This window comes from Actinoplanes sp. 13 (genome assembly GCF_056134165.1).
The window spans coordinates 57126-98177 of the sequence record NZ_JBVYOQ010000031.1 but is presented as its reverse complement, the minus strand read 5'-3'; the positions used below and the strand labels follow the sequence as shown (position 1 = coordinate 98177).

The window sequence follows — 41052 nt, the reverse complement described above, 5'->3', positions numbered from 1 at the left end:
GCGCTTCCTCATGTCATCGACAACGGCCCGACCAAAGATCAAGTCATGCCGATGCACCCGATTGAGTCAGGAGTTCTTGGGCGGGTGGGCTTTCCCGCATGCGAGGGATCCACCTCCCCCTCGGGAGGGATCGATCCCGGCACGTTCTCGACCACTGTGGAGGGCACAGAGGCCGCGGCACCGCGGCCGGATCGAGGAGACACATCATGCGTGGCAGAGTGGTTTGGGGCATGGCGGCGGCGGCCGCACTGGTCGTGGCGGCGGGGGCGCCGGCCGGGGCGACCGACCGCGGGCCGGCGCGGGTGACCGGCTCGGCCGAGTTCGTCCTGCCGTTCGGCGCAGACAACGACGTGCGCTCGTTCGCCTTCGACGCCCGGTCGGTGCCGTGGAGCCGGCCGCTGCCGATCGAGGGCGGGGAGAAGGGTTCGCCGGCGGATGCCACCGGCACGGTACGGGTCGTGCACCGGTCGCCCGAATTGAACATCACCGTGCGGTGGGAGGCGGCGGTCGACTGCCTGATGACCAGTCCCGGTCACGCGACCGTCACCGGCATCGTCACCCGCGCCGACGAGTACGCGAAGGATCTGCTCGGCAAGCGGGTCGGATTCAGCGTGCAGGACGGCGGCCGCGGCCGGGACCGGGTCGGGTTCACCTGGGACGCCAGCCTGGACCAGAACGAGGCCGGCGAGTGGGGCCCGTCCAGGATCGGCACCTGCCTCTCCACGGCGGCATTCGGCACGGTGGTCAAGGGCGACGTCACCGTCCGGCACGCGGAACTGACGGCACCGCCCGCGTGATCGTGCGATGACGCCGGGCACGGCGGCGAATCTCAGCCGGAGAGGATGAGGCGGCTTCCGTGCCCGGCCGTCACGCTCGGCGGCAGGCAGCCCTCCTTTCCGGCGAGTAGGCCCGGGTTATGGGACGGGTGCCCGCGAATGTCGCCGGTGATCTGGTCCGGGTCGCGTCGATGGAAGCCCGCCCGGCCGGGCTGACCACCCGGCAGCTGGTAACCGCGACCGAGCTGAGCGCCTACGCCACGATCACGGCTCTGCCCCGGCGGCGGCGCTATCCGTCGGACACCACCGACGCCGAGTGGAAGCTCCTCGAACCGCTGCTCCCGGCGCCGGCCAGCACGACCCCATCGGGTGGCCATCCGGAGGCGCACCCGCGCGGCGAGATCGTGGACGCGATCCGCTACCTGGTCGACAACGGCTGCAAGTGGCGAGCCCTGCCCTCGGACTTTCCGCCCTGAAAGACGGTCTACGGGTTCTTCGCCCGCTGGGCCGAAGCGGGCGTACTCGAGTACCTCCGCGACCAGCTGCGCCGCCGCATCCGCCTCGACGCCGGCCGGTGCCCGTGGCCGGTCACCGCCATCATGGACTCCCGGAGCGTGAAGGCCGCCGAGACCGTCAGCCGCGACACCCGGCTGCCCTACCCAAGCTCATCGCCGCCTGATCAGCTCGCCACCCGAGACGCGCGGATCGCGGCAGAACAGGATGGTCAGGTAAGGCAAGTTGGAACCGGTACCGCCTGGGGTCCGTCACAGGACCATGAGTCGTCTCCTGGTTGCCGGGTTGAGTCTGGTGCTGCTGCTGCTTGCTGCCTGTTCCGATGACCGCATGGGTCAGCCCGAGGTCCGCCAGCACGTACCCGCTGTAGGCGAACGTGACGACACGTCCTCGTCGCGGGGGTCGGTCGCGGAATACTTCTCCCCTCCGGTGCGCTATCCGGGCCCGACGTGGACCAAGGGAGGCCGTCCGGTCGACGGACGGGAGTTGAACAGCATCGCTGGTCCGGACCACTGCGATTGGCAGAGCGCGGTGGTCATGCACCTCCGGTGGCCGCTGGGCACCGTCTCTTCGTCGAGCGCCGCGATCCGCCAGTTCATCCGTGACCCGGACGGCGTCATTGGTTATGGGACTCGCGACAAGTTGGCTATCGCCGTCGACCTGCCGGATGGCGCCCGGGACACCGGATACCGCCACGGCGAACTAGAGCTTTGGCTGTCGTCGTCGGATCCAGACGCGGTATACCTGCGGGCGGGAGACAACGTCGAGCGTTGGCCGAGAGCCGATCCGGTCGTCGCCTGCAGCTAGATCCGCGCACCGGGTCTCGGAGGGGTCACCTCCGCGATGCCGTTCGGATCGGCATCACTGTGAGGGTGATACGAACGGCGAGGGGCCTCGGCAGCCCAATGTTGGCGCTAGCTGCGGAAACAGGTTGCGAGACAGCCATTGATGGTGAGCCGCCCGGACTGGCTGACCGAACCGCGCGGCGCCGACGTGCTGCCCGCGGTGCGGTGGTACCCGTTCGTGACGTTCTGGCAGGTCTCGGCGGATATGGCGTTCGCCAAAACGTGCCCGCCGGCCACGGCCACACCTTCGGCGCCGCGCCCACCGCCGCGTGGGCGCGGATCGCGCCACCACAGGGATGGGACGCCGGGCGCACCGCCACGCTCACCCGTACCGGCCGCTGACACCTCCCGGGGCCCCGCCGCTATCGGGTCCACAACGAGGCCGGCGTCGACCGGGACGGAAGCCGTAATGCTCGAGCATCGCCGTCGCCTCGGGGAAGTTCGCTGCGATCGCGTCGGGTGTGTGCGCGTCGCTCCCGGAACTGACGGCGGTGCCACCCTCCTCGGCCCACCACTGGGGCAGCCACGACCACAGGCGTCGCGTGTTCATCTCGAGAGCGCGCCCGCCGGCGGCGATCGCCCGCAGCGCGTTGCGGAACCCCTCCTCGAAGAGACGCGGATCGAACGGCCCGGCATCGCCGGCCGGCCACACGCGTACCGCGTAGTCGATATGGGTGAAGATCTCGTTCGTCGAGGAGATCCTGCTGATGCGCCATCAGATCCTCGGGGGCGGCGCGCCACGTGCCGGGAATGTCGAGGTGCTCGGTGAAGAACCGGTGGCGTGGATGCCCGAACATGCCCGTTCTGCATGGCCCAACATCGACATGCGGCGATGCCGGCGAGGGTGCGTACGGTGAAATCCGATTGGTCCTTGACCTGCGCCCCGACGGCCTGGCGACTTGGCGGTCGATCGGATCGCGGCGCGTCCGGGGTGCAGGCGTCTCGACGGGGGAAGGTGTGCCGAGCATGTGGAAACGAGCGACAACCGCCATGCTGCTGCTGGTCGCGATGGGAGCCGCGCTGCCGGCGAGCCCCGCTGCCGCGCGGGTGGGATCGGCGGTGGCCGGCCGAGGAGAGGCCGTGCCGGAGGGCGCGGTCCGGTCCCTGGCGACGTCCTTCCGGCTCAGGAACTACAAGTCCAAGCTCTACCTGCAGAACTCGGGCAGCATCAGCAACGGCGTCGACGTCTCGCAGCACCCGCGCAACACCAACGGCTACCAGGAATGGCAGGAGGTCGTCGACGGCCAGTACCGCAGTTTCATGCACGTCAAGTCGGGCTTGAACCTGGGTATCAACCGCGGCAACACACTGCCCGGCGCGAAGGCCATCCTGGCGAACGGCAGTGGCGCCTTCAACCAGGACTGGCTGATGGTCACCAGGACGGCCAACATCTTCGAGCTGAGGAACCGTGCCAGCGGGCTCTGTCTGGGCATCTATGACGCGAGCACGGCGGCCGGCGCGGTCGCCGCCCAGTTCGGCTGTGACGGTGGCGCGAACCAGGGCTGGCAGATCATCTACGTGGTGTGAGCCCCGGTGGCCGATTTTCGCTGCTTGGCCGCGTACATCGCCTCGTCGGCGGTGGCCAGAAGGTTCCGTCCGTCCATCGCCATGCCGCTGGCCACGCCGACGCTGCCGCGGACGGGGGCGCCGCCGGCCGCGCGCAGTTCACCCAGTCGCTGTTCCAACCGATCGGCGACGGTACGGGCGGTCGCCAGGTCGGTGCGCGGGAGCAGCATCACGAACTCGTCACCGGCCAGGCGGCACGGCACGTCGGCGTGCCCGGGGCGCACCAGGCCGCGCAGCACCGTACCGACCTGGACCAGGACGTCGTCACCGGCGGCGTGGCCGAACCGGTCGTTGATCTGCTTGAAGCCGTCCAGATCGAGGAAGATCACGGCAACCGGCTCCGGCCCGGCGCAGTGCTCCCGCAGCGCGGCGGTGAAGAAGGCCCGGTTGGGCAGGCCGGTGAGCGAGTCGTTGTGGGCCAGTTCCAGCAGGCGGCTCTGCAGGCGGTGCATCCGCTGGGTACGCCAGGCCAGCACCTCGCCGACGGTGAGGTAGATCGGCAGTGCATAGCTGATCGAGGCCAGGTCCGCCGGCGACTTGCCGTCGGCCCACAACGGGCCGAGATACGCGATCAGCAGGAACGGCAGCATCCGCAGGCTCGTGCCGCGCGGCTCGCACAGGCCGAGCCAGATGAACACCAGGAAGAAGAACATGCCGTACCGGAAGGCGTCCTGACCGGCTGCCAGGTTGTGCACGGCGATCAGCGCCATGGCGCCGGGGGCGATCGCCAGCCGCAGCAGCCCGGGGATCCGCTGCCAGGGCAGCACCATCGCCACCAGCCCCCAGACGAGGGCGGCCACCGCCACGAACGACACGAAGCCGGTCCGGAAACCGGCCGGGGTCGGCAGCAGGATGGTGACGAAGGTGTAGAGACCGGCCAGCGTGAACAGCATGCCCATGGTGAAGCCGCTGACGACGGCGGTGTTCTCGGCGCGGGCGCTGGCGAGCACGCGCCGGGCGTACCTTCGGATCACGTCGTTGTCATCGGCGCCTGCCGGCGCCGGCTGAGTGTTCAGCGGGTTGCTGCTCACCGATTCGGCGGTGTGGTCGATAGGACTGGGGTAACCGACTTTCGCCGGAGGCACGGTGGCCCGCGTTCTGGTGGTCGACGATGAACTGGATGTGCGTGAGCTGACTGCACGATGGCTGCGTGCCGACGGTCACGACGTTGTGGTGGCGGACTGCGCCGATGCGGCGCTCGACGTCGTCGGCGCCGAGGGTCTGCCCGATCTGGCGGTGGTCGACGTCGACCTGCCGGGCATGAACGGCCTGGACCTCGTGGCCCGGCTGCGCCGGTCCGGCCCGGTGCTGCCGGTGATCTTCCTGACCGTGCTGTGGTCCGCCGCCGACATCGGCCGGATGACGGCGGCGCCCGGCGAGTACCTGCCGAAGCCGTGCAACGCTGAAACGCTGCGGCGGACGGTACGGCGGCTGCTACCGGCCGGGTACGGCGTCTCGGGAGCACCGGGGGCGACTTCGTGACAGCTACGCGGGCGGCCCTGGCGCGGACGGCGGCGTTCGCCGCTCTGTACCTCGCCGCCACGATCGCCGGCCGTCTGACGATCATGGATGAGGTCAGCCTGAGCCTGGTCTGGCCGGCCGCGGGTGTGGCGGTCATCTGGTTCGGCGCGCAATGGCGCTGCCGTACCCGGTGGGTGGACGTCGCCGCGTTGTCGGCGATCACCTGGTCGGTGAACACGGCGACCGGGGCGAGTGGCGGCCTGGCGACTGCGTTCGTGGTGGCGAACCTGGTGCAGGCCGGGGTCTTCCTGCACCTGATGCGACGATGGCGGCCTCACCTGTGGGGCGCCGGCGGCAGTGAGCCGATGCGTGGCCCTCGTGATCTGTGGGCCCTGTTGAGCGCCGCTTTCGCGGCCACCGCCTCCGGCGCCGTCATCGGGCCGTCCGCGGTGTGGCTGTTCACCGGTCACTACTCGGCTGCGGCAACGGCCGTGTGGCTGGTCCGCAACACCGCCAGCATGCTGCTCATCGGCGCTGTGGGCCTGTGCGTCGGTCATGCCGTCGCCGTCTTCCGCGGTGAGAACGGATCACTGCACAGCTGGCTGAGACACCTTCGGATCCGACTGCGGGGTACGACCGGACTACGGCTGGCCGAGTACGCCGGTCTGGCGATCTGTTCCACCGCCGCCTACCTGGCGGGTTTCGCCTACAGCCGCGGTGTGCCGATCGCCTTCGCGCTCATCGCGTTGACCGTGTGGGCCGCCACCCGGCTCGCGACACCGTTCGTCGTCCTGCACGACCTCGCCGTCGGCGTCATCGTGGTGCTGTTCACCCTCGGCGGCACCGGTCCGTTCGCGGCGATCGCGCCGGAGCCTCTGCGCGCCTTCATCGCCCAGCTGTTCGTGGTCGTCGTCGCCGTCGTCGGGCTCGCCCTCGCGCTCGGACGTGACGAGCGTCAGGCGCTGCTCACCGCCCTGAACGCCGAGAAAGCCGCCCTGGCCGCGGCCCATCAGGAGTCCTCGCAGCGCGCCGAACTCATGCACGCCATCATCGACTCGATGGCCGACGGCCTGTCCGTCGTCGATGCCACCGGTCACGTCGTGTTGCGGAACCCGGCCGCGGCCGGGCTGCTCGGCGGCCGGCTCAGCCCGGACGACATCGTCAGCGACACCGGCCACTACGGCGTCTTCCACCTCGACGGCACGCCGATCGCACCGCACGACTCGCCGTACGCGCGTGCTCTGCGCGGCGAACACGTCGACATGGACGTGCTGATCCGTCACCCCGACACCACCGAGTCACGGATCGTGCACGTCAAAGCCACCACCCTCGACGACGACGACAACGACGAGCGCAGCGTGGTGCTGCTCTACACCGACGTCACCGCCGAACGCCGCCACCGCGACGAGCTCGCCGGCTTCGCCGGTGTCGTCGCCCACGACCTGCTCAACCCGCTGACCACCGTCGAGGGCTGGACCGACGCGACCCTCGAGACCCTGGCCGAGGCCCCCACCCACCCCGCCGTCACGGAGGCACGCGACAACCTGGGCCGGGTCGGCCGTGCCGCCAGCCGGATGCGACTCCTGATCAACGATCTGCTGGCCTACACGACCGCCCGCGACGCCGGCATGGCGCCCGTCGACGTCGACCTCCACCGTCTGATGCTGGAGATCAGCGGTGCCCGCGTCGACGCCGCGCTCGCCGCCGGCTCCCCGGTCCCCCGGTTTCGCGTCGAGGCGCTGCCGCACGTGCGGGCCGATCTGGTTCTGACCCGGCAACTCGTCGACAACCTCATCGCCAACGCCGTCAAATACACCGCCCCCGGTGTCACCCCGCATCTGGAGATCACCTCCCGGGTCACCGGAGACACGACGGAGATCACGATCGCGGACAACGGCATCGGCATTCCCGCCGGCCAGCATGACTCGATCTTCAACAACTTCCATCGCGCCCACCGCCACGCCGGTTACGCCGGCACCGGCCTGGGCCTGGCCATCTGCAAACGCATCGTCGAACGCCACGGCGGCACCATCATCGCCACCGACAATCCCGGCGGGGGCAGCCGGTTCACCTTCACGCTGCCCACCGCACCGGCGGAAGCCGGCAGCCGGGTCCGGGTGACCGGGTCACCGGGCTCGGTGCGCTAGCCTGCCGCCATGCGCATCGCCGTGATCTCCGATCTGCACGGTAATCTCCTGGCCCTGGAGGCGGTGCTCGCCGACATCGAGGCCCGCGGCGCCGACCAGGTGGTCAACCTCGGCGATCTGCTCTCCGGCGGCCTGGCCCCCGCGGCGACCGCCGACCGGCTGATGGAACTCGACCAGCTCACCGTGCGCGGCAACCACGAACGGCAGCTGCTCGAGAAACCGTACGAGCGCATGTCCATGTCCGACCGGCTGGCGCACGACCAGCTCACCGGGGCCCACCGCGCCTGGCTCGCCGCGCTGCCGGTGACTGCGGAGATCGCGCCCGGTGTGCTGGCCTTCCACGGCAGCCCCTCCGACGACCTCGAATACCTGCTCGAAACAGTCGAGCCGGACGGCGTCAGGCCGGCCACCGAGGAGGAGATCACGGCCAGACTCGGGGAGTACGCGACCTGGCCGCTCCTGCTGTGCGGCCATACCCACCTCCAGCGCCAGGCGCGGCTCCGGACGGGCACGCTCATCGTCAACCCGGGCAGCGCGGGCTGGCCCGCCTACGACGATGACGAGCCGTACCCGCACGTCATGGAGTCGGGCAGCCCGCATGCGCGCTACGCGATCGTGGACGACGCGAACGGACGCTGGGAGGCCGAGCTCCTCGCCGTGCGGTACGACTGGGAGGCCGCGGCCAGGCTGGCCGAGAGCAACGGGCGCCGGGACGTCGCCGGGCAACTACGCACCGGGCTGGCCCGATAACTCATCGCGACGAGCAGCACCTCGGGGCGGTGATCGCGGCCGGGTTCAGCGGTTCGTCGTCGCGGGGCTGGAGGCCGGCGGGACCCGCTCGAAGCGGACCTTGTTCAGCCAGCCCGGGAGGTCGCTGAGCACGTACAGCTCGCCGTGCACGTCGGTGCCGATCGCGGTGGGCTGGGTCGGGAAGTAGCCGATCTCGGCGGACTCGTAGCCGCCGCCGGGCTTGGGGCGGACGGCGTACACGCGGGTCGAGCAGTAGTCGCTCGCGACGTAGGTCCCCCACGCCTCAGGGGTCACGGATCCGCGGTACACCGGACCGCCGATCACCGAGCAGCCGTCGGTCATGAAGTGTTCGTACTCGAAGACCGGGTCGGTGTACCGCACGCCCGCCCGGCACTGCTGCGGGTCGAACACCGGGGTGCCCTCCCGGCACGACCAGCCGAGGTTCGCCCCGCCCTGCCACGGCCGGATGTGGTTGATCTCCTCGACCAGGCCCTGGCCGACGTCACCGATCCACAGTGAACCGTCGACCGGGTCCACGGAGAACTTCCACGGGTTGCGCAGTCCGTAGAGCCAGATCTCCGGCCGCGCGCCGGGCGTACGCACGAACGGGTTGGTCGAAGGCACGCAGTAGGCCTTCGTGCCGCACGCGCGGTTGACGTCGATCCGCAGGATCTTGCCGAGCAGGGTGCCGAGGTTCTGGCCGGCCTTGAACGGGTCGCCGCTGTGACCGCCGTCGCCGAGGGACCAGTAGAGGTAGCCGTCGCGGCCGAACGCCACCTGGCCGCCGTTGTGGTTGCCGTACTCGGCGTGCTCCTGGGTGAGCAGCACCTGCAGCCGCTCCGGAGCGTTCAGCGGAACCCGCGCCAGGGTCAGCGCGCCGGCCGGCAGGCTCGTGTAGGCCACATAGAGGATCCCGGTCCGCGCGAAGTTCGGCGCGGGCGTGATGCCGAGCAGGCCGCGCTCGTTGTCCGACGTGTCGATGCGGGCGGACAGGTCGAGCACCGGGTCGGCCGCCAGCCCGGTGCCGGGGTGGTAGGCGCGGACGGTGCCGTTCTTCTCCGCGATCAGCATCCGGCCGTCCGGCAGCCCGGTGATCGCGATCGGGCGCTGCAGACCGGTGGCCACCTGTTCGCTCACCACGGTCAGCTCGGTGAGCGGCACCGCGCGGGGGCGGGAGGCGCCGGCCGCTGCGGTGTCCGCCCCCGGCACCGAGGCCACCAGGAGCGCGGACAGGATCAGAACGAGCAGACCGGCCAGCATGGTGGCCGGCCGCCGACGCCGTCGCGACATGTCTCAGCTCCTCGGGTAGAAGGGCGGACAGGATTCGGGAGCGCTCCCACCATACATCGACCGATGGTGATGTCTACCCCTGCGGCTGCGCCGGAGTGCTCTCGATGTGCCCCCTCAACGACCTTTTCGGTACGCCTCATGGTGCGCCTCCTCAGGGGATCCGCCGCCGCAACCGCTTGTCGTCGCGATGGCGGCCGCCGGCCTCTCCCCCACACGACACCGGTCCGGGCCGGTCGAACAGGGCGGAAGGTCCTCCGTTTCCGGGTGGTCCTCCACCCCCTACCGCCATCGGCGTTGCAGGGGCACGATATGGATCATGCGAAGGAGGCCGGAACGGCCGTGACTCATATCGGCGAACCACACACCACCGAGCTGTCGGGACGGCTCAACTGGCTGCGCGCCGGGGTGCTCGGCGCCAACGACGGCATCATCTCGACCGCCGGCCTCGTCATCGGCGTGTCCGGGGCGACCTCGGCCGCCGGCCCGATCGCCACCGCCGGCGTCGCCGGCCTGGTGGCCGGCGCGATCTCCATGGCCCTGGGCGAGTACGTCTCGGTCAGCAGCCAGCGCGACAGCGAACGGGCCCTGCTCGGCAAGGAACGCACCGAGCTCGCCGAGTTCCCCGACCAGGAACTCGACGAACTCGCGGCGTTGTACACGGCCAAGGGCCTCAGCCCGCAGACCGCACGTCAGGTGGCGGAGGAACTGACCGCCAACGACGCGTTCGCCGCCCACGCCGACGCCGAACTCCACATCGACCCCGACGCCCTGACCAACCCGTGGCATGCCGCCGGCGCCTCGGCGGTCGCCTTCACCATCGGATCCCTGCTCCCGCTGGTCGCCGTCCTGACCCCGCCGGCGAACGTGCGGGTAGCCGTCACGTTCGCGGTGGTCGTCGTCGCCCTCGCCGTCACCGGCGCGGTCAGCGCGAAGCTGGGATCGGCGCCCGTCGGGCGTGCCGTCGCCCGGCTGGTCGGCGGCGGTGCCGTCGCCATGGCGGTCACGTTCGGCATCGGCCAGCTCGTCGGCGCAACCGTCGGATGACGCCTGCTTCACACCGCGCTCTCCCGGTTCTGCAGGAAGTCGGCGATCACCTCGGGGTTCTCCAGATAGATCTCGTGCGTGCCGGCGCCCTTCACGGTCAGCGGGGCTCGCCCGGTCAGCTCGGCGAGACGGTCACCGATGGCCTGGTGCAGCGGGTCGGGCGCCTCGCTGAGCGCGATGACGACGCGGCCGGCCGGTAGCTCGCCGGGGCCGAACGTGCGGGCGGTGATGAGCGGGCCGTCGTCACGCAGCACCGCCTCGGCGTTCGCCTCGGCCTGCTTGACGATCGGCGAGTCCAGGTCGGCGCGGCCCTGCGACAGGGTGTGCAGCAGCACGTGATAGGCCCCGCGCCAGTCTCCGGGGTGGTCCTTCAGGTGCCGCTCGTACGGCTCGTGCAACGCCGTGCGCAACCTGTCGGCGTCCGGCAGCATGCGGACGGCCGGCGGCTCCCAGGCGATGACCTCGGTGACCACGCCGGGGTGGCGGGCGGCCAGGGCCAGGGCGACGACGCCGCCGGAGCTGAACCCCAGCACCGTGGCCGGCACCGCGTCCAGCTCGCGCAGCAGCGCGGCGGCGTCGTCGGCGTGCTGGTCGGCACCGGAGCCCGGCCAGTCCGCACGCGTGCTGCCGCCCGTGCCCCTGCGGTCGTACCAGATCACCCGGCGGCCGCGTGCCGCGATGGCCCGGGCCTGACCGGTGATCATGGTGGCGTCCTCGGCGCCGCCGTGGATGAGCAGGACAGGCGGGCCGGTGCCCGCGGTCCGAAAGGCGAGACGCATCGTGATCTCCTTTAGCTGCACTCGGGGTGAATCGAATACAAGCTAGAGTATGCGAATGACTGCACCGCGGACAGGCCGCCGTCGCTATGACGCCAGAAGCCGACAGTTGCAGGCCCGGCAGACCCGGGACCGGATCCTGGAGATCGCGCGGCGGCTCTTCGTCGAGCAGGGATACGCCGCCACGTCGGTCCAGCAGATCGCCGCGGAGGCAGGCGTGTCCGGCCGGACGGTCTTCGCCGGTTTCACCTCGAAGATCAACCTGTTGAGGCAGGCCGTGGACACCGCGATCGTCGGTGACAGCGACGACGTCCCGCTCGCCATGCGCGAGTCGATGCAACGGGTCCACCAGGCCACCACCGCGGCCGAGGCCTTCGAGCGGCTCGCCGACACCTATGCCGAGGTCGTGCAGCGCGCCTATGGGATCTACACGGTCGTGCACCGCGCCGCGGACGCGGATCCGGAGATCGCGGAACTCGAACGCCTCCTGGAGGCGCAACGCCTCACCGGCGCCGGGCACCTGGCCGGCACGCTGGCCGGCCGCCTCGGCGTCACCGACCCGGACGCGATCGCCTACATGCGGGACGTCCTGTGGACGCTCGGGTCCCCGCTGCAGTACGGACTGCTGGTCCACGGCCGGGGCTGGACGGTCGAGCAGTACCGGGACTGGGCGGCCCGCGCCCTCGCCGCCCTGGTGCCGCCCTCCTGAACCGGTCGCCGCAGAAGAGGGCGGGAGCGCTGAGGCCCCGTGCGGAAGCCGGCGGGCCGCCGACGGGGCCTTCGGCCTCAGTCGTTCTTCTTCTCGTCGCGTTCCAGCGCCAGGTCCAGGGCCAGCACACTGCCGATGATCAGCAGTGGGTCGACGCCGGCGGTGACCCGGACGGCGTACGTGTCACGGACCGACAACCAGCGTTTCGAGACCGCCGCGACCTCCGTGCCGTCCCGCTCGATCACGTACTCGTGGTTCAGCAGGTCGCCCTTCATCTCCAGATCGTCCGGGCCGGGCACGTCGATGGTGAACTTGTCCCGGAACGGCGTGAACAGGTTCTTGCGGACCTCGGCCGCCTTCTCCCCGCCGATCCGGATCTCATAGGTCGGGCGCATCGCCACCAGGTGCCGGTGCACGGTGGCGGCCTCCGCACCGGACGGGTCCTCGATGACGACCTTGTTGCGGACACTGAGCACCTTGCCGTCCACCCGGTAGACCTTCGTGCCGTGCTCGTCGAGCACGTCGAAATCGTCACCGACGGCGAAGATCCGTTCTTTGATCACATACATACCGCGATTGTCGGCCACCGCCCGCCGGACCGCAGTGCGGCCGCCACCACCCGGCGGGCCCGCTGCCCCCGCCGCTGCGGAGTTCGGGCCCCGCCAGGACCGGTCACGGTCGGGCACGTCACGGATGACCGCGGTGGCGTACCGGAACGGACCGGCCGGGCGGCACGCCGGTGTCAGCCGATGGTGCGCCGCCCCTTGTCGGGCAGGTCGGCCTCGATGCGTTCCTTGCGGACCTCCGCGCCGACGGTCTGCTGCTCGGTCACGGACTCCTTGCCCAGACGCACCCGTTCCACCGGAACGGTCTCGGTCGTCACGACGGCACGCTCGGCGTGCAGCGTGACCTCGTGCTCAGACTCGGTGATGGCCGGCCCGGCATAGGCGGCGTCGCGGTTGGCGGCGGTGATCGGCTCGCGTTCCAGGCGTACCTCCTCGTGGGTGACCGGAACAGTGACCTGCTGGTGCTCGGTCACCACGTACTTGCGCAGCCGGGCCCGGCCGACCTGTTCGTTCGCCTTGCCGACGGTCAGCCGCTCCTCCGAGCGCGTCATCGCGTCGTCATGGGCGGCCGCACGCGAGCCGGTGGTGGCCGCGCCGGCACCGGCGGTACCTGCTGCGGCGGCCGCGGTACCACCCGCGGTTCCACCGGAAGTCCGGTGGCCGGTGCGGTAGCTCTCGTCCCAGCTCATGCCGTAGTGCTGATAGAGCAGGGCGACCTCGTCGGTGGTCAGCGGCTCGTCGTGCGAGGCATCGATGTTGGGCGCCTCCTTGATCTCGTCCTTCTCGAACGGCACCACGACCCGGTCGCCCTGCAGCGTCGCGTCGTCGAGCGGGAGCAGGGACTCGTTCATGCCGAACAGCCCGGTTCGCACCGACGCCCACGTCGGCCGGCCGACACCGTCGCTCCACACCGCTCCGATGCTCCCGACCTTGTCGCCGTCACGGTCGAGGACCTCACGGCCGTAGAGAGAATTGATCTGCTCCTGCGCGATCATGGGATGGCTCCTTCCGGTTGGCTACGACAAGAGCCATACCCGTTACGATCGCCTTCACGCACTAATCTGCGCAGCTCAGAGACTGTTTGATTGTCAGCGAAATGCCTTTCCGGTCGCATTCCGGATGCTACAGTGCAGCCCTTCCAAACTATTTATTCAAATACGCGCTCACGCCTTGATCACCTCGTAGAGGGCGGTCCAGCCGTGGGTGCCGTGGCCGGCGGCGATCGCCCGGTCGTAATGCGATTTGACGGCTGCCGGCAGCGCCGGGTCGATGCCGGCCTTGTCGCTGGTGCGCAGGATGTGCTCGGCGGTGGCACCCATCATCAGGGCGGTGCTGAGATCGCCCGGGTGTTTCCCGGCGGTGATCTCGGCGGCCAGCTCGGCGCCGCTGCCGACCATGGCCGGGACGTCGGCCAGCAACGCCATGGCGCCGGGCAGGAAGTCGGCCGCCGGGACGCCGGCCGCGGTCACCATGGCGGTGGAGTGCAGCAGGCCGGACAGCACGGTCAGGAAGACGTTGAGATTGGCCTGGTAGAACAACTGGGCCAGGCCGGGATCGGCGCCGAGGTACCGCGGGTCGCCGATCAGCCGCAGCGCCGGTTCGCGGGCGGCGAAGACCTCGCCGGGGCCGCTGTAATAGACGTACGCGCCGGGGCCGCCGACCGCCGGGGCCGGCACCATGACGCCGCCGGTGACGAAGCGCGCGCCACGGCCGGTCGCCCATTCCGCCGCCTCGCGGGACGCGTCGGGCGTGTCGGAGCTGAGGTTGACGAGGTCCCGGCCGGTCAGGAAGTCCGGGTCCGCGCCCAGGATCTGGTACATCGCCGCATAGTCGGTGAGGCTGAGCACGGTCAGCGGGCTTGCGGTCACCGCCTCCGCCGCGGTGGCGGCCACGGTGGCGCCGGCGTCGATCAGGTCGCCGGCCCGGCCGGGCGTCCGGTTCCAGACGGTGACCGGGTGGCCGCCGCGCAGCAGGGCGCCGGCCATGGCGCGGCCCATCGGGCCGAGACCGATCACGGTGACAGGTTCGTGGCTCATCGGGTGGTCCTCAGCTCTTCGAAGATGCGGGCGGTGTCGAGGTCGCCGTGACCGGCGGCGATCTGCCGGCGGACCAGGTCGTACACGGGCTGGAGAAGGCCGGTGGAAACGCCCTGGCCGGCGGTGGCGCGCAGCAGTGCGGCCAGGGCCGCCGCGGTGAACCGCAGGCTCTGGCCCTCGCCGGCGTAGTCCCCCGCGTCGACCGCCGCCGCGTACCCGGCGAAGCCGCCGGTCATGGCGGCCAGGAACGGCGCCTGCCGCCGGGCGAACTCGGCCGCCGGGACGCCCTCGGCGGCGAGCATCGCCGCGCCGTGCAGGAAACCGGCGACCATCGTGTACATGCCGGTGAGCATCGCCATGTCGTACACCGCGGCGAGGCCGGGGTCGGCGCCGAAGAAGGTGCTCTCGCCCCACCGGTCGAGCAGCTCGCGGTGCTCGGCGAAGACGGCCTCCGAGCCGCTGTAGAAGATCGCCGACCCGCCGGAGCCGATCATGCCGGGTACGGCCAGGATCGCGCCGTCGACATAGGCGATGCCGTGACCGGCGGCCCAGGCGGCGAGCTCCCGCGACTCGGCGGGCGTCGTCGTGGTCAGGTTGATCACGGCGCGGCCGGTCAGGGCGGCGGCGACCGGGTCGAGGACGTCGTGGACCGAGCGGTGGTCGAACAGGCAGACGACGACCGGCCCGTCGCCGGCGACGGCCTTCTCGACGGTCTCGGCGACGACCGCGCCCCGATCGGCGAACGGCCGTGCGCGCCGCGGGTCACGGTTCCACACGACCGCGGGAAGGCCGGCGTCCAGGATTGACGCGGCCAGGGCTGTGCCCATCGCGCCCAGACCCAGGAATGTGGTCATGGAGTGGTGGTCCTTGTCTGACTAGGAGGAACGGATGAGCGGCGCGCCGGTCACCAGGGTTTCCCAGTACAGTCGGGCCAGCAAGTACCCACCATTTAGTTCGGTACTCACCTCGGGGTAAGTATGGAGGGTGTGATGACAGTCGGCGCGAGGCGTGGGCCGTACATCTGCGGCATCGACGCCGGGATGGACGTGGTGACCGGCAAATGGAAGTCGCTGATCCTCTGGGAGCTCGACAACTACGGCGTGCGGCGCTTCGGTGAGCTGCGGCGTGGCCTGCCCGGGGTGAGCGAGAAGATGCTCGTCCAGCACCTGCGCGAGATGGAGGAGGACGGGCTGATCCACCGGGAGATCTACCGCGAGGTGCCGCCCCGGGTGGAGTACTCGCTGACCCCGGACGGCACCTCCCTCAACGAGGCCCTCCGGGCACTCGGCGCGTGGGGTCAGCGGCGGGTCGAGCGCCTGGCCGCCGAGGGCAGCCTGGTCGAGGCTTGACCACCGGCCGCCCGCGCGGGGATCACGACTCGGGCCACGCCGCCGAAGGCGTCGACGTCCAGCGGTGTGCCGACCGGTCGTCCGGATCCGGCTGTGTCGAACCGCACCCCCGGGAACGATCACGGCCGGCGGCGTGTTGCGCCGCTTATGACCAGCACCTCCACAGCCGGCCTCCGCCTCTCGATCCTGGATCTCGCGCCCATCGCCCCCGGCGAGACCGTCGCGCAGGCCTTCGCGAACTCCGTCGCCCTGGCGCGGGCCGCCGAGAGGTACGGCTACGAGCGCGTCTGGTACGCCGAGCACCACAACATGGCCCGGATCGCATCCAGCGCGACCAGCCTGCTGATCGGGCACGTCGCCGGCCACACCTCGACGATCCGCCTCGGCGCGGGCGGCATCATGCTGCCCAACCATTCGCCGCTGGTGATCGCCGAACAGTTCGGCACCCTGGCCTCGCTGCACCCGGGCCGGATCGACCTGGGCCTCGGCCGCGCGCCCGGAAGCGACCAGGCCACCATGCGGGCGATGCGCCGCGATCCGATGTCGGCGGAGACCTTCCCGCAGGACGTCCTGGAGTTGCAGGGCTACCTCAGCGGCGAATCACGGATCGAGGGCGTCCGGGCGACGCCCGGCGCGGGAACGAACGTGCCGTTGTACATCCTCGGCTCGTCGATGTTCGGGGCCCGGCTGGCTGCCGCGTACGGCCTGCCGTACGCGTTCGCTTCGCACTTCTCGCCCGGCCTGCTGCGGGAGGCCGTCGCGCTCTATCGCGCCGAGTTCACCCCGTCGGCCCAGCTGGCGTCGCCGTACGTGATCGCCGGCGTGAACGTGGTGGCCGCCGCGTCGTCCGAGGCCGCGCGGCACCGCTTCGAGACCGCCCGGCGCACCCTCGTACGCGGCCTGCTCCAGCGTTCCACCGGCCCGGCCGACCACACCGACGAGGAGATCGACGCCTTCCTGACGACGCCGAACGGCCGGCAGCTCGCCTCGATGCTGACGTACACGGCGGTGGGCACCCCGGACGAGGTGGGCTCGTACCTCACCGCGTTCGCCGAGCAGGCGCAGGCCGACGAGCTGATCGTCGTCCACCAGCCGGCGCGGATCGCCGACCGCCTGGAATCGGTGGCGCTGACGGCCGAGGCGGTGCTGGGCGTGACGGCCTAGTGCCAGGTCGTGCCGGGTGCGATCCATTCGCACCCGGCACGAATCTCCTAGCTGCGGCTCAGCGCGGTGATCTCCGCGTCGGTCAGCACACCCTGATAGACGCGTACGTCGTCGAGCACCCCGTTGAAGTGGTCCACGCCGCCGCTGTTCCACCAGTTGCGGCCGAACACTGTCGACCCGGCGCCCGCCCACAGCTTCGGTACGGCTGCCGTGCCCTTCAACGTCCCGTCGACGTACAGCCGGATCTGGCCGGCCTCGGCGTCGTGGACGGCGGTGAGATGCGTCCACCGGTCCACGACCAGGCTGCCCGCGCCGGACCTGGCCCGGGTGTAGTCGGTCGACGTGGGCGTGGGTGTCACGCCGAACTGCCACTCCGTGACGGCCGGATAGGCCAGCAGCGTGAACGGTGACCGGGTGCCCGTCTCCTGCGCGACCATCGACCGGTAACCCGCCGCCGAGCCGGCCTTCGCCCATACCGAGATGCTGTAGGAGCGGTCGGTCTGCAAGGCGGTCGTCGGGGCGGCCGCCCAGGAGGAGGCGGAGCCGGTGTACGCCGTACCCGCACCGCTGTGCCCGGTCGTCCACGTGACCCCGGCCAACGTCGCGGTCCGCCCCCGGCCGGTGCTGTCGGCGGTCGTGGCGCCGCTGTTCTCCTGCATCTCCCACGACCCGACGAGCCGTGCCGTGGCCGGTTCGCCGAGCGTGCCGTCCGCGCCGAGAGCAGGCACCGCGAACCGCTGATTGATGTCACCGTGACAGGATCCGGAGGTCAGCCGGACACCGGCGCCGACGGGGTAGTCGACGCAGCCGTCGACCGCCGGGTTGTAGAGCAGCTCCCCGCTGCGCAGTGCCCACTGCTGGCCGGCACTGCCGTTGCAGACCTCCAGCTGAAGCCACTTCTGGGTGTTGACCCGGACCGGCCCGTTCTGGTCGACGCAGTACCCGTAGATCCGCACGGTGCCGTCGCCGGGCAGCGTGAACTGCTGGTTGCCCGCGTCGGCCTGGCAGGCGAACACCTGCAGTTGCGCGCCGGCCACGGCGCTCTGGTTGTAGACGTCGACGCAGAGCTTGTTGTATCCGGTCGACTGCAGCGGGCCGAAACGGGCCCGGGTGGCCGGCAGCCCGAACTTCTGGTTGGCCCCACCGGTGCAGGTGAAGGTGTAGAGCTGCAGGGAACCGCTGGACGGCGAGTCCAGACAGGTGTTCAGCCCGGGGTTGTAGAGCGAACCGTCCGCGCGGGCCACCCACTGCTGCGCCGGTGAGCCGTTGCAGATCCAGGTGTAGACGTTGCGCCAGGTGCCGCTGCGGATCGGGCCACCCGAGTCGAGGCAGCGGCCGAAGATGCGCAGCGTGCCGTCCCCGGGCAGGGTGAACTGCTGCGCGTCGTTGCCGCGGCAGGGGATCGCCTGCAGGCCGATGCCGTTGGCCCGGCTCGCGTTGATCACGTCGGCGCACTGGCCGCCGACGGTGACGGCGCCGTAGCGGGCGGCCGCCTGGTCGACACGGACCCGGACGTTGCGGAACCGCACCGCCGCGCCGGCCGGGCTGCCCTGCAGACCGATGAAAGAGGGGTTGAGCAGCGCGGTGGTGCTGGCGCTGACGAAGTCGTTGACCAGCACCTCGTTGAGCCGCACGGTGATCCGCTTCCCGCTGACCCGGACCTCCATCGCGTTCCACTGCCCGACCGGCTTCTCCGCCAGGGCGACCGCCGGCCGCTGGTCGTTGATCGAGCCGGTGGTGGTGCCCCCGGCACCGTTCGGCTTGATCTGGACCTCGTAACCGCCGGTGGTCGGGACACCGCCGTCGACCGGCGTGCTGAAGCCGAGCACGACCCCGGAGTCGGCGGTGTCGACGTCGGCCTTGTAGTCCAGTCGCAGGGTGTATTCCGACGGCAGGTGCTCGGCCGGGTACCAGCGGAAGGTGTTGTTCGGCGCCGAGGTGGCCTCACAGTTGGCGAAGTCGGCCGTTCCGCCGATTCCGGCGGTCCGCCACTCCGCGCCGGTGCGGGTGCGGCCGTCGAGGAGCGGGGTGAATCCCGGTTCGGCGTCGAGCGCGCAGGATCCGGTCTGCTGGGCCAGGGCCGGGCCGCCGGTGAAGTAACCGGTGACGGCCGCGGTCACGTGGGTCGCGCCGGCCGTGTTGCGGATGCGGATCTTGCCGCTCGGCCCGGAACGCGGAACAGCCAGGCCGGAAACGGCGAGTCGCGGTTGCAGGCCGCGCAGATCGACGTTGCCGGAGAAACCGCGCTCGGCCGGGCTGAACGACAGCCCGCCGGTACCCTCGGCACTGCCGGCGACCGACAGGACCGGTGCGGTGACGTCGCGCGGTACACCGGCCACGTCGCTGACCGACAGGGTGGCGATGCCCTCGTGCCCGATCGCACCGGGCGGCGCGCCGGTCCCGGAACGGGTGTCGAGGATCTTGGCGGCTCGGGTGAGGGGCACGTAGCGGGCCCCGGCACCGGGCGCGAACCAGCCGAGCAGGTCGACGGTGACCGCGGTCCGGCCGAAATGATTACGGACCCGGATGGCTCCGTCGTCGCCGATCCCGGTCAGCGCCAGGTTGCTGCGCCGGCCGTTGGCCGAGGTCTCCAGGGCGGCCAGGACGGACGGCTGGTTCTGCGGATAGATGCCGAGGAAGGTGTCCGCGCTGTTCTCCGCCGCGGTCAGGTTCACCAGCACCGCGGTGGCGTTGTCCGGCACGCCCGCCACCCCGCGCACCGGCAGCGTGAACGCCTCGGCCGGGCCGAACGGCGCCGGATGCCCGCCGACCGCAGAGCGGGTGTCCAGGATCCGCTGCGGACTGTCCTTCGGCGTGTAGTTGCCGGCGCCGGCACGGCTGAAGTAACCGAGCAGGTCGATGTTGAGGTGCGCGCTGCCCGCGTTGTTGCGGATCGCGATGGTCCGCGCGGCCGACACCGGCACGATCGCCATGGTGGTCCGCTTGCCGTTCGGCTCCACCTCGAGGGTCGGGATCCCGCTGGAGGAGTCGACGTCGCGGTACAGGCTGAGGTGGGTCTGGTCGGCCGACCAGCCGGTCAGGTTGACGGCGACCGCGGTGACGTCGCCGGGCAGGTCGCTGATCGGCAGGGTGAAGACCTCACCCGCGGTGAACGCCCGCTGGTGCCCGCCGGTCGGTGTGCCGGTGTCGATGATCCGTCGCGGCAGCTGCAACGGCGTGTACCCGCTGGTCGCCGGCGCCTGGGTGAGGTCAGGGGTGCCGAGCGCGAGCAGGCCGTGCCCCCACTGGTTGTCGAACTTCGCCGGGTTGGTGCGTTCCTCCAGCAGCGCCTGGACCTGGTTGGCGCTCAGCCCGCTGTTCGCACCGGTGAGCAGGGCTGCGGCGCCGGTGACGTGCGCGGCCCCGGCGGAGGTGCCGGCCATCGTCGGCGCCGGGCCGAAGGTGTACGTGCTGACACCGGACTGCCCGGTGATGTCCGGCTTGGTCCGGCCGTCGACCGTCGGGCCCTGCGCGCTGTAGTCGTCGACGCGCCCGCTGCCGACCAGGCTCGCTCCCACTGCCGTCACGTACGGCGACGACGCCGGCTCGAGGACGCTGCCGGCGGCGACCGGGTACGACAGGCTGGTCGCGTCACCCATCACGAACAGGTCGGTGCGGGTGCCCGGGTACGGCGTACGCGCCGCCGTGTAGATCCAGTAGGTCTGCGAGCCGCCCGAGGTGTTCTCGATCGTCACCTGCTCGGTCGGCGGCAGCGCCTCGGTCGCGGCGGCCTGCGGGTTCGTCGACTGCGCGACGATCGCCGGGTCACCGGGCCCGGTCGGCTGCCGGTTGGCCGACAGCACCGTGAGGTCGAGATCCTGCCGGGTGGCCGGCCAGGCGTCCCACTTGAGGCTGACCGTGGCGCTGCCACCGGCCGGGATGGTGAAGCCGTTGCCCTCCGCCGCGCCGTTGACCTCGACATATCCGTCGGCATCCGCGTCGGCGGCGGGCCCGGTCCAGTGCAGCTGCGCCTGGTTGCCGGCACCGCCGACCCAGAGCACACCGGCCGAGCGCATCTGCTGCACGACCGCGGCGGGGCTGCCGGCCGGCCCGGTGCCGTCACCGCGGCCGGTGTTCGGGAAGCCGATCGACGAGTTGACGATCTGCACACCCTGACCGGCGAGCCACTGCGCGGCCGAGGCGAACGTCATCGAGTCCGGCGCGCAGGCCAGGAACAGCTGGGCGCCGGGCGCCACGTCGTGCACGATCTCGGCGACCGCGGTGCCGTGGCTGGAGGCGTTCTCGGTGGGACAGTCGTCGCCGTGCAGGGTCACCCCCGCCGGCAGTTCCCCGGCGTCCCGCGCGTCGCTGAGCCCCTCGAACCCGACGTCGACGATGCCGACCTTCACTCCGGCGCCGGTCTTCCCGGCGCGGATCCAGCCGCCCGCACCGGAGGCCTCCACCCCTTCGGAGGTCACGGCGAGCGGGAACGCACGGTCGGGTTGCCGCACCGCGGCAACACCGGGCGCCTGCGCCAGAGAGATCAGATTCTTTCCGGGTACGGCAGCGCGCACCCGATCGTCACGCGTCTGCAGCACCGCTCCCCCGGCGGCCCGGACAGCGGTTCTCGCCTCGGCGGCCGATTCGCCCTCCACATAGACGAAAGTGCGCCCGTCCTCGTCGCGGGCCGGGGTGACCGCCTCGGCCTTCGCCTTCTTGAAGCGGGTGTCACCGGTGGCCGGCAGCAGCCCGAGGTCCAGCTCCCGCGGCACGTCCGGCTGCAGATAGTCCTCGGTCCGCGGAGCCGGCGCAGCCGGCGAGGAACCGGCAGGCGCCGAAGTAGCGGGCGCCGATGCGGCCGGCTTCGATGTGGCCGGCGCGGAAGCGGCAGGCTCCGATGCGGCAGGCTCCGACGCGGCCGGTTCGGCGGCGGCCGGAGCCGCGAAGCCGATCCCGGCAAGTGCGACGGCCAGCAGCGCGGCCGTCATCCCCCGTGCGGTTCTCAACGAATTCCTCCCCAGGAATTTGTGATGTCAGGCCGGCGGCGGCAACAACACCGCGGCCGGGTCGGTAGCGAGTTCGAGCAGGAAGCGTGTGGCCGACATCCGGTGCGTGACGAAGTCGCGCAGCGAGGCGTCCAGAACCACCACCGGCCACTCGACCGGCGAATAGGAGGCGGCGGCCCAGCAGAGATAGCCGCCGTCCTCGAGACGACCCCACACGATGAGGCCCTGGTGCTCCGGGTAGATCGGTCCCTGAGGTCCGCCACCGAACTCTCGTTCGGCCTTGACCCGCTCGCCCAGCGCCCGCAGCTCGGCGAAGAAGTCGGTGGCGGAGCCGTCGGGGGCGTTGACCCGCGCGGGCCCGACCGATACCGCGCCGTACCGGGCCACCAGATCGCCGTAGTCCGACGGCAGTGCCCGCTGCATCTTCTCGAGCACGGCGCCCCACCTGAAGTCCGGGATCGGGGCGGGTTCGGCGAACGCGCCGAGCGCGTCGACCACGTTCACCGGTTCGACCGGTCCCGGCCCCACGCCGGTGGTCCAGTACCCCGGCGAGGGCCGGCCCACCGGTGAGGCGGCGGGTTCCCCGGCGGTGCGGCGCGCGGTGAACACCGGCGGCTGCACCGCCTCGGTCACATAGGCCAGCTCCGGAACCGCGCCGGGCTCGCTCAGCACCGCCGACAGGAACTCGGTCGCCGACATCGCGTAACGAGGCCAATCCGTCTCGCCGGATTCACAGATGACGACCGGCCAGCGATCAGGATCCTCGCCGTCGGACAACCAGCAGACGATCGGGTCGAATCCCACGGTCGCCCAGGGGATCAGTCCGCCGGCGTCCGGATACACCGGCACTGTCGTCCGCAGGTCCTCCGCGTGATCGCGGACGATGTCGGCATAGCCGGCGATCTCCGCACGGTAATCGGCGGGGGCCTCCGACGCTGCCGGGTGGAGGATGTCGAGGAAGGTCTGGAAACCGCCGGGCGGCAGCGCGTGCGCCAACGCCTGGAAGTCTGCCGGGAGGGGCGTCCCGAGCTCCCGGCTGATCGACTCCCAAGCGATGTTGCCGCCGGCGTTGCCCGGCGCCGACCGGCCCACGAGGCTGAGCAAACGGTGCAGATGATCATTGGTCATGGCCTGTTGTTGATTTTCATGACGAGAGTCCCAGCCTGGGTTGCGACGATCACACGGAGATGGTCCGGCACGTCTCCTCGGTCCTCGGTGTACACGGGCTCCACGCGGTAGTAGACGGTCTGCCCGCTGGTGATCCACTTTTTCACGACCCGCTCGACGCCGTGGTACATCGCGCTCGTATTCACCATGTTGTGGTAGAGCGGTGTGACGTTCTCGGCAATCTTGCCGTTACCGCCGAGCGATTTGGCGATGAGGTGGCCACGCGCCATCCCGGTGTCCTCCACGAAACCGGGCGGTGTGTATGTCGCTGGGCTGCCACCCGCAGGGATCTTCTTGTTCGAGTAGCAGGCCTCCGCGAGGGTCGCCCTGCCGTAGGTGTCGACCGGGTGGTAGATGATCGGCCTGTTCGGGTCCCAGCCGTTCTGCGCGCAGTCCTCGCGCTCCTCGTCGTAGTCCTCGGCCTCCGGATCGCCCTGGCCGTCCCAGACCTCGTGACGCTCGTTGTCGGTGAATACCGAACCGATCTGTTTTCCGAAGGAACGGACCAGAGGCGTGTCGTCGTCAAGACCGGCACCGGTGACCCGGACCGCGTTCCCGGACATGGTGGGGCCGGGGTCGACCCGGGTGGTGCCGGGACGGTCGGCGCGGACCGAGGGAACGCGCGGTTTGACCTCTTCGGCCGGCGACGGCGGGGCGACTCTGATGAACAGCGGCGGGATCCACGGCGGGGGCGGCGGCGGAGGCGGGGGGACGAAGGTGCTGGTGCCGGTGCCGGGGCCACCACCGCCGGGTGGTCTGGGCGTGCCGCCGCCGGCGGGGCCCGTGCTCCAGCCGTTGTTCCAGGCTTTGAGGATGTTGCTGTAGATGCGCCGGAAGATCGAGGCGCCCTTGCCGCCGCCGGTCGTGCGACCGGGTGTCGGATGCGTCTCCTCCGGGCAGAACTCCGGGTACCCCGCCTTGCACCAGTTCTTCGGCAGGCACTGCGAGTGTCCCCTTTCGAGGATGACGCCTCGCGGGCCCTCGCAGGAACCGACCGTGGGTGAGCTGTCCTCGAAGATGTGTTCCCAGGCGAACACCACTGCCCTGCCGGGCCCTGACAGCCGGCCGAACCGGCGTACGTTCTTGGGAACGATGTCCCTGGGCTTCTGCACCGGAATGTATTTCGGCCCGGGTGGCAGCGGGACCTTGGTGTACGAACCGCCGCCGCCGTCCACCGCGGCCAGCATGTGACCGGTCGGGTCGACGTTGTTGAGAGGGTCGCTGTTGCCGTACGCGTACCGGTTGGCGTTGCCGTCGGGGGTGGGCTCGTTCGCCAGGGTGTCGCGGCTGGGGAAGCGGCCGGTGGCCGGGTCGTACCAGCGGCTGGCCATGTTGACCGCGCCGGTCGCGGTGTCGGTCCAGGCGCCCTGATAGCCGATCAGGGGGGTCTCGCCGGTTGCGGAGGTGACCGAGCCGAAGGGGTCGTAGGTGCGGGTGTCGCCGGCCGAGGACGAGAGGTAGCGGCCGGTGACGTCGCCGTGCCGATCGGCGTAGAGCATGCGGCCGGTGGTGGAGGTCTGCGCGCGGTCGGCGAACGGTTTGCCGAACGCGTCCCGGCTGAGGACGCGGGCGCCGTCGGCGACCACCTCGTTGCCCAGGCCCTCGTATTCCACGCCGGCGACGCTGTTGCGGGTGGCGACCCGGTCCAGGGCGTCGTAGCCGAAGCTGGAGCCGCCCTGGGCGACAAGCCGCTCGAAGGCGTCGTGGGACAGGTCCTTGACGGTTCCGCCGTTCTTGGCGGTGATTTTGTCGAGCGTGCCGCGGGGTGTGTAGGTGTAGGTGCCGGTGCCGTCGTCGACGAGCTGGTTCTGCTCGTTGTAGACGGCGGTCGTGCTGCCGGCGCGGATCCGGTTGCCGGCGTCGTCGAAGTCGTACTCGGTCGTGGTGGAGCCGGCCGTCCAGGTCTGCATCCGGCCGGCACCGTCGTAGGTGTACGTGTTGGCGGTGCTGCCGGCCGGCTGGTAGGCGGTCTTGCTGGTGAGCTTGTCGTCCAGGTCGTAGCCGTAGTCGGCGCCGAGCAGCACCCGCGGCGGAACGCCCGCGGTGACGGTCTGCTCGACCCGGTCGGTGGCGGTGCGGTTGAGCGCGTCGTAGGTGAGCGCCCGCTTCACCGTCTTGCTGACCGCCCGGTCGGTTACCGTGCCGAGCCGGCCGGCGGAGTCGTACCCGTAGTCGACGGTCCGGCTGGTGATCGGGTCGGTGAAGGACTTGACCCGTCCCGCGGTGTCGTAGCCGAACGCCGCGGTCCCGGCCCGGTCGGTGCGGGAGGTCAGGTTCCCGTCGCCGGACCAGCTGAACGTGCCGTTGCCGGCCGCGCCGGCGACCTGCACCAGGTTGCCGCGGTCGTCGTAGCGGTAGTTGGTGTCGCCGGCGGCGCCGCTGATCCGGGTGAGCCGGCCGTCCGGGTCGTAGCCGAACACCTTGTCGGCGGTGGCCGACTCGGCGCCGGTGCCGCGCTCCACGGTCAGCCGGCCCTGCGCGTCGTACTCCTGGGTGCGGGTCACCCCGCCGGGCAGCCGCGCCGCCACCAGCCGGCCGGCCGCGTCGTACACGGTGGTCCAGGTCCGCTGCGCGGCCGCCGGCGCCGCCGCGGTGGCCGGCTCGATCGTGTTCTCGAGCTGGCCCCACGCGGTGAACGTGTACGTGGTGGCGTTGCCCTTGCCGTCGACGTACCGGGTGACCTGCCCGGCGGCGTCGTAGCCGGTCTCGACGCGCAGGTCGGCCCCGGTCTCGGCCCGGGTGGTCTGCGCGACGACCCGGTCCAGCGAGTCGTACGCGATCGTGGTGCGCCGCCCCGCGCCGGTGGTCAGGACCGTGGTGTTGCCGTTCGGATCGAGCTCGTTGGCAGTGGTGCGCAGCACGGTGTCGCCGCGCCGCTGTGCCCCCGCCGTGGCCCGCCCGGCCAGGTCGTACGTGGTGGTCGTGGTGAGCCCGGACGGGTCGGTCTGCGCGCTGACCCGCCCGGCGATGTCGTACTGGACTGTCGACTTCAGACCGGCCGGGTCGGTCAGCTCGGTCAGTTCGCCGGCACCGTTGTACTTCATCTCGGTGACCCGGTTCTCCGGCGAGATGACCTTGACGGGCTGCCCGGTGTCGGCGTAGCGGTGCTTGGTGATCAGGTACGCCGCCGGCGTGGGTTCACGCTCCACGACCGTGCTGGTCTCGACGCGGCCCAGTTCGTCGTACGTGGCCTGGGTCTGCGCGCCGCCCGGCGTGGTCGTGGCGAGCACCTCGCCGACCCGGTTGTACCGGTACGAGGTGGTCGACGGCTGGTCGCCCACCTTCGGCGCGGTGCTGGTGAGCACGTTGCCGTACGGGTCGTAGGTGGATTCGGCGGCCCGGTTGAGCGGGTCGGTCGTCTTCGTCAGGTTGCCGCGGGTGTCGTAGTCGTACGTGGTGACCGGGGTGATCGTCACGCCGCCCGGTGTGGCGTACGCCGGGCCGGTGACCGTCCGCGTCCGGCCCGCGAGGTCGTAGGCGGTGCTGGTGACGGCACCGTTCGGGTCACGCTGATGGGTCGGCTCGCCGAACGTGTTGTATCCGGTGACCGTGCCCGGCCGCACGTTCTTCGTCTGGACCCCGTTGACCCAGGTGTCGACGGCCGGCGCCGCCGTGGTCGACAGCTGCCCGTTCGCGTCGTAGGTGTAGTCCGTGCTGACCAGCCGCGGGTTCTGCTCGCTGCGCACCAGCCCGCGCTCGTCGTACGTGACCGAGTCGGTGAGCACGCCACCGTCGGCCAGCTGCCGTTCGGTACGCGTCACCTGGTTCACGGCGTTGTAGGCGTACACCGCCGTCTCGGTCCGCCCGGGCTGGGCCGCACCGGTGAACTGCACCTTCACCGGGTTGGCGTCGGCGTCGCGCTGGTAGGCGGTGGTGCGTTTGAGCCCGGCGGGGTCGACGACCTTGCGCTCCAGCTGCCCGGCCGCGTCGTAGGCGAACTCGGTGGTGACACCGCCGCTCACCGAGCGTGTGGCGTTGCCGGCCGCGTCGTAGGTGTGCTGCTCCAGGACCACGTCGCGAGTGCCGGCCTCCGGATCGCGGTAGCCGAGGCGGGTCGAGGAGGCGAGCAGGTTGTCGTCGTAGTAGGTGTAACGGGTGGTACGGCCCATCGCGTCGGTGACGGTGGCCAGCCGCCCGCCCGGGTCGTAGCCACGCCATTCGACGGTGAGCGCCCGGGCCGACGGGTTGTGCGGATCGACGCCGGCGCCCTCGGCGGTCGTGGTGAGCAGGCGCTGCTGGTCGTCGTAGGTGTCGCTCCATCGGATCCCGGCCGGGTCGACGGTGGTGACGGTCAGCGCGTCCGCGGAGTACTCGGTGGTGGTGACGGCGCCGGTCGAGTCGACGGTACGGACCAGCCGGTCGTTCGCGTCGTAGCCGTAGCTGACGGTTCGTGCCGGGTCACCGCCGGCCGACACCGGCGTCGCGTCGGCCTCGGTGGTCGAGACCACGTTGCCGTTTCCGTCGTACGCATGTGTGGTGATTCTCTGGTGGGTGATGCCGGTGATCGGGTTGCGCACCGCGGGGCCGGTCGTGGTCCGGATCTGTGAGCCGGCGGTGTAGGTGAGGGTGGTCGTGGCGAACGTCGCCCCGCCGTCGTTGCCGGTGCTGCTGGTGACGAGCCGACCCAGGTCGTCGTAGGTGTGCCTGCTGACCAGGCCGGTCGGTGCGGTCTGCGTACTCAGGTCACCGGTGGAGCGGTAGGTGTACGCGGTGACCTGCCCACGCCGGCCGGTGTGGCGCATCAGCAGACCGGCCGGGGTGGCGCCGGTCCCGTCGGCCGCTTCCGAGCCGGTGCTGTACGTCCAGCTCTCCGCCGGCGCCACGGTCACACCGGCCGGTCGCGGGTAGACGGTGCGGACCAGACGGCCGGCTGTGTCGTACTCGTAGGTGACCCGATAGGTCGTGTCGCCCGGTCCGCTGGAGCGGGCGTCGGAACGGGACAGCACCTTGCCGTTGCGGGGGTCCAGCGGATCGGCGGCGTTGGTGTGGTAGGTGGTGTAGTTGGTCTGGCACGAGCCTGCCGACCGGCACGTCGTGGTGGACAGCACGTTGCCGGCCGGATCGGTGGTGTAGCTGGTGCTGTGCTTGTTCGCGTCGGTGACCTTGGCGAGGAACCCGGCCTCGTTGTAGTCGAGGTACTTCGTCGCGCCGTCGTGGCTGACCGACATCAGCCGGCCGCCGTGGTCGTAGTCGACCGCGTACACCCAGTCCGGGTACGGCCCGTGCAGGGTGACCGTGCCGGTGCCGCCGTCGCGCCTCGGCGGATCCAGCTGCCAGGTGCGGCCCCAGTTGTCGACAAGCGTGCGCACCCGGTCGGCGTCGTTGTCGTAGGTCAGCTTCGCGTAGCGGCGCGAGTCCTGCGGCAGCACGATGCCGGTGAGCACATCGGTGCGCTGCGAGGCCGCGAAGTGGCTCGCCACCGCGAGCGGGCTCAGCGGTCGTGTGTAGAGGGCCAGCTCGTCGATGGCGCCGTCGAAGTGGAAGGCCTCGCCGTTGGTAGCCGGCCAGTCCTTGCCCTGCCCGGCGCCGACGGTGTACTGGATCTGGTCGCCGTGGTCCACCGAGCCGGACGCGACGATCTTCTGGGCGACGCCGTCGACGTAGAGCGTCTGCCTGTCGATGGCGGCGGACAGCACCGCGTGGTGCCACTTCCCGTCGTTGACGGCGGCGTTGCTCACCGCCTGCCGCGGCCCGTCCGGCTGGGGTACGGAGAAGCCGCCGTAGAGCAGGCCGTCCACACCGACGTACAGCACCGGGGTCCACTCGGTGGCGGCCGCCGGGAACGGCTGCCCGTTCTGATAGCTCAGCAGGGTCCCGGAGGCGGTCGTCCGGAACCACAGCTCCACCGAGGCGGACATCGAGGCAGTGGTGATCTTGGCCGGCAGAGTCACCCGGCTGCTCACCCCGTCGAAGACGGCCGCCTTGTTGCCGGCGCCGCCGAGCGCGCCGTCGGCGTTCAGAACCACACCGGTGTACGCGCCGGCGTCACCGCCGGGGCTGCGGGCCGTGGTGCTGGCGGCGGTGGAGCCGGAGCTCTCGCCGAACCGCCAGTAGCCGCGCGGCGCGTCGTCGAGGACCGTGGTCCGGTAGTGGGAGGCGTCGCCGTACTCGTAGGTGGTGCAGTTCGGCGCCGGGTCCGGCCCGCAGACGGTGGTGAGCCGGTCGCCGTCGTAGGTGTACTGCCAGGTGGGACCGCCGTTGGCGCGGACCTGGGTGACATGCTCGCCGGTCCAGGTCAGGGTGAGCCGGCGCCCGCTGACGTTGTTGACGATCTCCACGACGTGGTCGGCGGCGTCGTGGCGAAGGGTCTCGGTGAGCCCGTCCTGGTCGATCACACGGACCAGCCGGCCGAGCGCGTCGAAGACCCAGCGGGAACCGGTCGCGTCGCGCAACGTCCAGGTCGCGGTCACGGTGTCGCGTACCAGGGTGAGTGTCTGTCCCTGCGGCGCGGCGTACGAACCGTCGGGATTGCGGCCGAAGCGGACCTGACGGCCGGTCGGCAGGGTGACCAGCGCGCCGAAGACCTGGTCCTCGGCGAGCCGGGTGTCGATCCGCGACGACCAGCCGGTGCCGAACGCGTTGTCCTGCCGCGGGTCCAGGCTGTTGTAGGTGCGGGTGATCGTCAGGTCGGGCCCGGCCGTGGTCACCGAGGCGTCGGTGACGACCGTGGAGTAGTTGCCCACCGCGGGGTCGACGCCGGGTGCCTGGGCGCCGTCGGGACGGCCGGCGAGGTTGCCGGTGATCTCCGGTTGCGGCACGCGGGTGGTGAGCACGAGCGGACCGGCGGACGGCCCGGCAGAGATCCCGTCGTGCACCCGGACCCACCAGTGGTAGGTCTTCGACCAGTTCAGCGCCGGCGGGGTCCAGGTGCGCCCGGTCCAGCCGGAGCTCTTGCAGTCGGTGGGCGCCTCGGCGGTACCGGAGCAGATCCTGAAGTCGAACTTGAGCTTCGCGCCGGCCGGCCAGTTGTCCGGGTCGACGCCCTCGGCGTACAGCGTGGGGCTGATCGTCTCGATCTCGGCGCCGGAGCCGGGCTGCTGGAAGTTCGAGGCCGGGGCGACGTTGCTCACCTTGATCGGGAACGTGCCGACCGGCACCCCGTAGGCGGTGCGGAAGTCCGTGCCGGCCGCGTTGTACATCTGGAGCTCGACCGTGTAGTCGCCGGGCGCGATCGCCGGGATCGGCACCTTGATCGTGGCGGTGCCGTTCGGCGCGACCGCCGCCGACGGCGCGACCCGGCTCGAGGTGGCCACGACGGTGGTGCCCTTCTTGACCACCAGGCCGGCCTTGACCGTGCCACCGGCCGCCCACGTGGCCGAGCCCTGGTTGGTCACCTTCGCGACGACCTCGCCGGCGGTGGCGTTGGTAGGCAGCAGCACCTGGTCGACCGCATAGGCGGCGCCCTCGTCGGCGTAGGTGACGCTCAACAGCGGCGCGTTCACGCTCTCGGCCGCGGCGAACCGCTTGAACTGGGCGTTCGACTTCTCGTTGGGCGCGCGGACGCTCAGCCCGTAAAACGGCTTGCCGTGGGTCCAGCCGGTGGCGTCGTCGGCGTTGATCGCCAGGGACTCCCACCCCGCGCCGCAGGTCGACGAGCCGCCCTGGTGGGCGAACGACCGGGTCTCGTACGCCCTGTTGACCGACGCCCCGGGCCAGCGCAACGACGAGGGCGACCAGGACTCGCTGACCTGGAACACCGTCACCGGCGTCGGGGTGCACGAGCTGGACCAGGTGTTGAACAGCGTCAGGGCGGCACCGTTGACGTACTTGTTCTTCAGCGTGGTGGCCAGGCTGCCGAACCTGAGGTACGCGCGGCCGATGTGCTTGCCGCCGTCCTCGGTGCCGACCTGAAGGTCGAGTGAGCCGGACGCGTCGCCGACCCCGGACATCACGTAGGTGTCGCCGTCGGTCTTGAGCTGGTCCGCGGCGGCGGCGACCAGGGCGGTCATCGTTCCGTCGGCGTTGCGGAACAGCCGGGTCTGCGCGTCCGGTTCGGCCACCAGCACGCTCGTCCGGGCGTCGTAGCCGGCGACCTCGGTGCGGACCGCGGTCGCTGCCGGTCTGACCACCTTCGCCCCGGCCGGCGCCCGGCCGGTCACCGGCGGGATGCGCCGCCGATCGGGAACCGCGCCGGGCGGCCGGATCGCGTCGCGGCGCGCGCCGCGAACGCCGGCGCTGGTGGCGGCGGCGCCGACGCGATGGCCGGTGCCCGCGGGCGGGTCCGTCACGCGTTGTGCCGGCGGCTTGTCCGCGGCGCCGGCCGGGCGCGCCGGCCGGGCGCCGTCGGCGGCCGAGGCCGGGACGCTTTCGTATGACAGGAGCAGGACGACCGCCGTGAGGCACACGGCGATCCGACGGCGAGCGGTCACGCGCTCTCCTAGCTGAAGAATTCCCCCGTGGATGAGGCCGCCGGAATGGTCCGTCCGTAGCGGACCCCCCGGCTCCTCGCTGAAGCAGGGGCAGCGTAGCCAGCGAATCGAGATAGGGAAATGCAACCAACTCCTGAAGAGTGATGCCGGTCACTCTTCGGACCGCGCGAAGTCCCGACATATGAGGTCGATACCACCGCCGTCGATGCCGCCCGAATGGCGTCGCAGAAGTTTGCGCTAGAGCAAATATTTACCAATGGACAAACGTAATTCCCCAGGCCGGACAAGCCTTCCGGCGCCGATCGGCCCGCCGGCCGGCCGGAGCGAAACGTCATCATCCGGGCGGCGGGGCGAGGCCCAGGTTTCTGAGCGTTGCTCGATATTGACAAGAGATGATCTTCTTCGTACGGTCGCCCAGGGCCACTCGCGACCTTCCAGCGGCACTCGCTGACGATCTCGTTGCGACGCCTGCCGCACGCTGTCGCCGATCGCCCACGCCCGCGGAGCCGTGGCCGCGTCGATGGTGGACACCTCAGCAAAGGCCTTCCCCACCGCGGCAGCAAAGCCCTGACACCAACTTTTGACTGATGACATAAAAGTTACGGTCATCTATCCGAAAGTCTGGACAGGACCGACCAGAAGTTCCTACGGTAATCCTTGCTACCGGAACGTTTCCGGTAGATGTCCAGGCCGCATCCATCGATCGCTCGCGATGGAGGATCAGATGACGACGACCGGTGTGTGGCTGATCGGGGCCCGCGGATCCGTGGCGGTGACCAGCGTGGCCGGGGCACTCGCCCTGCGCGCCGGGCTCGCCGAGCCGCTGGGCTGCGTGACCGAGCTGCCCCAACTCTCCAGCCCGGCGGTGCCGGGCCTCGCCGAGCTCGCGTTCGGCGGCCACGACGTCAGCGACCTCGCCCTGGACAAGAAGGTGGAGAACCTCGTCGCGGCGGGCGTGCTGCCGGCCCGGGCCGCGGCGGCGGTCGGCGGTGAGCTGGCCGCGGTGCAACGGGAACTGCGGCCGGTGCCCGTCGCGGGCACCCAGCTCGAGGTGGCCCGGCTGATCGCCGCGGACATCGACGACTTCCGCCGGCGGCGCGGCCTGCAGCGGGTCGTGGTGGTGAACGTGTCCTCGACCGAGCCCGCCGTCGAGCCGCACCCCGCGCACCAGAGCCTGACGTTGCTCGACGCGGCCCTCGCGGGGAACGCGAAGGTTCTGCCGCCGAGCTCGCTGTACGCGTACGCCGCCTTCACGGCCGGCTGCTCCTACGTCGACTTCACCCCGTCGACCGGCGCCCGGCTGCCCGCGCTGGCGGACCTGGCCGCCCGCACCGGGTCGCCGTACGCCGGGCACGACGGCAAGACCGGTGAGACCCTGGTCAAGTCGGTGCTGGCGCCGATGTTCGCGATGCGGCACCTGCGGGTGCGCACCTGGTCCGGCACCAATCTGCTGGGCGGCGGCGACGGCGCCAACCTGGCCGACCCGGCCGCGAACGCCGCCAAGGCCGGCAGCAAGCAACGGGTGCTGGCCGAGACGCTCGGCTATCAGCCGCAGGGCAGCAGCCACATCGAGTACGTCGACGACATCGGCGACTTCAAGACCGCCTGGGACCTGATCACCTTCAGCGGTTTCCTGGGCGTCTCGATGCGGATGGAGTTCTCCTGGCACGGCTGCGACTCGGCCCTCGCCGCGCCGCTCGTCCTCGACCTGGCCCGGCTCACCGCGGCCGCGCACGCCGCCGGGCGCACCGGGCCGCTCACCGACCTGGCGTTCTTCTTCAAGGATCCCATCGGCGACGTGCCGCACGCGCTGCCGGAGCAGTGGGCCGCGCTGGTCGCGTTCGTCAGGGGCCTCGATGCGCCTGCGTGACCTGGCCGAGCTGGTGCGCGCCCCGGCCGCGCTCTCGGTTCCCGGTGACGCGGTGGCCGGTGCCGCGGCTGCCGGGACGCTGGGCCCCGCCACCGGTGGCCTGGTGGCCGCCTCGGTCTGCCTCTACTGGGGCGGGATGGCCGCCAACGACTGGGCGGACCGCGACCTAGACGCCCGCGAGCGCCCGGAACGGCCGATCCCGTCGGGACGGGTCACCGCCCGGCAGGCGCTGCTGACCGCCGCCGGCCTGACCGGCGCCGGGGTCCTGATCGCCGGCCTGGCCGGTGGCCGGCGCGCTGCCGCGGTCGCGGTTCCGCTGGCCGGTGCGGTCTGGGCGTACGACCTCCGCGCCAAGAACACGGCCGCCGGCCCCGCGATGATGGCCGCCTGCCGGGGGCTCGACGTCCTGCTCGGCGCGAGTGGCGGACGGGTCCGCCGCGCGCTGCCGTCAGCGCTGGCAGTGGCCGCCCACACCTACACGGTCACCGCGCTGTCCCGTTTCGAGGTCTCCGGTGCGGCGCCCGCGCTGCCGGCCGCGACCCTCGCCGGCACCCTGGCGCTGGCCGCCACCACAGCCGGCCGGCGCCCGGGACCCGCCGGTCTCCTCGCCGCCTGGTACGCGGCCGGTTACGGCGCCGCGCAGGCCCGGGCGTTCACCGACCCCGGCGCGAAACGGGTGCGCGCGGCCGTCGGGGCCGGCATCACCGGCCTGCCCCCGCTGCAGGGCGCGCTGATCGCGAGGTCGGGCCGGCCGGCGTACGGGATCGCTGTCGCCCTGGCCGCCCCGCTCGCCCGGCGCCTCGCGCGAAAGGTGTCCCCGACATGAGGTTCGGCTACGGCACCAACGGCTTCACCAACCACCGGCTGCCCGAGGCGCTGCGGGTCATCGCGGACCTCGGCTACGACGGGGTCGCGCTGACCCTGGACACCAACCACCTCGACCCGTTCGGCGCGGACCTGGCCCGGCGCACCGCCGCGGTGGCCGCCGACTGCGAACGGCTGGGCCTGGCCGTGGTCGTCGAGACCGGCGCCCGCTATCTGCTCGACCCGTGGCGCAAGCACTCCCCCACACTGATGGACGACGACCCGGCCCGGCGGCTCGACTACCTTCGCCGCGCCGTGCGGGTCGGCGCCGACCTCGGCGCGGAGGCGGTCTCGTTCTGGGCCGGCATCGGCCCGGCGGACGCCTGGGACCGCCTGGTCGACGGCTGCCGTCAGATCGTCGAGGTCGCCGCGGAGGCCGGCGTGACGCTGGGCTTCGAGCCGGAGCCGGGCATGCTGGTCAACGACATCGCGGACTGGCGGCGCCTGCACGCCGACCTCGGCCGGCCGCCGCATCTCGGCATCACCCTCGACATCGGGCACTGCCGGTGCCTGGAGCCGCTGCCGGTCCCGGACTGCGTCCTCGCGGTCGCCGAGCACCTCGTCAACGTGCAGATCGACGACATGCGGCGGGGCGTGCACGAGCACCTCGAGTTCGGCACCGGCGAGATCGACTTCCCGCCGGTGCTGGCCGCGCTGGACGCCGCCGGCTACCGCGGCCTGGTCTCGGTGGAGCTGCCCCGCCATTCGCACGCGGCGCCGACGGTGGCCGCGCAGTCGCTGGAATTCCTGCGGAAGGCCGCCGATGATCACCCTTGACCTGCTGCGGCACGAACTCGGTGACCGGATCACGGACGACCTGCACCGGGTGGCCGCGGACCCGGCTGCCGCGGCCACGCTGTTCCCCGCCGCGGGCCGCCGCTACGGTCGCGAACCGCTGACCGGCGACTGGACGGCGGACGAGGCGGCCCGGGCGCTGCTGCTCTCCGTCCTGCCGCCCGAGCACATCGAGGACATCTACCGGTACGGCGACACGGCCGAGAAACTGGCCGTGTTGAAGGCCCTGCCGCTGCTGCCGATCGGCGACCACGCGGTGCCGCTGCTCGAAGACGCGTTGCGCACCAACGACACCCGTCTGGTGGCGGCGGCGCTCGGCCCGTACGCCGAGCACCTCCGGCCCGAAGCGTGGCGTCAGGCCGTACTCAAATGTGTGTTCATGGGTCTGCCGTTGTCCGGTGTGGATCGGCTGTCCGAGCGCGCCGATCCCGAGCTGGGCGCCATGCTGCGCGCCTTCGCCGACGAACGCCGGGCCGCGGGCCGGGACATGCCGCCCGACGCGCTCGCCCTGCTGGACCAGCTGAAGGAGCCGTGATGCGCATCTTCGACCCGCACATCCACATGACCTCGCGGACCACCGACGACTACCAGCGGATGGCCGCGGCCGGGGTGCGCGCGGTGGTCGAGCCCGCGTTCTGGCTCGGACAGCCGCGCACCAATCCCGGCTCGTTCACCGACTATTTCGACGCGCTGATCGGCTGGGAGCCGTTCCGGGCCGGGCAGTTCGGCATTCGCCACCACGCCACCATCGCGCTGAACCCGAAGGAGGCCAACGACCCGCGCTGCCGGCCGGTGCTCGACCTGCTCCCCCGCTATCTGGCCAAGGACGGCGTCGTCGCGGTCGGCGAGATCGGCTACGACTCGATGACCCCGGCCGAGGACGAGGTGTTCGCGGCACAGCTCGCGCTCGCGATCGACCACGACCTGCCGGCGCTGGTACACACCCCGCACCGGGACAAGGCCCGCGGCACCGCCCGCAGCCTGGACGTGATCGCCGAGTCCGGGATCGATCCGGGCCGGGTGCTGCTCGACCACCTCAACGAGGTCACCGTCGCGGCGGCCCGGGACGCCGGGGTGTGGCTCGGCTTCTCGATCTACCCGGACACCAAGATGTCGCCGGACCGGATGGTGGCGATCCTGCGCGAGTACGGCCCGGAGCGGATCCTGGTCAACTCGGCGGCCGACTGGGGACGCTCCGATCCGCTGCTCACCGTGCGGACCGCGGAGGCGATGCTGGCCGGCGGCTTCGACGCGGACACCGTCGACCGGGTGCTCTGGCGCAACCCGGTCGAGTTCTACGGCCAGTCGAAACGCCTGGACCTGTCCCCTGATCCCGGGACCGGCACGACGTTCGCCGGCAACTCCATCCTGCGCGGAGGCAGCTGATGCACCTGAGTTACTGCACCAACGTGCACCCCGCCGAGGACCTGGACGGCATCATCGCCCAGCTGGACACGTACGCCGAGCCGATCCGGCGGCGCCTCGACACCGAGGTGCTCGGGCTGGGACTGTGGCTGGCGGCGCCGGCGGCGGCCGAACTCGCCGCCTCGGCCGGGGCCCGCCGCCGGCTCCGGCACGAGCTCGACGTCCGCGGCCTGGAAGTGGTCACCCTCAACGGTTTCCCGTACGAGTCGTTCCAGGCGCCGGTGGTCAAGCACGCCGTCTACTTCCCGGACTGGACGTCGCCGGACCGCCTCGATTACACCCTGAACCTGGCCGCTGTCCTGACCGATCTGATGCCGGACGCCGCGACCTACGGCTCGGTCTCGACGCTGCCGCTGGCCTGGCGCACGCCGTGGGACCCCACCCGGGCCGCGGTGGCCCGCAAGCACCTCGACGAGCTGGCCCGCGGGCTGGACCGGCTCGCCGTCTCGACCGGCCGCATCGTCCGGGTCGGCTTCGAACCCGAACCCGGATGCCTGATCGAGAACACGACGCAGGCCGCGGAGCTGCTGGCGGACGTGGACACCAGGTGGCTGGGCGTCTGCCTGGACCTGGCCCACCTGGCGTGCGCCTGGGAGGAGCCCGCGGCGGCCCTGCAGCGGCTGCGAACGGCGGGCGTGCCGGTGGTCAAGGTGCAGGTGTCGGCGGCGCTGCAGGCCGACGATCCGGCGGCGACCGCGGAAGTCCTCCGGTCGTACGCCGAACCGAGGTTCCTGCATCAGACCCGCTCCCGCCTCGGCCCGGCGGCCGACGACCTGGACGAGGCCCTCGACCGGGAGCTGCCCGGGCCGTGGCGCATTCATTACCACGTGCCGCTGCACGCCGTGCCGGCCGCGCCGCTCACCTCGACGATCCCGGTGCTGCGCGAGGCCGTCCACGAGCTGGTCACCGAGTGCGAGCACTTCGACGTCGAGACCTACACCTGGGGGGTGCTGCCGCCGGAGCAGCGACCCGCCGACGCGGCCGGGCTGGCCGACGGCATCGCCGCCGAACTCGCCTTCGCCCGCGACCTGCTCGCCGTCGAGGCGGCCGGCCGATGACCGCGCTGGTGGTGCTCGACGTCGTCGGGCTGACCCCGCGGCTGCTCGCGCACATGCCGCGCCTGCGGGCGGTCGCCGGCCGCGGCTTCCAGGCGCCGCTGGGCACCGTCCTGCCGGCCGTGACCTGCTCGGTGCAGTCCACCTTCCTCACCGGCCTCACCCCGGCCCAGCACGGCGTCGTCGGCAACGGCTGGTACTTCCGCGACCTCGGTGAGGTGCTGTTCTGGCGCCAGCACAACGCGCTGGTCGGCGGCGAGAAGATCTGGGACGCGGCCCGCAGGCGCCGGCCCGGCTTCACCGTCGCCAACGTGTGCTGGTGGTACGCGATGGGCGCGCGCGTCGACTGGACCATCACACCCCGGCCGATCTACCGGGCCGACGGGCGCAAGGAACCGGACTGCTACACGTACCCGCCCGAGCTGCACGACGAGCTGCCGCCGTTCCCGCTGTTCACCTACTGGGGGCCCGGCGCCGGGCTGCCGTCGTCGCGGTGGATCGTCGACGCGGCGCGGCATCTGCTGGACACCCGGCACCCCGACCTGACCCTGGTCTACGTGCCGCACCTGGACTACGACCTGCAACGCTTCGGCCCCTCCGGCACGCAGGCCGCCACCGCGGCCGCCGAACTGGACGAGGTGCTCGCGCCGCTGCTCGACCGGCCGGACACCACAGTGGTGGTGCTCTCCGAGTACGGCATCACCGACGTGCGCCGGCCGGTCGACGTCAACCGGCTGCTGCGCGCCGAGGGCCTGCTGTCGGTGCACACCCAGGACGGCATGGAATACCTCGATCCGTGGAGGTCCCGGGCCTTCGCGGTCGCCGATCATCAGGTGGCCCACGTGTACGTGCGGGACCCCGGCGACCTCCCGGCGGTGGCCAAGCTCTGTGCCGCCCTGCCGGGCGTGGCCGAGGTCCTCGACGACACCGGCAAGGCGGCGTACGGCCTGGACCACGCCCGCTCCGGAGAGCTGGTCCTCGTCGCCGAACCGGACGCCTGGTTCACCTACTACTACTGGCTCGACGACACGGCCGCCCCGGACTTCGCCCGCTGCGTCGAGATCCACCGCAAGCCGGGGTACGACCCGGCGGAGCTGTTCTTCGACCCGGCCGGCCCCGCCGCGGCCCGCCGTCGCGCGATCACCGCGGTGGCCCGCAAGAAGTTGGGCCTGCGCTACCTGATGAACGTGGTCGGCCTCGACGCGGGCGCCCGGGCGGTCCGCGGATCGCACGGCCGGCTGCCCGAAGACCCGGCCGACGCCCCGGTGCTGATCTGCTCCGACCCGTCCGCCGCCCGCGACCGGGTCGCCGCCACCGACGTGAAAGCGCTGCTCCTGGACCTTCTCTCATGACGCTGCAAGCGACCCGCCGGCCGCTGCGGCAGCGGTTCGACGCCGCCCTCACCGACTTCATCGACCGCCAGGACGCGGCCTGGCCGGACGGTGCCCCGCGCGGCGCGCTGGACTCGCTGCGCCGCTTCATCCTGGCCGGCGGCAAACGCATCCGCCCCACCTTCTGCTATTGGGGCTGGCGCGGCGGGGGCGGCGAGGACTGCCCGGCGGTGATCGACGCGGCGGCGGCGCTCGAGCTGTTCCACGCCTTCGCGCTCATCCACGACGACATCATCGACGGCAGCGACCGCCGCCGCGGCCAGCCCTCGGTGCACCGCGCCTTCGCCACCCTGCACGACCGGCACGCCTGGCGCGGCGACTCACTCGCCTTCGGCCGCAACACCGCCCTGCTCTGCGGCGACCTGTGTGCCGCCTGGGCCGAGCAGATGTTCCACGAATGCGGCCTGCCGCCGAAACAGATTCACCAGGGGTACGCGACCTTCGCGCTGATGCGGACCGAGGTGATCGCCGGCCAGTACCTGGACCTGGTGTCCAGCGTCGGCGACGGCTCGGTGGCGAGCGCCCTGACCGTGATCCGGATGAAGACGGCCCGCTACACGGTCACCCGCCCGCTGCAGATCGGCGCCCGGCTGGCCGGCGCACCCCGATCGCTGTGCGTCGCGCTCGCCGAGTTCGGAGACCCGCTCGGCGACGCCTTCCAACTGCGCGACGACGTACTCGGCGTCTTCGGCGACCCGGCCGTGACCGGCAAGCCCGCCCTCGACGACCTGCGCGAGGGCAAACCGACGGTGATGATGGCGCTGGCCCGCGACGCCGCCGACCGCACCCAGGCGGCCGGCCTGGCAGCGTTGTTCGGCAATCCGTCCCTCGACGAGGCCGGGGCCGAGGAGATCCGCGACATCATCCGGTCGACCGGCGCCCACGAACAGATAGAACAGATGATCCGGGTACGCACGGACGCCTGCCTCGCCGCTCTCGCCGCCGCCGAGCTGCCGCCGCCGGTGCGGGCCGCCCTGGTCGAGCTGGCCGCCGCCGCCGTGAACCGCACACACTGATCACGGCGCCCGCCTCCTGCGCCGGCATCCACACACGCCGGCGCCGGCCACCAGCACCGGAATCCTGGCTCGCGCCAGGGCTCGTCGTTCAACCTCGCGACCGAGAACCAATCAATTTCGCATTGGCTAGCTTCGATGCAAAGCTTGTTAACAATGAACTCATCGCCTACTGTTAACAACAACATCAGTAAGGCGAGGTCACGGCTACAGCAGCCTCCCGCCGCATTTCGGATCCCCTTTCCATGCACTGTTGCGCTTTCACCGCGGATCAACAGGACGCATCGCCGAAAACCCGCGTCGCGATTCCTTGTCGGACAACGGGAGCTCCGGCCGACGCGGAGGTCCAGGCGGACCGGCCAGGTCTGCCTCGCGCCTGGCAACGACGGCCCCTGGACACACCTGCATGCATCGCCTACCCCCCGCCGCGCGTCCCCCCGCGCGTGCCGAGCGAAAGGCAGAGGATTGACATTCAGCAAGCGCCTCGGCGTCACCATCGGCGTCGCCCTCCTCGCAGCGACCGCACCGCCGGCCATGACCCCGGCCGCCGCCACACCGCCGGCACCGGACCATCGATCGGTGAACTTCCAGTTCCCGGAGAATGCCCGCGCACAGATCCCCCTGGTTCAGGCCGCCGGCGCTATCCGCACCGAGCTCGAACGCCGCAGCTATCCCGGCTACGCCGGGATCGAGCTCGAGGACGGGCAAGTGGCGGTGTGGTGGAAGGGACCGGTGCCGACCGCGGTCCGGCAGGTCATCAACGCCGCCCGGTCGACAGCCCCGGTACGCGTCGGCGCCGCTGAGCACTCCCTGCGAGAACTACGGGTCGCGGGTGCCCGGCTGCGGTCGGCGTACGCCGCACAGCAGCCACGGATCAAGTACGCGGTGGACGGCAGCAAGATCGTGGTCGACATGATCAAGCAAACGACCGGCACCCGGCAAACCCCCGACGTCGGCGTGCCGGTCCAGATCGTCGACCAGGGTGAGAAGCTGCTGACCAGCCGACGCGACGACTGGGCACCCTGGAAGGGCGGCGCCGACCAGATCAACGGCAACTCGCGTTGCACGACCGGCTTCCCGGTCCGCAACGGCAACAACGAGCGGTTCATCCTGACCGCCGGGCACTGCGGCAGCAACGGCAACCAGATCCGCGACGGTGCCGGCG

General features: G+C 71.4%; 30 protein-coding genes and 2 pseudogenes (1 of these 32 cut by a window edge). 22 read left to right on the top strand and 10 right to left on the bottom strand.

All coding sequences use genetic code 11. The features are described 5' to 3' along the window. Positions 1-206 precede the first annotated feature (206 nt). The 6 genes and pseudogenes from AC0NH5_RS36655 to AC0NH5_RS36630 all read left to right on the top strand — a co-directional run bounded on the left by AC0NH5_RS36655 (position 207) and on the right by AC0NH5_RS36630 (position 3661). Positions 207-797: a hypothetical protein gene (locus tag AC0NH5_RS36655; protein WP_474411859.1), complete on the top strand. Its 591-nt coding sequence runs from the start codon at positions 207-209 to the stop codon at positions 795-797. 251 nt (positions 798-1048) lie between these two features. After that, positions 1049-1426: pseudogene (locus AC0NH5_RS36650) on the top strand (transposase); the annotation flags it as partial. Positions 1427-1583: 157 nt separating this feature from the next. After that, positions 1584-2096 carry a hypothetical protein gene (locus AC0NH5_RS36645; protein WP_474411857.1) on the top strand — a complete coding sequence of 171 codons (513 nt, stop codon included), beginning with the start codon at positions 1584-1586 and terminating at the stop codon, positions 2094-2096. 141 nt (positions 2097-2237) lie between these two features. Then, a pseudogene (locus AC0NH5_RS36640) lies at positions 2238-2354 on the top strand (alpha/beta-hydrolase family protein); the annotation flags it as partial. A 454-nt stretch (positions 2355-2808) separates the two neighbouring features. Continuing rightward, positions 2809-2991: a hypothetical protein gene (locus AC0NH5_RS36635; RefSeq protein WP_474411863.1), complete on the top strand. Its 183-nt coding sequence runs from the start codon at positions 2809-2811 to the stop codon at positions 2989-2991. 109 nt (positions 2992-3100) lie between these two features. Next, on the top strand, positions 3101-3661 hold the full coding sequence (locus AC0NH5_RS36630) for an RICIN domain-containing protein (protein WP_474411854.1): 561 nt from the start codon (positions 3101-3103) through the stop codon (positions 3659-3661). Here AC0NH5_RS36630 and AC0NH5_RS36625 read toward each other — a convergent pair. Next, positions 3649-4731 (bottom strand): GGDEF domain-containing protein, encoded by a 1083-nt coding sequence (locus AC0NH5_RS36625; protein ID WP_474411852.1) that lies wholly within the window; start codon positions 4729-4731, stop codon positions 3649-3651. The genes AC0NH5_RS36630 and AC0NH5_RS36625 overlap by 13 nt on opposite strands. 55 nt (positions 4732-4786) lie before the next feature. Here AC0NH5_RS36625 and AC0NH5_RS36620 point away from each other — a divergent pair, with 55 nt between their 5' ends. Genes AC0NH5_RS36620 through AC0NH5_RS36610 form a run of 3 tightly spaced genes read left to right on the top strand, consistent with a single transcriptional unit; the run spans position 4787 to position 8058 of the window. After that, entirely contained in the window at positions 4787-5182 is a 396-nt protein-coding gene (locus AC0NH5_RS36620) for a response regulator (RefSeq protein ID WP_474411850.1), read from the top strand. Then, the gene (locus AC0NH5_RS36615; RefSeq protein ID WP_474411848.1) at positions 5179-7308 is read left to right on the top strand and encodes an ATP-binding protein; all 2130 of its coding nucleotides are present in this window, start codon (positions 5179-5181) and stop codon (positions 7306-7308) included. Before AC0NH5_RS36620 ends, AC0NH5_RS36615 begins: the two co-directional genes overlap by 4 nt. A gap of 9 nt (positions 7309-7317) precedes the next feature. Next, on the top strand, positions 7318-8058 hold the full coding sequence (locus tag AC0NH5_RS36610; protein WP_474411846.1) for a metallophosphoesterase family protein: 741 nt from the start codon (positions 7318-7320) through the stop codon (positions 8056-8058). A 45-nt stretch (positions 8059-8103) separates the two neighbouring features. Here AC0NH5_RS36610 and AC0NH5_RS36605 read toward each other — a convergent pair whose 3' ends face one another. Next, positions 8104-9348 carry a PQQ-dependent sugar dehydrogenase gene (locus tag AC0NH5_RS36605; RefSeq protein ID WP_474411844.1) on the bottom strand — a complete coding sequence of 415 codons (1245 nt, stop codon included), beginning with the start codon at positions 9346-9348 and terminating at the stop codon, positions 8104-8106. 339 nt (positions 9349-9687) lie between these two features. Between AC0NH5_RS36605 and AC0NH5_RS36600 the strand changes: the two genes are divergently transcribed. Next, positions 9688-10392 (top strand): VIT1/CCC1 transporter family protein, encoded by a 705-nt coding sequence (locus AC0NH5_RS36600; protein ID WP_474411843.1) that lies wholly within the window; start codon positions 9688-9690, stop codon positions 10390-10392. Positions 10393-10400: 8 nt separating this feature from the next. Here the strand turns inward: AC0NH5_RS36600 and AC0NH5_RS36595 are convergent, their stop codons facing one another. After that, positions 10401-11171, bottom strand: a complete 771-nt coding sequence (locus tag AC0NH5_RS36595) for an alpha/beta fold hydrolase (RefSeq protein WP_474411841.1) — start codon at positions 11169-11171, stop codon at positions 10401-10403. Between the two features lie 55 nt (positions 11172-11226). Between AC0NH5_RS36595 and AC0NH5_RS36590 the strand changes: the two genes are divergently transcribed. Then, positions 11227-11877 (top strand): TetR/AcrR family transcriptional regulator, encoded by a 651-nt coding sequence (locus tag AC0NH5_RS36590; protein ID WP_474411839.1) that lies wholly within the window; start codon positions 11227-11229, stop codon positions 11875-11877. 77 nt (positions 11878-11954) lie between these two features. Here AC0NH5_RS36590 and AC0NH5_RS36585 read toward each other — a convergent pair whose 3' ends face one another. From AC0NH5_RS36585 to AC0NH5_RS36570, 4 genes are all read right to left on the bottom strand, one after another. Further along, complete coding sequence (locus tag AC0NH5_RS36585; RefSeq protein ID WP_474411837.1) at positions 11955-12446, bottom strand: LURP-one-related/scramblase family protein; 492 nt, start codon at positions 12444-12446, stop codon at positions 11955-11957. Positions 12447-12619: 173 nt separating this feature from the next. Beyond that, positions 12620-13438, bottom strand: a complete 819-nt coding sequence (locus tag AC0NH5_RS36580) for a DUF2382 domain-containing protein (RefSeq protein WP_474411835.1) — start codon at positions 13436-13438, stop codon at positions 12620-12622. A gap of 168 nt (positions 13439-13606) precedes the next feature. Further along, positions 13607-14479 carry an NAD(P)-dependent oxidoreductase gene (locus AC0NH5_RS36575; protein ID WP_474411833.1) on the bottom strand — a complete coding sequence of 291 codons (873 nt, stop codon included), beginning with the start codon at positions 14477-14479 and terminating at the stop codon, positions 13607-13609. Continuing rightward, positions 14476-15333 carry an NAD(P)-dependent oxidoreductase gene (locus AC0NH5_RS36570; RefSeq protein ID WP_474411831.1) on the bottom strand — a complete coding sequence of 286 codons (858 nt, stop codon included), beginning with the start codon at positions 15331-15333 and terminating at the stop codon, positions 14476-14478. The genes AC0NH5_RS36575 and AC0NH5_RS36570 overlap by 4 nt, the downstream gene beginning before the upstream one ends. A 135-nt stretch (positions 15334-15468) precedes the next feature. Between AC0NH5_RS36570 and AC0NH5_RS36565 the strand changes: the two genes are divergently transcribed. Then, positions 15469-15828, top strand: a complete 360-nt coding sequence (locus AC0NH5_RS36565; RefSeq protein WP_474411829.1) for a winged helix-turn-helix transcriptional regulator — start codon at positions 15469-15471, stop codon at positions 15826-15828. A gap of 147 nt (positions 15829-15975) precedes the next feature. Further along, positions 15976-16992 (top strand): LLM class flavin-dependent oxidoreductase, encoded by a 1017-nt coding sequence (locus tag AC0NH5_RS36560; protein ID WP_474411827.1) that lies wholly within the window; start codon positions 15976-15978, stop codon positions 16990-16992. 47 nt (positions 16993-17039) lie between these two features. Here the strand turns inward: AC0NH5_RS36560 and AC0NH5_RS36555 are convergent, their stop codons facing one another. Genes AC0NH5_RS36555 through AC0NH5_RS36545 form a run of 3 tightly spaced genes read right to left on the bottom strand, consistent with a single transcriptional unit; the run spans position 17040 to position 31474 of the window. Further along, positions 17040-21938, bottom strand: a complete 4899-nt coding sequence (locus AC0NH5_RS36555) for a ricin-type beta-trefoil lectin domain protein (RefSeq protein WP_474411825.1) — start codon at positions 21936-21938, stop codon at positions 17040-17042. A 27-nt stretch (positions 21939-21965) separates the two neighbouring features. Next, complete coding sequence (locus tag AC0NH5_RS36550) at positions 21966-23066, bottom strand: hypothetical protein (protein ID WP_474411823.1); 1101 nt, start codon at positions 23064-23066, stop codon at positions 21966-21968. After that, a complete protein-coding gene (locus AC0NH5_RS36545; RefSeq protein WP_474411821.1) occupies positions 23063-31474 on the bottom strand; it encodes an RHS repeat-associated core domain-containing protein in 8412 nt (2803 codons plus the stop codon). The genes AC0NH5_RS36550 and AC0NH5_RS36545 overlap by 4 nt, the downstream gene beginning before the upstream one ends. A 724-nt stretch (positions 31475-32198) precedes the next feature. On the opposite strand from AC0NH5_RS36545, the gene AC0NH5_RS36540 reads away from it, so the two are divergent. The 9 genes from AC0NH5_RS36540 to AC0NH5_RS36500 form a co-directional block, all read left to right on the top strand. Continuing rightward, entirely contained in the window at positions 32199-33344 is a 1146-nt protein-coding gene (locus AC0NH5_RS36540) for an inositol-3-phosphate synthase (protein WP_474411819.1), read from the top strand. Then, complete coding sequence (locus AC0NH5_RS36535; protein ID WP_474411817.1) at positions 33331-34170, top strand: SCO3242 family prenyltransferase; 840 nt, start codon at positions 33331-33333, stop codon at positions 34168-34170. The genes AC0NH5_RS36540 and AC0NH5_RS36535 overlap by 14 nt, the downstream gene beginning before the upstream one ends. Then, entirely contained in the window at positions 34167-34985 is an 819-nt protein-coding gene (locus AC0NH5_RS36530; RefSeq protein ID WP_474411815.1) for a sugar phosphate isomerase/epimerase family protein, read from the top strand. The genes AC0NH5_RS36535 and AC0NH5_RS36530 overlap by 4 nt, the downstream gene beginning before the upstream one ends. Beyond that, complete coding sequence (locus AC0NH5_RS36525) at positions 34972-35538, top strand: EboA domain-containing protein (RefSeq protein ID WP_474411813.1); 567 nt, start codon at positions 34972-34974, stop codon at positions 35536-35538. The genes AC0NH5_RS36530 and AC0NH5_RS36525 overlap by 14 nt, the downstream gene beginning before the upstream one ends. Beyond that, entirely contained in the window at positions 35538-36389 is an 852-nt protein-coding gene (locus tag AC0NH5_RS36520) for a TatD family hydrolase (protein ID WP_474411811.1), read from the top strand. Before AC0NH5_RS36525 ends, AC0NH5_RS36520 begins: the two co-directional genes overlap by 1 nt. Further along, on the top strand, positions 36389-37486 hold the full coding sequence (gene eboE / locus AC0NH5_RS36515; protein ID WP_474411809.1) for a metabolite traffic protein EboE: 1098 nt from the start codon (positions 36389-36391) through the stop codon (positions 37484-37486). The genes AC0NH5_RS36520 and eboE overlap by 1 nt, the downstream gene beginning before the upstream one ends. After that, complete coding sequence (locus AC0NH5_RS36510) at positions 37483-38835, top strand: alkaline phosphatase family protein (RefSeq protein ID WP_474411807.1); 1353 nt, start codon at positions 37483-37485, stop codon at positions 38833-38835. Before eboE ends, AC0NH5_RS36510 begins: the two co-directional genes overlap by 4 nt. Then, complete coding sequence (locus AC0NH5_RS36505) at positions 38832-39890, top strand: polyprenyl synthetase family protein (protein ID WP_474411805.1); 1059 nt, start codon at positions 38832-38834, stop codon at positions 39888-39890. The genes AC0NH5_RS36510 and AC0NH5_RS36505 overlap by 4 nt, the downstream gene beginning before the upstream one ends. A 462-nt stretch (positions 39891-40352) precedes the next feature. Then, positions 40353-41052, top strand: partial view of a trypsin-like serine protease gene (locus AC0NH5_RS36500; protein ID WP_474411803.1) — the 5' portion only. It continues 446 nt past the right edge of the window; the window shows 700 of its 1146 coding nt (coding positions 1-700); the start codon lies at positions 40353-40355; its stop codon lies off the right edge, out of view.

Excerpts from the sequence above, each read along its gene's own strand:
- AC0NH5_RS36655 (WP_474411859.1), top strand. The coding sequence starts at position 207 with ATGCGTGGCAGAGTGGTTTGGGGCATGGCGGCGGCGGCCGCACTGGTC.
- AC0NH5_RS36630 (WP_474411854.1), top strand. The coding sequence starts at position 3,101 with ATGTGGAAACGAGCGACAACCGCCATGCTGCTGCTGGTCGCGATGGGA.
- AC0NH5_RS36610 (WP_474411846.1), top strand. The coding sequence starts at position 7,318 with ATGCGCATCGCCGTGATCTCCGATCTGCACGGTAATCTCCTGGCCCTG.
- AC0NH5_RS36605 (WP_474411844.1), bottom strand. The coding sequence starts at position 9,348 with ATGTCGCGACGGCGTCGGCGGCCGGCCACCATGCTGGCCGGTCTGCTC.
- AC0NH5_RS36595 (WP_474411841.1), bottom strand. The coding sequence starts at position 11,171 with ATGCGTCTCGCCTTTCGGACCGCGGGCACCGGCCCGCCTGTCCTGCTC.
- AC0NH5_RS36590 (WP_474411839.1), top strand. The coding sequence starts at position 11,227 with ATGACTGCACCGCGGACAGGCCGCCGTCGCTATGACGCCAGAAGCCGA.
- AC0NH5_RS36585 (WP_474411837.1), bottom strand. The coding sequence starts at position 12,446 with ATGTATGTGATCAAAGAACGGATCTTCGCCGTCGGTGACGATTTCGAC.
- AC0NH5_RS36580 (WP_474411835.1), bottom strand. The coding sequence starts at position 13,438 with ATGATCGCGCAGGAGCAGATCAATTCTCTCTACGGCCGTGAGGTCCTC.
- AC0NH5_RS36575 (WP_474411833.1), bottom strand. The coding sequence starts at position 14,479 with ATGAGCCACGAACCTGTCACCGTGATCGGTCTCGGCCCGATGGGCCGC.
- AC0NH5_RS36570 (WP_474411831.1), bottom strand. The coding sequence starts at position 15,333 with ATGACCACATTCCTGGGTCTGGGCGCGATGGGCACAGCCCTGGCCGCG.
- AC0NH5_RS36565 (WP_474411829.1), top strand. The coding sequence starts at position 15,469 with ATGACAGTCGGCGCGAGGCGTGGGCCGTACATCTGCGGCATCGACGCC.
- AC0NH5_RS36560 (WP_474411827.1), top strand. The coding sequence starts at position 15,976 with ATGACCAGCACCTCCACAGCCGGCCTCCGCCTCTCGATCCTGGATCTC.
- AC0NH5_RS36550 (WP_474411823.1), bottom strand. The coding sequence starts at position 23,066 with ATGACCAATGATCATCTGCACCGTTTGCTCAGCCTCGTGGGCCGGTCG.
- AC0NH5_RS36540 (WP_474411819.1), top strand. The coding sequence starts at position 32,199 with ATGACGACGACCGGTGTGTGGCTGATCGGGGCCCGCGGATCCGTGGCG.
- AC0NH5_RS36535 (WP_474411817.1), top strand. The coding sequence starts at position 33,331 with ATGCGCCTGCGTGACCTGGCCGAGCTGGTGCGCGCCCCGGCCGCGCTC.
- AC0NH5_RS36530 (WP_474411815.1), top strand. The coding sequence starts at position 34,167 with ATGAGGTTCGGCTACGGCACCAACGGCTTCACCAACCACCGGCTGCCC.
- AC0NH5_RS36525 (WP_474411813.1), top strand. The coding sequence starts at position 34,972 with ATGATCACCCTTGACCTGCTGCGGCACGAACTCGGTGACCGGATCACG.
- AC0NH5_RS36520 (WP_474411811.1), top strand. The coding sequence starts at position 35,538 with ATGCGCATCTTCGACCCGCACATCCACATGACCTCGCGGACCACCGAC.
- eboE (WP_474411809.1), top strand. The coding sequence starts at position 36,389 with ATGCACCTGAGTTACTGCACCAACGTGCACCCCGCCGAGGACCTGGAC.
- AC0NH5_RS36510 (WP_474411807.1), top strand. The coding sequence starts at position 37,483 with ATGACCGCGCTGGTGGTGCTCGACGTCGTCGGGCTGACCCCGCGGCTG.
- AC0NH5_RS36505 (WP_474411805.1), top strand. The coding sequence starts at position 38,832 with ATGACGCTGCAAGCGACCCGCCGGCCGCTGCGGCAGCGGTTCGACGCC.